Origin of the sequence: Flavobacterium sp. I-STPP5a, from assembly GCF_009764685.1 — a bacterium.
Classification (GTDB): domain Bacteria; phylum Bacteroidota; class Bacteroidia; order Flavobacteriales; family Flavobacteriaceae; genus Flavobacterium.
Map to the genome: position 1 here is coordinate 1 of NZ_VHLM01000075.1, position 57671 is coordinate 57671.

Sequence of the window (57671 nt, forward strand, 5' to 3'; positions counted from 1 at the left end):
TTATTTTGATAACTAATTGAAGATTTTGAGGGAGCTTTGTTGATTCCAAGATGATTTAAGTTCCCTGTAGCCGAACGAAGCCCGTTGCTTATATCTCGAACAGATTGACTCTTGGCAAACTGGCAGAAAAGCATTGAAATTAAATGATTCCAACTACTGAATCCTTTATTGTGCTTGTCGGTTTCTTTCCTTGCAACTATTTTGCTGAATTTTGAACGATCTAATTTTGAAATTATTTGAGAAAACAAAGTTATATTTGACATAGAAGAGGGCTTTTTTGTTGTGCAACTCAAAGTTAATTTGAGATACAAAAATTACCCTCTTTTTCTTTTCTTTTTTTAAATGTTTAGGACGCTATTGAACAAAAACCTTTAAAATGAAGAAAAAATTATTTTTTTTTGTTTTGTTTCTTTTCTCGATTTTTGGATGGTCGCAGAAAAGTAAACAAGATGATTTTTCTGTTTCTATAAATGGAAATAGCATTACTACAATATCAAATTTTACGCAGCAATTTAATTTGCTTAAAAAAAGCACAACCAAGCAAACTCCTAAAATTATTTACATATTAATTCAGTTTACAAAAGTACCTACAGTTAATGAAAAAGAAGAGTTAAAAAAGAAAGGTGTAAATTTGATAAGTTATTTATCTAATAATGCCTATTACGTATCATTGGATTCTAAATTTTATAATTCATCTTTTGTTTCTAAAAACATTAGAACTTTAATTGACGTTGATTCCGCTTTTAAAATTGATCCAACAATAGTCAAAAACGATATCCCCGATTATGCAAAAAATGGCACTTTAATAAAAGTAGTGGTAAGTTATTTTAAAGGTATGGATGTCAAAACCATTTCGGATAACTTGAGCTATTTAGGCCTAAAAGATTTTAAAAATTTTGAGACATTTAATCAATTGTACGTACAAGTTTCTCTTGATAAAATAAAAAAAATAGCCAATTTAAATTGGGTTCAAAATATTGAATTAATAGCTCCTCCAGTTGAAAGTGATAATCTGCCAGGTATAACTTCTCATAAAGTGAATGTATTAAACTCTGCTATTCCAGGAATAGGATATGATTTAACTGGAAAAGGTGTAAAAATTGGTATTTGGGATGGTAATTTGGAAAAACATATTGATCATACTAATAGAGTTATTACTAGAGAATATGAGTCAGCTTCATCACATGGTCAGCATGTTTCTGGAACAATTGGAGGAGCTGGAGTACTTGATCCAAGAGGTAAAGGAATGGCTCCAAATGTTCAAATGTATGGTTGGAATTTTAACGTTCAATCCAATGGTTTACCAGTTTATGCAGAGCGAGATTTTGCTGCTGCCAAAGATGATGTAGATCTAACCTCTAATTCTTACGGTACTTTACTCTCCTCGGGATATAGCACAACTCGATATGGTGTTAATGATAGAGGAGATGATAATGTAACTGTAAAATATCCTTTTTTATTAAATGTATATTCAAATGGAAATGCTCAAGCAGCTTATTCAGGTGGGTTTTATACATCAACTAAGGCATCAAAAAATGCATTGCATGTAGCTGCAAATGATCCGAATGATTTGATTAGTAACTATAGTAGTTTTGGACCTACGCTTGATGGACGTTTAGTACCACAAATAGCTGCTGTTGGTTCCAGTGTATATTCATTAGATTACAATAATTCATACCAAGTAATGAGTGGTACCTCAATGGCTACGCCGGGAGTTTCTGGAACTTTAGTCTTGCTGTATGAGAGATATAAAAATATTTATTCAACTAAGCCTTTAGCATCATTAATGAAAGCATTGGTTTCTAATACTGCAAAAGATGTTGGTAATCCAGGACCTGATTATAAATATGGTTTTGGAAATTTAAACGCTTTGCGTGCAATTAAGGCCTTAGATGAGAAAAAGTTTTTCAGCTCTACTGTTGCTAATGGGGAAATTTTTGAAAAAGAAATTCTGTTATCTTCGGGTTTGACTCAATTAAAAGTAATGCTTGCATATTCGGACATTGGAGCAACTCCAGGTGTTACAGATATATTAGTCAATAATTTAGATATTAAAATTGTTAAAGATGGTGTTACCACACTTCCGTGGGTTTTAGATGCTACTCAGCCAAATGTAAATGCAAAACGAGGTGTTGATAATTTAAATAATATTGAACAAATTACCTTAGATAAACCTGCTGCTGGAGTTTATAAAATTATCATAACAGGAAGTAAAGTGCCATTAAACACTCAAGAGTTTTCAGTGGTATATGACTATGTGAGTCCAGAGTTAATTTTAACTTATCCTATTGGTGGAGAAAAGTTTAACCCCGGCTCTACAGAGTACATCCGTTGGGATTATGAAGGTGAAGAGAAAACTTTCAATATTGAGTATTCAAATGATGGCGGAAATAGTTATACCGCTATAGCCAGTGATGTTCCATCTGCAGCAAGGAATTTTGCATGGAAAGTACCTGAAGGTGTTGTTCCTAATGCAAAAATTCGACTTTATGCAGGTAGTAGAGTTGTACAGTCTAAAGAAACTTTTTCAATAATGAAAGAGCCCGAAAACTTAAGAATTGTTTCTCCAACTTGTGGAGAATCATCCTATAAAATGGATTGGAATGCTATAGACGGAGTAAATTATGAGGTTTTAAAATTAAATGGATATGCTTTTGATGTAGTTGCTACTGTAACTGATCCTACTTATACGTTTACAAATCTAACTGTCGGAAATGAAAATTGGTTTACTGTCCGCTCAATTGATAAAGTTACTGGATTAGTCTCGGAAAGAGCTAGAGCCATCAATATTGATCCAATTGATAGATCCGTGCTAACAGCTATTAATTTACCTTTTAAAGAAAATTTTAATGATAGAAAGCCAACTAATTATACTTTATCTAAAGCAAGTTCAACAGGAACTATAGGATATGAATCAATTGGTCTAGCTTCATTGGATGCTGTGAAAATGTCAGGATCTGCCACAGCAGGTTCACCACTTTGGGCAGCTAGCAACAACACGAACGCTTTTACAAATAATCCCAACTATATTAAAAAATTATCTTTCTGCGAATTTGATGCTACTAATTTACCTGGGAAAGCAATTAGATTAAAGTTTGACTTAATTCAACAAAATAGTGTTACCGCCAATAAAAACTTTTTTAGAGTTTTAATTAATGGTGTTCCTGTAACAAGTAGTGAGGGTACCTCTGTTTACGCAGGAACAACAACTTCAACATCTAAAACTGTAACATATAATTTAGCTTCATTAGCTGGTACAAAATTCAATATTACGTTTGAAGGAGTTATGGATAATGATGCAACTTCTACACCAATTTACAATACTATTTTTGTTGATAATGTAGAAATTTATGAGGCTGTAACAAATGATCTTGCTTTAACAGCATTGTCTCCTAACACTGGATTTTCTGCAAATGAATCAGTGTCAGCTAAAATCTTTAATTTTTCTCCAATAGCAATTAGCAATATCCCAATTTCTTATAAAATCAATGATGGAACTGAGGTTTTAGAGGTAATTCCTGGACCTATTGAACCCTTGTCTGAAGTTATTTATAACTTTACACAAAAAGCTGATTTTTCAATAGGAGGTTCATACAAAGTAGTGTGCGCAATTAAACCATCTGATGATTCTGTACCAACTAATAACTCAATTACTAGAAGTGTTTTTAATACAGGCACAGATATTGTTATGGGAAAAATTAGTTCGGTTACTACATGTGGAGCAACTTTTACAGACAGTGGAACTAAGTATTCAAATTATGCCAACAATTTAACTCAAACAATTACTTTAACACCTGGGACGGCAGGAAGCAGTATTAAAGTTGATTTTACTGAATTTAATGTTGAAACAGGATATGATTTTCTATTTGTTTATAATGGTCCATTAACAACATCCCCATTAATTGGAAGATTTGATGGATCATCTTTACCACCTAGCCTAACTTCAACAGCTACTGGTGGTGAATTAACATTTAGATTTACTTCTGATACAGAGGTAGTTGATAAAGGTTGGGTTGCTACTATTTCATGTGTGCAAAAACCTGTGGAAGTTGACTATGAAATTGCAGCAATTGTAAGTCCAGAGGTTCTTGGAAAAAAAACAAATTCAAATGCAATTACAATACGTGTTAACAATTTATCTCCATCAGTTGCAACTAATGTTCCTGTTTTTTACCAAATCGATGGTCAGGTTAAAGTTGTTGAAGTTATACCTACAATTGAATCTTTATCAACAATAACTTATACTTTCATAAAAACAGCTGATCTGTCTATAACGGATGCATCCTACTCAATAACAGCAGGTATTGACATAGCCGATAGTAATGCAGCAAATAATACATTAGTTAAAGTTGTTTATAATAAAAATAATTTACCTTCCAATATTAATACAAATGGTTTTGCTATTTCGAGATTAAAATGGAATGATGTTATAAATAACTCAGGAACAACAGCATATTCGGATTTTAAAAATATAAAAATTCCTGTTTATGCGGGGTTTACTTATCAACCAGAAATTACAATCATAAAACCAGAAAGACCAATTACTAGAGATATATCAACCACTCCTGGAGTTTTTACTATGATAGTAATTGATTTGAATGGAGATGGAAATCTAACGGATGAGTTTTATGCAGGATCATTTTGGATTAATACCTTAAATACAGCAACAGCTCCTGCGATTTTATCAACTACCAGTGTGCACAATTTTAGACATAATACAACATTGGCAGCTGGAGTGACAGTTCCAAGTACAACTACAGCTGGTGAAAAGTTAATGCGAGTAGTTCACATGTTTCGTTCACCAAATGAATATTTTAATGTGAATTTAGGTCCAACTTTTGATGGTTTAACGAGTTCGAGGGAAGATTTTGAAGTCGAGGAATACACAATTAATGTTCTTCCTTTTACAGATGCAAATGTAAGTATTGAAAGAATATCTGCACCAGTAAAACTTGGTATGAAACCAGTTATAGTTTCAGCGCAGATACGTAATTTTTCTAATGCAGCAGTTTCTAATTTCCCTGTTGCTTACAGAATTAATGGCGGTCCTGAAGTAATTCAAAATCAAGTATCAGCAATTAACCCAGGTGCTACAGCTACAATTACATTTACTACTAAAGCTGATTTAGGCGCGGTTGGAGACTATAACATTCAAGTTTACACAAAATTAGTTAATGACACTGATGTTAGTAATGACTCTAAATCCATTACTTTATCTCATGTTGCAAATGCCAATAAGAATGTGGTGGGAACTTTTGACGGTATTGATGATTATTTGATAGCTGATAATAATCCTGGTTTAGATTTAACAAATAACTATACATTTGAGGCTTGGGTTAATAGAAAAAACCCAACAATTTTTGGTAGAATTTTTGATAAATCAAGAGTTAATCTATTTGTTCATACAAATAATAATTCTACGTATAAAGAAAACAGTTTAGTATTGTCAATTACAACAGCATCAGGAACCTATGTGATTAATACTGGATTAAATTCAGTACAATTAAATAAGTGGCATCATGTAGCTTTTACAGTAAGTGCAACCAATGTTTACACTATGTACATTGACGGGGTTGCTGTACCTTTTACCTTTACAGGAACAGCTGCAGCTGCTACAACAAATGCTACCCTGCCTGCATATATAGGTGGAAATAATTCCTTGACACGCGGATTAGATGGGAATATTGATGAAGTACGTATATGGTCTGGAGTTAAAACTCAGGCAGAGATTTTAGCTAATTCAATGACTAAATATGTTGGTACTGAAGCGGGATTGTTAGCATATTATTCTTTTGCTGAAGGTGATAAACAATTTGTTTTTGATACTACTGCAAGCGATAATACTGCTACTGTTAAAAATGCAAATACTGATGGATTAGGTGAAGGGAAATTCTGGAACACTCCAACTCTTTTACAAAGTTTAGAATTAAAAGACCAGCTTTCAGTGTCTTTTGATTTAGCTACTAAAACATATACTGTATTGTTAAAGAGTGGTATAGATGTCACCAAGGCTATTACAGTATTTAATGCTTCTATGAATTCCATAGCTAAAATAAATGGAGTAACGCAAGTAAGTGGTGTGACAACTAATGATTTTACAAATCCTGTAACTTTTACAGTAGAAGGTGTTGGATTTAACGAGGGTATTACTGAGAGTTATACTTTAAAAGTACTTACGGGATTAAATGATCAAAGTAAACTATTAAGTTATACATTTAAACCTGAAAATAATTTAGGATTATCTCAGGAAATTTCAACCGTTATCTCAGGAGCTAACGCATCAATAAACATTCCTTTTGGCATCGATGTTTCTAAATTGAAAGCTAATTTTGATATTTCAGCTGGAGCACAATTGTTCATTGATAATGTAAAACAGTTAGCTTCATTAACATCTGAACTAGATTATTCAAATAGTATTTTGGTTACCGTTGTTTCAGAAGATAAACTTTCTAAAACGACTTATATGGTTAATGTGGATGCTAAAAACGCAGAAGCAAAGTTTGTGAATTATTCCGTAGCAAATCAAGTTGGGACTGCTAATATTGACAATGTCAAAAAAACGGTTGACGTTTTGGTGAATAATAATGCAACTTTAAATGCTTTAGTTCCTGTTTTTCAGGTTTCTGAAGCAGCTCAAACTCGTATAGGAACGTATATTCAAAACAGCGGAGTTACATCGTTGAATTATTTAGCTCCTATTGAATATAATATTGTATCACAAAAAGGGACAATTGAAAAATGGAGAATTGCTATTCAAAGAGCAAAACCTAGTATTGTATTACTGGGAGATGATAACGTTATTGTTGGAAAAGGTTGTACTTATATTGAAAAAGGATTTGCGGCTAAGGACAATTTAAATGTTGATTTAACTTCATCAGTTATTGTTACAGGATCTGTTGATGTAAATGTTATAGGTCAATATACCTTAAATTACACAGTAAAAGATGCTTTAAACAATGAAACGGTAGTAGTTCGTAATGTGAATGTAACAGATGCTGCTTGTAATTTAGATGTACCTTCTAATTCAATTCAGGGTTTTAGAATTTTTCCAAATCCAATAGTTGGAGGTAAAGTATTTATAACTACAGCGGCAAATAGTTTAAAAAACATTTCGTTTTTTGATAGTTCTGGAAAACAAGTTTTAACTTTGAAAACAGATAGTACAGAATTAAATGTGTCAAAACTTCCTAAAGGAGTTTATATATTAAAGGTAGAAGAAAACGGTAAAGTTGCTATTGAGAAAGTAATTGTACTATAGTAAGACTAGCTCTAAATAATTGACACAGATTATTAGACAAATTTAAAATTCTTAAAACAGCATCAAATTTTTTTTGGTGCTGTTTTTAGTTTTTATAGGTTTCAATTACTATCTATTTTTATTGTGAATATGATTTGGCGTAACTATTAATGTTATAGTTTTTAGTTATTCCAGCACAAAAACGATTGAAGTTAATGGTAACAAAACTTAAATTATTGTAATAGATACCCCTTGTTTTCGAAGTGCAATAACCAAAGAACCTAATTCAAAGAACCGCTTTTAACCAAATAAATTTGGCGAAGGAACAATTCTAGTTAAAGCATAGTGAGGATAGTTATCAAATGAACATTATACAATCTTTACGTTTCCTTCATTCACTGCCGAACAAAACTCACATCCATAACAATTAGTTGTTAAAGAGATTATTCTGGTGTATTAAAACTTTACTTTAAAAATCGTAAAGTACTAATGGAGATCTGCAATATAGAGAATAAATAAAAACAAAACAGTACATAAATCTATTTAGAAAATTAAGAAAAAGTAGCACTTTTTTTGTTTGTAAAGTCTATTTTTGTTGTAAATAATTGCACTATGAAAAAATATTTAAGTTCTATTTTTATATCCTTTTTACTTTGTAATTCGGTCAATGCTCAAGGATTATTAGATCAAAAAACACCATTATTTACTAGACAAGATACCCTTCGAGGGAGTATTACTAAGGAAAGAGCTTGGTGGGATGTAAAAAGGTATCATCTTGATATTAAAGTAAATCTTAAAGACAGCACAATCACAGGTTCAAACACCATAAAGTATCAGGTTGTCCAAGAATATAATAGTATGCAAATTGATTTGCAAAACCCAATGAACATTTATAAGGTTACCCAGAATGGGGAAGATTTGGAGTTCAAAAGAGAAGGAAATGCTTTTTTTATTGCATTAAAGGAACCTCAAGTGAAAGGCAGTATTAAAGAACTTACTGTTTTTTATGGTGGAAAACCCAAAGTTGCTGTAAATCCGCCGTGGGATGGTGGAATTACTTGGAAAAAAGATAAAAATGGTACTCCTTTTATAGCCTCATCATGTCAGGGATTGGGATCAAGTGTTTGGTGGCCTAATAAAGACCACATGTATGATGAAGTTGAAAATATGCTCATTAGTGTTAATGTTCCCGCCAATTTAACAAATGTTTCTAACGGTCGCTTGCAAAGTGTAAAAACCTTGAAAGATGGAACTAAAACATATAATTGGTATGTTGCTAATCCTATCAATAATTACGGAGTAAATATCAATATTGGGGATTATGTTACTTTTTCAGAAAAATACAAAGGTGAAAAAGGAAATTTAGATTGTACATATTATGTATTAAAAGAAAACTTAGAAAAAGCAAAAAAGCAATTTCAAGACGTTCCTAAAATGTTAAAAGCGTTTGAACATTGGTTTGGACCTTATCCATTTTATGAAGATAGTTATAAATTAGTTGAAGCTCCTTATCTCGGAATGGAACATCAAAGCAGTGTTACTTACGGGAATGGCTATCAAAACGGGTATCGTGGAAGCGATTTAAGCGGAACTGGCTGGGGATTAAAGTTTGATTTTATTATCATACACGAGTCTGGTCACGAGTGGTTTGCCAATAATATCACCTACAAAGATATTGCCGACATGTGGATTCATGAAAGTTTTACAAACTATTCTGAGAGTTTATTTTTAGAATATTACTATGGAAGGGAAGCTGGATATACTTATGTTAGAGGTCTTAGAAATATTATTGAAAATGACAAACCTATCATAGGTAAATATGATGTAAACAATGAAGGTTCAGGGGATATGTATCCTAAAGGAGCAAACATGTTGCATACTATACGACAATTAGTGAATAGCGATGAAAAATGGAGAGGAATACTAAGAGGTTTAAACAGTACTTTTTATCACCAAACGGTAACAACTAAGCAAATTGAGGATTATTTAAGCAAGCAAACAGGAATTGATTTGTCGATGGTTTTTAATCAGTATTTAAGAGATACTAGAATACCTTCATTTGAATATTATTTGGATAACAACACTTTAAAATACCGTTGGATAAATATTATTACAGGTTTTAATATGCCAGTAAAAGTCTTGCTAAATGGGACAGAAATTAGTTTGAATCCAATATCAGAATGGTCTGAATTTAACAACTCTAAAAAAATTGAAAGTGTTGTATTAGATTCTAATTTCTATGTTGGGGATAAAAAGATTGAAAAATAAGAAGTTTATAATTCAAATATTTAAATACAAAAGAACCTCGTTTTATATTTTAGCCCCTTAATTGTTCGGAGTGATATTTTAAATTTCAAATAGTACATTTGAGATAAGAAATACAAGAAATGAAGTTCAGAAGAAAAGCTAGAAATAAGTTGTAGCAGCTGTAAACCATACTAATTTTGGAACTTTCTCATCTGCATGTACAAACAACAAAAATAATACTAAAGTAATGATCGTGGCTTTTGAAATATTTTACATGCCTGTCCGAATTATGTTTCTGAACCGTTGTTGAAATCATGGCATCATCTGCTAAAGAAATCAACTGTACGACAGTATATTACGTTTTAAAATACTTGTTTTAAGCCTCGTTATTTTAATTTCACAACTCTAAATTACAATGTTTTTTAAGAAGCCATTAATTTGGCTTCTTTTTTATCGAACAACAATGTTAATGAATGTGAAAAAGTGAATAGATGCCACAAAAAAATCAATTAATACAGTTAAAATCTTACAAGAAAAAACACTGTAATTAGATAGTTTAGCTTTAGAACGTTTTTCTTTAGGAACTACGATGAAAAAAACATCTAAAATTATTTACCGACTCTTTTCACCCAAAGAAAATACTTCCTTAGAACCTATGTTTTATAGAATTAATTAACTTACAACAACTTGTGTTATCTTGGGGTAATGGGTTCATTTTAAACTGCAATACAGCTATGCTATATTAACTAAAAAAAAGTAAGGTATTGCTGCTTTTTTATTTCTAGTCTAAGTGGTCAATAACAACTACAAACCCAACAGCCTTTTTGTTTTTATTTTATACTCATAAAGTATCCGATTAAATTTTCTTTTTGATTTAATTCCAGTTTTTTTCTTAATCGATATCTAGCCAAATCTACTCCTCCCGTTGATATGTTCATGAATTCAGCAATTTCTTTTGTAGACATGTTCATTAATAAATAAGTTGCCAGGTCCATTTCTCTTGGTGTAATATTAGGATGCTTTTCCTTTAATTTTTTTAGAAAATCAAAGTGAACATTTTTAAGGTGTTTTTCAAGATCCTTCCAGCTTTTATCAATACTAACTTCTTTGATAATGCTTTTGTTTAATTTATTAAATTGAGTCTTTGCTGCTTCGTCAAATGAGGCTGTATTGATGTCTTTTAACCTTTGAATAATTCCGTTTAATGTTTTGTTTTTTTTAACTACCTGTATTGTGTTGTTCACTAATTCTTTGTCTTTTGACAATAGTTTCATTTGCAACTTGTCATTTTCTAGTTTTTCTATTTCTTTCTCTAATTTATATTGTTCTAATCTTATCTTAGTTTCTTTCTCTAAATATAATCTTCTTTGTTCTAAGGTTTCAGCATATTTGTTTTTTCTTATTTTCATTCTAATTCTAAATCGAATATAGAATACCGAACCTGTTACAATTAGTAAATATAATATGTAAGCTGATGAATGTCTGTACCAAGGAGGAGTCACTCTGAATTCAAAAGAAGTTTCAACCGATTGAATCTTAAAGCTGTTTCGTGCTTTCACCTTCATTATATAATTGCCCTCTTTTAAATTAGTATATTCTTTTATGGTGTTGTTTGACCAAGCACTCCACTTTTCGCCAAAACCTTCCAGCTGATAGGAGAATTCGATATTTTCTAGATTTTCGTAAGAAGGGGACGAAAATGTAAACTTTACTTGATTTGAGTCATAAGGCAACTCATACTTAATCCTTTTGTCTTGCTTATTTCCTAAATATATGGTGTCTCCAGGAAATGTAAAACTTTGTATATGAGCAATCGGTTTTGATATAGATTTAATTTCGAGAGTAGCATCATAGTGTGCCAGACCATCTGTTAATCCTATAAAAGTGTTTTTGGAATCAATAGTATTTATAGACATATAATTGGCTACTAATTTTCCGGTCAAACTTGAAAAAGGAGTTATGACATGTTTATATTTATTGTTTCCAACTTTTCTCAGCGTTCCCATTGACTCATCATAGAAGTACCAAAGATTTCCATTAATATCTTCGGTTAATTTTTTAATTTTTGGAATGAACTTAAAGATATTGGTCATTATTGTATCCTCTACAAATGTGCCTTGTGCTATTGAATAATTGTAAAAAATATTATTAGATTCAAAATATACTTTATTATTTATTATTTGAAGACTTCCAACGCCCATATTTTTTTTAGAAAATTGAGTAAAGGTTTTAATGGTCTTAGTTTTTCTTAAATCATTATTCAGGACAATCTGATGAATATATTGATCTTTTTTTAGCCATAAATAATCTTTATCAATTTCAAATGAATTGGATGATTTGTCGATGCCCTCTATTTTATTTCTAAATTTCATTCCTGAACTTGTTTTCTCAAAAACAGAAAAACCATTATAATTTGCTCCTATAAAAAAATTAGGATTATTAGGTATTGATTTAAATCCATAATATCCATTGGGATCAAGGTTTTTAATCATTTTTCCATTTTCTATAAGTAGAGCTCCTTTGTTGCTGGCGCATATCAATTCTCCATTGATTACCTGTACATTCCAGGCTTGAGTAGTAGTTCCTTCAATAAGCCTAAAGGAACCTTCTTTAAAATCTGTGTTCCAAGGATGAAAAAAAACACCTTGATTAGTTGCAACATACAAATTGCCTTTATGCACAACAGATGAATAAACCGTGCCTAAATTATAGCTAAATCCAAAATAGGTTAGAAATGAATTTTCGTTTACATATGCAATTCCATTATCCAATCCTAGCCATAGATTATTGCTATTGTCTATAAATGAAGTAAGAACTGTATTGTTTTGAAGCCCTTTGGTACGATCGATATGCTGCATGATGTTTCCATTTAGATCGCAAACTATGATGCCATCTAGGACTGAATTAATTACAATATATTTATTTTTGTAGAGGACACATCCTAGAGAGCCATTCTTTTTTATAAAAGTATTTGCTTCGGTATTCCAAGACACTGCCTGATTGTTTGTTAGTATAAAAAGACCTTTATCCAAAGTAGCGGTTAGGATCTTATTTTTTTCTAATGCAACCATGCCCCAAATTTCTGAATTATTTAAAGTTTTTAATCCCTTAATATAATGCAGTTTGCCCTTTTTATATTCTAAAATTCCAGATGAAATATCTTGAATATACAATTTGGAATTGGTTAGAAATGAAAATTGAAATCTTTTTGGTGCTTTTATTATTTTAATCTTGTTGTTTTTGTAAATAAAGATTCGGTCGAAGGATTGAAAAATAACTTCATCTTTATAGAGATGTATTTTCCAGATAAAGTCAATTATCCCCAATGTTTTTTTATCTAATGAGCCGGAAATAGAAAAATATTCGAGTTTCCCTTTTGAATTGGCTTTAAAATAGCCAAACTCATTATAACAACCCACGTATATTTTTCCAGTTGAGTCTACTTTCAAACATTTAATAGCATCCGAATTTTTTGCTTTGTATTTGTTCCATTTTGACCCGTCAAACTGCAAAAGACCGTCATTATTTCCAAAATAGAGATTGCCATTTTTATCTTGGTCAATATTCCAGTTTTGTGTTCCACCCTTATATTCTGTTCTGGTATAATTTTTTATAAGGGGTAGACCAATTTTTTTTACTTGTCCAAAAAATGATATTGGTAGGCATAGAAAAATAGAAATCAATATAAATTTGATCAATATCATGTATTGATCTTTATTATTAGTTTGGGTTTTCATATGATTTATTTACTTATTTGGCATGAGATAAATTATATTTTTAAATGTCTTTTGAGCTGAATCTAAGGCACTTTTACATATTTTGAGCTAAAGTATCTAATTTATAGTAATTGGAAATATTTTTTGAATTAATATTTTTTTTAAGAAATGTTTTTTAATTTATAATTAATTCAAAATAAAGTAAATAGGACTTTTTTGATAATATTTTGTAATACCTACAGAGTGTTTATGATGTGATTTTGTAATGATTCTAAATTCTGAATTTAAAAATTTAAAACATAATATTGTATCAAATAACTAACATATAACCAAAATAATCAGAAAAATGAAATTATTAAAAACATTTATTTTTTGTATTTCATCAATCTTATTCTCAGTTCACGGCTATGCGCAGGAAGCATCCGTTGTAGGTAAAGTGATTGATGATAATGGGATGCCAATACCAGGGGCAACCATAGTATTAAAGGGAACCTCTACATCAGCTACATCAGATTTTGATGGGGGGTTTCAAATAAAAGCTCCAAAAGGTGGAGTTCTCACAATTAGTTTTATAGGCTATAAAACGGTTGAGACTGTCATTAATAGTCAAACAGCGGTACTGGTAAAAATGTTTGAATCATCACAGGATTTAAATGAAGTTGTGGTAGTAGGGTATGGAACTCAAAAGAAGGTTTTATTAACTGGAGCAATATCAGGAGTTAAAGCTGCTCAGCTAAAAGATTTACCTATTAGTAGAGTAGAACAAGCTTTACAAGGCAGAGTTTCTGGAGTTACTATAGCTGCAAATGCTGGACAGCCAGGATCTTCTTCAACAATTCGTGTTAGGGGTATTACTTCAATTGGTAACAATGATCCTCTATGGGTAGTTGATGGTGTTGTAGTTGACAATGGGGGTATTGGTTATCTAAACCAAGCAGATATTGAAACTATGGATGTGTTGAAAGATGCTGCTTCTCAGGCAATTTATGGTGCACGTGCTGCAGCTGGAGTAATTCTTATTACTACAAAAAAGGGGAAATCGGGTAAAATGAGTGTGTCTTATAATGGATATACCGGTTTTTCTCAAGCGGCTAGAAAGTTAGATTTACTGGATGCAGCTCAGTACACTACATTAATGAATGAGCGTTATGCTAATGGTTATGTTCAATCTCCTGACAATCCTTTTATACTTCCTTATTCGTCTACAACCGCTTACGGAAAAGGAACCAATTGGCAAGATGCTATTTTTAATGACAGTGCATTGCGAACTGGACATGAATTAAGTTTAAGTGGTGGAAATGATCTTTCTACTTTTTATGTGTCTTTTGGATTATTAGATCAAGAAGGAATTGTTGCCTCTCAAATTTCTAATTACAACAGAAAGAATATTCGTTTAAATTCTACACACAAAATTTTGAAAGGATTGACTTTTGGTCAAACATTAGGTTATTCTAATGAAAAAAATATGGGATTAGGGAATACTAATAGTGAGTTTGGTGGGCCTTTAAGTTCGGCAATTAATCTTGATCCTACTACGCCACTTGTAGTTACTGATCCCGTAGAAGCTAATCTTTACCCGTATGCAAATCAAACAGGGATTTTTAGAGATTCAAATGGAAATCCATATGGAATATCTCAGGTTGTAGGTCAGGAAATGAGTAATCCACTGGCATATATTCAATCTAGATTAGGAAATTATGGTTGGTCTGATAATTTTGTTGGAAATGCATATTTAGAGCTGGAGGTGATTAAAGGTTTAAAGGTTAAAAGTACCGTGGGTGGTAAATTAGCTTATTGGGGTTCAGAAAGTTTTAATCCTGTATCGTTCTTTAACTCTTCTACTATAAATTCAGTAAATAGTCTAGGCAGAGGAACTAACAAAGGTTTTGGATGGAATGTTGAAAATACAATTTCTTACAACAAAAAAATTGGCGAACATAATTTTACAGTTTTGGGTGGTCAGGGTGCTTATGTTGATAATATTTCTTCTGGGACTTATGTAACTTATAAAAATATTCCTGCTAATAATTTTAATGATGCCTCATTTGGTTATGGTGCTGTAAAAGATGATATTACTGCAAGTGCTTACAATGGTTATGAGCACATTGTTACATCTTTATTTGCTAGAGCTACTTATGATTATAAAGAAAAATATTTATTCACTGGAAATATTCGTCGTGATGGCTCTTCTCGTTTTGGAGCAAACAACAAATATGGTGTTTTCCCATCATTTTCTTTAGGTTGGGTTCCAACAAATGAAGATTTTTGGCCACAGAACAATGTCATAACAAGTCTAAAAGTTAGAGGTGGTTATGGAATTGTAGGGAGTGATGCTATAGGTGATTTTAAATATCTGGCTACTATTAGTGGAGGACGAAATTACACTGTAGGTAACCAAGGTTCAGTTGTGATAGGAAATAGCCCAAATGCACCAGCTAACCCTGATTTACGATGGGAAGAAACCAGCCAAGGGAACATTGGATTTGATGCAATATTTTTCAATGGCCTTAACTTTGTAATAGATTTTTATAACAAAAAAACTACAGGAATTTTACAAGACATTAAGCTGCCTGGTTATGTAGGAACCACTGGAAATCCTTCTGCAAATATTGCTGATATGGAAAACAAGGGGGTTGATATTGAATTAGGATATAGAAAAAAAATTGGACAAGTTAATTTTAAATTAGGAGGTAACATTTCCTATGTTGAAAATAAAGTAACCTTTTTAGGTAATGACATCAAATTTATTGATGGAAACGCTTCATTTCAAAGTATGGGTAATATTACCAGAACACAAGTTGGTCATCCCATAAATTCATTTTACGGTTATAAAACACAAGGAATTTTTCAGAATCAAAATGAGGTAAATGCGTATACAAATGCTTCTGGAGGTTTAGTGCAACCGAATGCTAAGCCAGGAGATTTTAGATGGCAAGACACAAATGCTGATGGGAAGATTACTGATGATGATAAAACATTCATCGGAAATTCACTTCCAAAATTTACTTATGGTATTACATTAAATGTAGATTTCAAAAATTTTGATTTAGTAGTATTCGCGCAAGGTGCTGTTGGAAATAAAATTTTCCAAGGATTAAGAAGGTTAGATGTTGTAAATGCTAATTATCAAACGTCTGCTTTAGGACGCTGGAATGGAGAAGGAACTAGTAATTCTTATCCAAGATTAACAACAGCAGACGGCAATAAAAACTTCACAAATGCATCTGATTTTTATTTAGAAGATGGTGATTACTTACGTTTTAAAACGATACAATTTGGCTATAGCTTACCGAGCGATAAAATTGGTAAAATAGGATTGTCAAAAACTAGAATTTATGTAACTGGTGAAAACTTGTTCACATTTACTAAATACTCCGGTTATGATCCTGAAATTGGGGGTGGTGTAATTGGTGTTGATAAAGGATATTATCCACAGGCAAAATCATTTATGATCGGAATTAATTTACAATTTTAAATAAAAAAATTATGAAATTTAAAAATATAAAATATGTAGGTATTGCAGTTGGTTTACTTTTTACAGCTGCAGCCTGTAATGAAGAATTCTTATATGTTGATCCTAAGGGTCTTGAGTTAGTTGATAATTATTATAAAAACGAAAATCAAGCATACTCTGGATTAATCGCTGTTTATGACATTATAGGCAAACAATCTAAAGGGTTTGATAATATGATTTGTATGATGAATGCAGGTTCGGATGATTTTTTTGCTGGTGGTGGTAACGTTGGAGATGGAGTAGGAATTCATGCATTTGATAATTATACTTTAGATCAAATCAATATGCCAGAAAGCTTTTGGAGTGATTTCTACCAAGGAATTTCACGTGCTAATATTTTAATCGAGAAGTTACCAGGAACTGCTATGGATGCTAATAAAAAAGCACGATTTGTTGCAGAGGCAAAAGCACTTCGAGCGTATTATTATTTTGAGCTAGTGCGTACTTTTAAAAATATTCCTTTGATTTTACAACCTATTTCACCATCACAAACATATAATATAGTGCAAGTTTCATCTGGTGTGGTTTATGCTCAAATTGAGAAAGATTTAATAGAAGCGAAAGCGGTCTTACCTAATACCTTAATAGATGTTAAAACTGAAGCAGGCCGTCTAACTAAGGGATCTGTTCAAGCTTTATTAGGTAAAGTGTACTTGTATGAAAATAAAAACAACCTAGCTGCAACTGAACTTGCGGCAGTAAACGGTACGCCAGGAGGCACTAGTATTTATGGATATAAATTATTAGACAAGTTTGCAGACCTTTGGAAAATTAACAATAAATTCAACTCAGAGGCCATTATTGAAATTATGCATACGGACAAAAGTAATGCTGATTGGAATTTTTGGGGTAGTGGTGCCGATGAAGGAAATAGTATAAATATTATGGTAGGTCCCCGTGGTTACGAAAAAAAGACTGCTCTTGCTCCAGACTACGTTTCTGGATGGAGTTTCAATACAGTGACACCCGCTTTATATAATGTTTTAAAAGGTGATCCTCGTTTTGATGCCACAATAATAGATATGAAAGCATTGGATGCCGCTGGTGATGCTAAATGGAAACCTCATTATCAAGACACAGGATATTTTTTGAAAAAATTTGCACCATTAAACTCTGATACTTCTACAGGAGGAGGAGCAACAGCCTTAAATTACAAACAAGATGTTTATGCTATTCGTTTAGCAGATACTTATTTAATGGAGGCAGAGGCACTTGGCGGAACAGGAGCTAGAGCACAAGCATTACTAGATGCGGTTAGAGCTAGAGTAGGATTAGCATCTGTGCCAGTTTCTATTGATGCCATTATGTTAGAAAGAAGAAAAGAATTAGCAGGTGAAGGACACCGCTGGTTTGATTTAGTGCGTACTGGAAAAGCAGCTACAGCTCTAGCTGATAAAGGGTTTATAGCTGGTAAAAATGAAATTTGGCCAATACCTTATAGTAACTTACCGAACACAAAAATCGTTCAAAATCCTAAATACTAATTGTTAAAATGACATTTTATGAACTCACATATAATTAAAAAGAAGGGAATTTTACTAATGTTTGCTATGGCTGCTATCGTAAATTTCACAAGCTGTCAGCCCGAAGACCAGTTTACTAACAATGGCTTAACTCCAACAACTGTTGACGCATCATTTAAAGTTACACCTGTTGAAGGTAAAACTAATGTATATAATGTTGTTGCACAACCAAAAGGAGTGTTAAGATCTATTTGGGATACAGGTTCAGGATTTGCTGATGGAAAAATGAATTTTGAAATTTCATTACCAGACGCTGGAACTTATACTATCGCTCATAAAGCTATAGGTGCAGGCGGTGCAACAGCTTTAGCAACGCAAAATATAATTGTAGCAACCTCAGATCCAGTGAAAGGAAATATCCTTAAAGGAGGAAGATTAACTAATAGTGAGGATTGGTCTAAATGGACAGTTACAAATCCAGGCTCTAGTGCCCGTATAAGTTTTGGCAGTGGTTCGGCTACTTTGACAGCTACTGGGTGGGCTGGTAACGGAATATATCAGGCAATTAATGTTGTTGCAGGTAAAAAATACGTAATAGACATGCTTACTTCTTCAACAACAGGAGGTAGTAATACTTGGTTCGAAGTGTATTGCGGTTATGCTGCACCAGTTACTGGAACGGATTATTCCGAAGGAGGAAAATTAAGAGCTTTAAGTACTTGGGACGGTTGTGCAACGGCTACTTTTTCAGGTAAAATTTCAGCTGTAGGCTGTAAGGCGGAAAACAATTTAGGAATATTCACTGCTACTAAAACAGGTACAGCATACCTTGTAATAAGAGGCGGTGGTGAAGATATGAAGGCTGGTATTAAAATTCAAGATATTGAAATGAGACTGTCTATGTAGTAGTTTTTAATTAAATAAATTATTAGTTAAGTTTTAGTTAGGTTGAGTTTGTAGAATGGCCCATTCTCCATGATTATGGGCCATTTCTTTGATCTAATGTTTTAAAGGATAGTAAAAAAATGAAAAAATATTTTTCTAAAATTAATTTGATTATTGTTTTGAACTGCTTTCTGTTTATTTCATGCAGCGGTTCAAATTCTGAAGAGTTTGATGTTGATCAAAAACCAGCAAATCTAAAAGTAATAGCCACAATTGTAGGTGCCACTGATCAAAATCCAAACGGAGATGGAAGCGGCATGGTAAATTTTAATTTAACTGCAACAAATGCAACATCGTATAAAATAGTTTTAGGAAATGGAGAAACAAAGGAAATAACAAACGGAAGCTTTACTTACATCTATACTGCATCAGGTACTCATACTTATACTTTGTATGTGTCTGCTTATAATGCTGGTAAATTTGTTAGCACATCATTATCTATTAAAGTTTTAGTAGAGCCTAAGTTGATTTGGTCTGATGAGTTTAATACTGATGGTGCGCCTGATCCAAGTAAATGGACTTTCCAAATTTGGGATCCAGCGAGAGTGAACAACGAACTACAGTCCTATACCAATCGTTCTGAAAATACAATTGTTCAAGCTGGTGTTTTAAAAATAAAAGCCATCAGAGAAAAATACGGAAAGGGCGACTTCACTTCTGGAAGATTAGAATCCAATGGAAAATTCGATTTTACGTATGGCAAAGTAGTAATCCGGGCAAAAGTACCTACTGGAGTTGGGACCTGGCCTGCTGTTTGGATGCTGGGGAGTAATATAGGTAGTGTTGGATGGCCTGCATGTGGTGAAATAGATATTTTAGAATCGGTTGGAAAGGAGTTGAATGTCAATCATTCATCTTTACACTCTCCTGGACGTTCCGGTGCAACTCCAGATACAGGAACCATAAAAGTACCTAATGATAATACTGAATTTCATGTTTACACGGCTGATTGGACAGCAAGTTATATAAAGTTTTATGTAGATGATAAGTTGTTTTACACTTTTGTAAATTCAGATAAATTCCCATTCAATAAGAACTTTTATCTAATTGTAAACTTAGCAATGGGAGGCATTTGGGGAGGTCCTGTAGATGCTGGTTTTACCTCTTCTACTTTGGAAGTGGATTATATAAGGGTTTATAATTAGAGAAGTAGTTTTGTGTTTTATACTTTAAATAACTGATTTACGTATTACTAAATAAATGATTAATTCCTAAATAATAGAAAAAAATGTCTAAAACGAATTTAGCAGTTATAGTTTGTATTTGTTTGGCAAGTCTGTTTTCGAATGCTCAGCATCTAAAAATTATGACGTATAATATTCGTCTAGATATTGAGTCTGACAAAGAGAATGACTGGACGCACAGAAAAGATTTTTTTAATGGGCAAATTCAATTTTATGCACCTGATATTTTTGGAATTCAAGAAGCAAAACCCAATCAGGTATTGGATATAGCAACTGCGCTTCCGCAATACAGTTATGTAGGGATTGGAAGAGACGGAGTAGGAAAAGGAGAATCGTCAAATATTTTTTATGCCAAAGAAATATTTAAAGTAATCGAATCCAAGACCTTTTGGCTATCGGCAACACCAGAATCCATTTCAATGGGATGGGACGCAGCTTGCAACCGAGTTTGTTCGTATGCACTTTTAAAAAACAAGCAAACAAATAATATGATTTGGGTCTTTAATACCCATTTAGATCATATAGGTGAAGAAGCTAGAACCAAAGGATTAGAACTAATACTTTCGAAAATAGAGAAATTAAATACTAATAAATATCCCGTTGTTTTGATGGGTGATTTTAATTCAGAACCAGAAACAGAGCGGATTATTAGGTTAAAAAAAATAATGAATGACGCAAAAAGTATTTCGAAAGAAAAACCTTTTGGACCTTACGGAACTTTTAATAATTTTAAATACAACGAAGCATCAACACATTTGATTGATTACATTTTTTTATCAAAAAGCAACGCTATTACTGTTCAAAAATATGCTGTTTTATCGGATGCTAAAGACTTAAAATACCCATCAGATCATTTCCCTGTTTTTATTGAAATTAATTACAAATAAACAATGAAAAAAATACATCAAATAGGAAAGTTATTTTTTATAATAGCTTTTTCAGCCATGAACATTAGTTGTTCCTCTTCAAATGATGGAGGGGATTCACCAACTCCTACGCCAACTCCGGTAGTAAAGAATGAAGTTGATTTTTGGCTAACTAAAGGGAATCAATCGGTTCTTTTGCAAAAGCAAACCAATATTTTAGCTTTTGGAAGTAAAGCAAATATTTATCAGAATATTGAAATTAACGATACTCAAAAGTATCAAACCGTGGATGGTTTTGGGTTTACATTGACTGGAGGTAGTGCTCAAGTGATTAATCAGTTAGCTACTCAAAAAAAGAAAGATTTACTGCAGGAATTATTTGGTTCAAGTGATGCTTCAATTGGACTGAGTTACTTAAGAATTAGTATTGGTGCATCTGATTTGAATGCGACTCCTTTTACTTATGACGATATGCCATCAGGTCAAACAGATGTTAGTTTGACTAATTTTAGTCTGGCTCCTGATAAGATAGATTTGATTCCGTTGTTGAAAGAAATTTTGGCAATCAATCCGAATATTAAAATAATGGGATCACCATGGACCGCACCACTTTGGATGAAAGACAATTCAAGTTTTGTAGGAGGTAGTCTACAGCCTAAATATTATGAAGTATATGCTCAGTATTTTGTAAAATTCATTCAAAAAATGAAAGCGGAAGGAATTACAATCGATGCGATTACTCCTCAAAATGAACCTTTACACGGGGGTAACAATCCGAGTATGGTAATGACTGCCTTACAGCAGGCTGATTTTATAAAAAATAACTTAGGTCCAGCATTTAAATCAAACAACATTACTACTAAGATTATTACTTATGATCATAATTGTGATAATCCACAATATCCAATAACAATCTTAAAAGACGCTGTAGCTTACCCTTTTGTAACTGGTTCTGCATTTCATTTATATGGAGGTGATATTAGTGCACTTTCCAACGTTCATGATGCATTTCCAGATAAGGAGGTTTATTTCACAGAGCAATACACTTCATCTGCAGGATCATTTGACGGAGATTTAAAATGGCAAGTAAAAAATGTAATTATTGGTTCCATGCGAAATTGGAGTAAAATTGCATTACAGTGGAATCTTGCTAATGACGGTACTTTTGGTCCTCATACACAAGGAGGATGCACAACGTGTAAGGGAGCAATAACGATAAACAGCACCGAATCATTAACCCGTAACGTTGGTTATTACATAGCAGCTCATGCTTCTAAGTTTGTGCCTGCGGGCTCTGTTAGAATTGGTAGTGCTATTGTAGGCAATTTACAAAATGTGGCTTTTAAAACTCCTGAAGGAAAAAAAGTTCTATTGGTTCTTAACGACGGAAGTGCTCCAGAATTATTCAATATTAAATACAATGGAAAATGGATTACTAGTTCACTAGAAGCAGGAGCAGTAGGAACATATATCTGGTAATAAAGCATCTATAAAATTAATTTTCACTATTTAAATTATGAAAAAAATAACTACCACGTTAGTGGTGCTATCTTCATTTTTTGTTTTTGCGCAGCAAAAAAGTAAATCAAAAAATCAATCTTTTAGTTCAATTGGCAAAACAGTTACAGTTTATACAACAGCCGAAAGTACTAATTTAAGATTAACAAAAACGGATAATGTAACGTTTTCAGAATTAATTCAGCCTACTGAAACACAGATTTGTGTTTTTGTAAATCCAGACAAAACGTTTCAATCCTTACTAGGAATTGGAGGTGCAGTTACGGATGCCAGTGCCGAAGTTTTTGCCAAATTATCGAGTGACAAAAAGCAAGAATTCTTGAATGCATATTACAGTAAAGACAAAGGAATTGGATATTCTTTGATGCGAACCACAATTCACAGTTCGGATTTTGCTTCTGGAAGTTATACCTATGTAAAAGAAGGCGATACTGAATTGAAAACTTTTTCTGTAGAACATGATAGAGATTTTAAAATCCCACTGATTAAAAAAGCAACAGAGACAGCTGGCGGAAAAATAACTTTATATGCAAGTCCATGGAGCCCTCCCGCTTTTATGAAAAGTAATAAAGGTATGCTCAAAGGTGGGACTCTTTTGCCAGAGTATTTCCAGTCTTGGGCAATGTATTATACCAAGTTTGTAAAAGCCTATGAAAAGGAAGGGATTCCAATTTGGGGTATTTCAATTCAAAATGAACCAATGGCAGTTCAAACATGGGAATCCTGTGTGTTTACTGCTGAAGCTGAGCGGGATTTCTTAAAGAATTTCCTTGGTCCAACAATGAAAAAAGAAGGCTTAGGAGCTAAAAAAATAATAGTTTGGGACCACAATCGAGATTTGATGGTGCAACGTGCCAATACTATTTTTGGAGATCCAGAAGCAGCAAAATATGCTTGGGGAATGGGTTTTCATTGGTACGAAACTTGGGCGGGTGGTTCCCCAATGTTTGATAATGTAGCCCGTGTGCATGAAGCGTATCCTGATAAAAACTTGCTGTTTACCGAAGGTTGCGTAGAAAAATTTGATTCCAAAAACTACCAACTGTGGGCCAATGGAGAGCGTTATGGAAATTCTATGATAAACGATTTTAATAACGGAACTGTAGGTTGGACAGATTGGAATATTCTTTTGGATGAAAAGGGTGGGCCCAATCATGTAGGAAATTTTTGTTTTGCACCCATTCATGCGGACACTACAACGGGTGAATTAATTTATACACCATCGTATTACTATATTGGACATTTTTCAAAATTCATTCGTCCAGAAGCCAAAAGAGTGAGTACTGCTGTGAGCAGAAGTAGTTTGTTGAGTACTTCATTTTTAAATAAAGATGGTAAAATGGTAACTGTTGTAATGAATCAAAGTGAGGCTAGTGTAATTTACAATTTGTGTGTAGGAACTCAAGCTACCCAAATTACTATTTTGCCAAATGCAATTCAAACATTGGTTTATTAAGGTAATAGGCTAATCTTTTTCTTATAGATTTAAGTATAAAACTAATTACAAAATATAGCCTAAAAGGTCTTAATGACCTTTTAGAATTGCTCCTTACAGATCATATTCATTAATGCTACATATTTTTAGTATTGATCTATTGATGTCTGGTTGAAAAGTGATTTTTTTTGAGATCAACTCTTTTGTATAATCTTTATATAATATTAACTAACCAAAAACTATGAAGAACAATAAACCAAAAACCAGAATAAACCAGAAACTTAGATTTCAACAAAGTAGTATTAGCATGATGCTCTTATTTCTTTGTTTACAAGTAAACTCCCAGAGACTGATTGTTTCAAACACAGGAGCTAAGATACTCAAAGACGGAAACCCTATAACCTTAAGAGGTGTGAATTTTGGCAATTGGCTTGTTTGGGAGGGATACATGATGAATATTGAACCAGGTGGCAATTTACGAGAAAAATCGCCTACTCAAATTAGAGGATTATTTAAAGACTTATTTGGAAATGATGAAGCGAAAACAGTAAGTTTTGAAAATAATTGGAGAAATTCATACATCACAAATTCTGATTTTGCACAAGCAAAAGCGCTAGGTTATAACGTTATTAGAATCCCGTTTGCATATAATATGTTTTGGAATCAAAATACTGGTACTCTTACTAATGACGGATTCATTTGGCTAGATAAAGCAGTGACTTGGGCCAAAAACAATAATATACACGTAATTCTTTGTTTGCATACAGCACCAGGTTATCAAAGTAAAAGTTATACTTGCGACAATCCAAACGGTGCTATACCAGATTTTTGGAACAACTGGAACAATGTTAACATTGCTGCGAGTATTTGGAATCATATAGCAAATCATTATAAAAATTTTGTTGGTAACGAGTGGATTGCTGGCTATGACCTACTTAATGAACCAGTTTTGGACAATGGAAATGGTCAAAAAAGTAGTTTAATGGCTTCTTATAAAGTAATGACTGCAAGAATCAGAGAGGTCGATTCAAATCATCTCATTTTTGCACAAGGAAATTATTATGGCAGTGATTTTTATGATATGTTGCAACGATGGGACTCAAACCTCGTATTCGAAAATCATTATTATGGACCACAAGGGCAGTTAGATCCCAATCCTGATTTGAATTTAATAAAAGGACAAGGTGCCGCATTGAATATTCCTGTATGGGCGGGAGAATTTGGAGAAAATACCTTGGATTGGATTCGTGATGCCAGAATAGATTATGATGCTGCCAACGTTGGTTGGGCATTTTGGGCTTGGAAAAGACAATACACCGATCGATCTATTTACTCTTTTCCTGGTACTCCAAAATGGGATGCGCTTTGTAATTATGTGAAATTTGGAAGTGCCAAACCTAGTATAGCTGATGCAATAACAGCAACTAATGAAATTTGTAATAAATCTTTATTAGCCAATTGTAATTTAGTCAGCACATTACAAGACAGGCTCAGACCTATTGCTCCTATTGGCAGCGTAATAGCACTCCAAAATAGCGGTAAATATGTTTCTTCAAACAATAGCGTGGGAGTGGTAACTGCAGATAGAGGTACAGCTCAAGGTTGGGAAAAATTTACAGTTGTAAATGCGGGGGACAATAAAATTGCTCTAAAAGACAGTAATGGAAAATATATGAATTCGCAAAACGGAGCTTCACCTGTTACGTCTAATAGTACTGCTGTTAGTGGATGGGAATCATTTGAGTGGATTAATATTGGACAACAAGTAGCCTTAAAAGGATTCAATGGAAAATTTCTTTGTTCAGAAGGAGGCGCAGTTACTGGCATGAATTGTAACAGAGAATCCGTGTCTGGTTGGGAATCTTTTAATTACGCTTCAACTACTGCAAAAATATCGGTTGAAAAGACTCTAATAAATGAGAATGAGTTTGCCGTATTTCCAAATCCAGTTTCTGATAAATTAAATTTTAGTGTTCCAGAAGGCTTTACCAAATACACTGCACAAATCTTTGACCTTACTGGCAAACAATATTCAATCACAAAAATAGATTCAAAAGAAAGTACAAATTCAATAGACATGAATAATTTACCTGATGGAGTTTATATTTTACGCTTGACCAATAACCTCGAAGTTAAATCTGCAATCGTAATAAAGAAAAGTCGTTAAAAGTGATTTTAGGCACGTTCATTTATTCTAAAGTAAGTAGAATAAAGGGAATTCAATAACCTATCGCAACAAAACAGACATACTATAATACTTGCATAAAACTCCCGGAGACCTAGAAAAAGATGCTGCAATATCTAATCACGATGCTTTAAAACCATCGCTCTGGGAGCAAATGCAAAAATAAAAGTTGAGGTGTTTAAGCAAAATAGATTCTATTTATTAGCTAACAAGCTACACTCAAAAAATAAAGTTCTAAAACAAAGAATCAATATAATTCGCGGATAATTCGCAGGAGGAAATTTTAATCTTGATTTTTTGGAGTTTAAAAAAGAAGCTAAATCAGACTAGTGATTTGGCTCATTGCATATAAAATTTTAATAATGAAGAAAACAATAACATTAGCACTACTATTCTTTTCGGTTTTTGCCTTTTCGCAACAGCAAACCACAGATCAGAAGGTAGAAATTTTGCTAAAGAAAATGACGCTCGAAGAGAAAATTGGCCAACTCAACCAATACACAGGAGACAATGCCGCTACGGGACCTATTACCATTAATTCCAATAAACAAAGTGAAATTAAAAAAGGACTAATTGGTTCCATGTTAAATATTTTGGGAACAAAATATACACGGCAATACCAAGAATTAGCCATGCAATCCCGATTGAAAATTCCTTTGCTTTTTGGTCAAGATGTGATTCATGGATACAAAACAACTTTCCCAATTCCGCTGGCCGAAGCGGCAAGTTGGGATTTAACTGCTATAGAACTTTCGGCCAGAATAGCGGCAACCGAAGCTGCTGCCTCAGGAATTCACTGGACATTTGCGCCAATGGTGGATATTTCCCTTGACCCGCGCTGGGGTAGAGTGATGGAAGGTGCCGGTGAAGACACCTATTTGGGTTCAAAAATTGCCTATGCCAGAGTCAAAGGATTTCAAGGCAACTTGGGCGATGTGAATTCGGTTATGGCTTGCGTCAAACATTTTGCGGCCTATGGAGCAGCCATTGGCGGACGCGATTACAACTCGGTTGACATGAGCAACAGAATGCTTTGGGAAACCTATTTACCACCTTTCAAAGCAGCTCTGGATGCGGGCGCTGCCACTTTCATGAATTCGTTTAATGACCTTAACGGAATACCGGCGAGTGGAAATACCTATTTGCTTAGGGATATCTTGAAAGGAAAATGGAATTTCCAAGGTTTTGTGGTTTCCGATTGGGGTTCCATAGGCGAAATGGTGGATCACGGTTACGTAAAAGACAACAAAGAAGCAGCTCTAGCCTCAATAACTGCCGGAAGTGATATGGATATGGAAAGTAATGCGTATCGTTATCATTTGGAACAATTGGTAAAAGAAAACAAGGTCCCGGTTGCATTAATTGACGATGCAGTAAAAAGAATTTTGCGCAAGAAATTTGCATTGGGGTTGTTTGATGACCCTTATAAATTTTGTAACCTAGAAAGGGAGCAAAGAGAACTGAATAATCCGGAACATACCAAAGCGGCCAGAGAAATAGCCACCAAAAGTATTGTTCTCTTGAAAAATGAAAGAGATGTTTTGCCACTTTCCAAAGGATTAAAAACGATCGCTTTTATCGGGCCAATGGTAAAATCCAAAAGAGACAATCACGGATTTTGGGCTGTTGATTTAAAAGAGGTTGATTCCACTTATATTGTTTCCCAATGGGAAGGCTTGGAGAACAAAGTAGGTAAAAGAACCAAAATTTTGTATGCCAAAGGATGCGGTGTAGAAAGTAAAAGCAAAGAAGGTTTTGCAGATGCTTTGTTGGTTGCCAGCCAAGCAGAGGTTATCATTTTGAGTATTGGAGAAAACTTCAATAAAAGCGGGGAAGCCAAGAGCAAAAGCAACCTGCAATTACCCGGAGTTCAGGAAGATTTAATCAAAGAACTCCAAAAAACGGGTAAGCCAATAGTGATTTTGATAAATGCGGGAAGACCACTCGTTTTTGACTGGATTGCCGATAATATGCCAACTATTGTGTACACTTGGTGGCTTGGTTCTGAGGCGGGAAATGCCATTGCCGATGTTCTTTTTGGGGATTATAATCCTTCTGGAAAATTACCAATGTCATTCCCAAGAACCGAAGGACAGATTCCGATTTATTACAACCATTTTAATACAGGAAGGCCTTCCATCAATGAAGATAAAGTGTATAAATCCGCCTATATTGATTTGCCCAATTTTCCAAAATTTCCGTTTGGATACGGATTGAGTTATACGACTTTCGAATATTCGGATTTGAAATTGTCTCAAAAAACAATGAAAAACAATGAATCGATTACGGTTTCGATGAACATAAAAAATGCGGGAAGCGTTAAAGGGGAAGAAGTGGTGCAGCTGTATTTGAGAGACAAAGTAGGTTCTGTGGTGCGCCCGATAATCGAGCTGAAAGATTTTCAAAAAATCAGTTTGAATCGAGGGGAAACCAAAACCATTCAGTTTACGATAGACAATCAAAAACTGTCGTTTTACAACAATGCATTGGAGTTTGTTTCGGAACCGGGCGATTTTGATCTGATGATTGGGTCGTCTTCGGCAGATATCCGTTTGAGAGACAGTTTTGAATTGGTTAAATGACTTAAATAATTTATATGAAATATATTTTAATGTTTTTTCTAGTGCCTTTTTTGCTTTTGGCACAAATCAAAAAAGATACCATCAAAGTATTTTATTTGGGAGGTCAGTCGAATATGCAGGGGTATGGGTATGTAAAAGAGCTTCCAGATTCTTTAAATAAAAAAAATAAAAATGTTTTTATTTACCAAGGAAACCCAGTTGGAGATAATGATGCAACTGGAGGTTTAGGAAAGTGGGATGTGCTTCAGCCCGGGAACGGAACTGGTTTTGCTTCGGATGGAAAAAGCAATACATTTTCGGATCGATTTGGTGTTGAGCTTTCGTTTGCCAAAAAACTACAAGAATTATATCCAAACCAAAAATTGGCTATTATAAAATATGCCAGAAATGGATCCTCGATTGATAGTAGCGGAACTGCCTACTTTGGTGCTTGGGAGCCTGATTTTAGGGGAGGAAAAGGAATCAATCAATACGATTATTTTCTAAAAACGGTCAACAATGCCATGGCAGTACAAGACATAAACGGTGATGGAATTGAGGATGTTCTGATTCCAAGCGGTATTATTTGGATGCAAGGAGAAAGTGATGCCGATAAAACAGAACAAATTGCCAATCAATATTATGTAAATTTGAAAAGGTTGATGGAACTCATGCGAGCGACTTTTAGAAACAATGATTTGCCTATTGCAATTGGAAAAATTTCCGATTCAGGTGACGATGTCGATGGAAAAGTTTGGGGTTTTGGAGAATTGGTGCAATATGGACAAGAAAAATTTGCCATAACCGAACCCAATGTAGCAATTGTAAGGAGTACTAGCGGTTATAAATATTCAGATAAATACCATTATAAAAGTGACGGTTATATTGATTTGGGGAAAGAATTTGCAAAAGCAGTTTTTCTTCTAAATAAAAATAGACCCCAATAAGGCAAGTGAGAATCTTTGAAATCAAAGACTATTAAAAATAGTAATTAAGCATTTTTTTAAACAAGCTGTGTCCCGATATAAATATTAATCAATTGATATTTGATACAAAGACTACATTGACCACTTGGTTTTATGGTGCTATAATTCAACTGTAACTTATCAAATTATGTTAGAAAGCAGTTTTGGATTAACCTTAAAAAGAAGGTTAATCCAAAAAATACAATCGTAGAATTTTAACCTAAGAATAAAAGAGGTTTTCTTCTGGTAAGAGAAATCAAAAAACGAATGAGTACCTTAATAAAATACTAAACTATCTAGATTAAACTTTGGCCTTGACCAGCTACTTTGACAAAAATTGAATAAATAATATTTGTATAACAATAAGGGAAATACATCAAAAGATCTGATTTGTGTGTAAATAGCTAGTATTTAAATATTTATTATTTAATTTTTACCATTTCCATGACCATTATTTCCTTTGTCCTTTTTATTGTTTCCGTTATTTCCGGGCTCACTTTTGTAATTTTTATTAGCTTTATAGGAGTTTGCGTTTTTTACTTTGTAGACACCTATATTTTTTTGAGGTTTACCTTTATATCCTTTATAGTATTTTGTTTTGTGTGTTTTAAAATTAATATATGGCGTGGTACCACGATAATCATTCAACACTACCTTGTATCCATTATATAAGTTATAGTTACGATATTGATTGGGTATATTTCTAGATCTGATCCAACCTCCATTACTTAAAAAGATAAATTCGGTTGCTCTTACGTCATAATATGCTTCAATATCTGGTAAGTAATAATAGTCTACTGCTGTATATCCTGATGGTCCCCAAGCTGGTGCTGCACCAATATTGACGTTAACAGAAACTTGTGCTTGTAATGTAAAGGAATAGGTCATAAAAAGTATTCCGACAAGGATGGATGGTATGTTTTTCATAATATAAATTTATTTGTTTTAGAAGTCTATTATAATGAAGGAATGTTAAATAATATAAAAGAGGAAACAGATTAGGTTTCCTCTTTGAAGCGCAATAAAGTTACTTTACAATAATAATATTAGCAAAAGAATAATGATAATAATGGCACCTACAGATAAGTAAACACCGTTACCAGTAGACTTTAACTCTGCTTTTATAGCTCGAACCTCTTTTCTAAGCTCTTTTTTTTCAGAACTACTCAGCTCTGATTTATCCATTGCTTTTATTTCATCCAGACGATTCAATAAAACTTTTACTTCTGCAGGTATTTCTTTTGGAGAATTTACATTTTCAATTGGATTTTTTTCTGCTGCAAATGCTTGACTTGGGATCATGCTCAATGTTACAAACATTAACATAAGGTAAAAAGTTACTTTTTTCATATTTTTCTAGTTTGGTTAAAAATTATTTTTATTGTAAAATTACCTATGTTTTCAAAAGTGTATGTTACATAATTACATTTAAAAATTATTTAATTCACTGTTTTTCAGGTTGAAATTTAAGAATTGGTGTGTTCTAAAACAGTATTTATAAAAAATAATTTTACAAATTATTTTTTCTCATTTGAGTTTAATACAGAATTTTCAGTTGTAGTTTCGGTAAACGTTGGAAGTTGAACTTCTGTGATTATAACATTAGGTTTTGACTCATCCTCTGAATCAAAAAGGGGTAACTTTATGTTTCGCCACGTATATGTTTTGGGTAAATGATCACCCATGAGGTAACCCCACGGCTCTAGAGATTCTATTCGATCGAAAACTACTTTTAATACAGCAAGTAGCGGCAGTGCAAGAAACATTCCAGAAACTCCGGCTATTGCTCCACCTATTATTATTGCAATAATTGAAATAAATGCATTGATTTCAACTTTTGAACTTACAATTAACGGTACCAAAATATTGTTATCAATAAGCTGAACAACTACAGTAACTGCAATAACACCAATAATTATAGATAAATCAGGTGTGCCTGTTAATGTAGCTACAATACTTAAAACACCCGCAAAAAGAATTCCTATGTACGGGATTAAGTTTAAAATTCCGGTCATCACTCCTAATAATATGGCATATTTAACACCTATTAACATTAAACCAGCGGTAGTCATTGTTGCCACCATAATCATCTCAATAATTAACCCTACAATATAACTGTTGATAGCAATACGAATGTTAGTTAAAATATCTTTCAGTTTTTGATGGTGCTCTTTATAAACAAGTTTTGATAAAAACATCAAAAAGTGGGTTCGGTATAATAGTATTAAAAAAGTATAAATAGGTATTAGGGTTAAATTTACAAGAGTATCTGTAAAAGACATCAAGGTTGTGCCCAAAATTTCTTTCCCTTTTTCTAATGAATCTTCGGCGGCAGTATCTATATATTGTTTTTGCTCTCTAGAACTAACATGAAACGTATCTCTAATAAAACCTTGAATATTAGATAAATGGATGTTTATGTTTTTCTCAATCTTATCAAAATCTTCAGCAAAATCACTTATTTGGTAGGATAAAAAAACAAAAAGTCCAATGAAGAACAAGATGAATAAAATCACTACAATCATTACTGCTAAGACGTTAGGAAACTTTAATTTTAGCTTTAAAAACTGAGCAATTGGATATAATAAGATTGCAAACAAAAACGACATTATAATGGGAACAATTATATTTTGCCCCATGTAAAATATAAAAACAATAGAAATTAAACCTAAACTTATTAACGTGAGCTTTGCATAAAAAGGAAATTTCAGTTCTTTGTTCATATAGAGATGGTTTATGTAGTGTTAAAAGTATAAAACTACAATATTTACAGTACAAAAATGAATATAAAACTCCAAATTGTAATTACATCATTCCTTCAAATGATTACAAGATTATCACTTCATAATTTTTTTGTTACACTGTAAAAACGCAACTTTTAATCTGTAAACTCTTGCTCTGCGTACTTGTTTTTAATAATCGAAATTCCTTTTTGCAGTAACAAATTGTTTGGAAAAATGATTTTTTCACCTTCATCGGTCAATAAAAAAACATGAAATGCACCTATATCTTCAATCTCTGCTTGAATTGGAAAATCTTTATCATGAATTTTTATCACATCACCAATTTTAAACGGAAATGAAAAAAACAAGATAATTCCAGAGGTAATATTGCTTAAAATAGACCATTGTGCAAACATGGCTACACCTACAACGGTAGTAAATGAAGATAAAGCAATAATAATATCTTTGGGTTGTACTCCCCAAACAATAATCAAGGCAATTACTACTAATATATTGATGAACAAATGAAGGTATTTGATCACTAAATTAGTTCTGTGCTCAATTGTTAAATTAGACTTTGCATATCTTCTCACAATTTTTGTTGTGACGTATCGTAAAAAAAAGAGTAATACGCCTACGATTCCCGTAGCTATAATCTCTTTAGAATATTCGTTTACCAATTGAATCAACATAGGCTTTATAATTTTGAAAGGTAATCAAACACTTTATCAGTAGGCATTCCCATCACGTTAGCATAAGATCCTTCAATTCTTGAAACTCCTATAAAACCAATCCATTCTTGAATTCCATAAGATCCAGCTTTGTCATAAGGTTTATAATTTTCTAAATAATACGCAATAGCTTCATCACTTAGTGCAGTAAAAGTGACTTTTGTAACTTCATGAATAACCTCTATTTTTTTCGAAGTTTTAAAACAAACGGATGTAATTACTTCATGTGTCGCATTCGATAAGGATTTTAAAATTTCAAAAGCATTTGCTTTATCTTTTGGTTTACCCAAAGCTTTACCTTCATGCCAAACAATAGTGTCACTAGTCACTAAAAGATCATTTTTATCCAGTTCAGTTTCAAATGCTGATGCTTTTAACACTGCTAAGTAATCAGTTATTTCGTGCGCTTTTAATTCAGGCGGATAAACTTCTTCTATTTCTTTGACTCGTATTTCAAAATCGAGATCTAAATCTTTAAAAAATTGTTGGCGTCTTGGCGAACCTGATGCCAAAATTATTTTGTAATCTTTCAGTTTGTTTTTAAGCATTGTATTTGATGTTTATTCGGATAATAGCTGATGATAAAATTCCAAAAAAGAGTATCCATTTGAGTACAACGCTCAAATTTTTAAAATCTTTAGTTGCGTTTGCAGTATATATTTTAACAATAAAAAATAATAAAGGACCTACTACAAATAACAACAAATAAATAGTTACAAAAAATAAGTTTAATAAGTAACTGTTAATATAATACAATATGGCTGCAAGAGGAATAAAGCTTAGGGCAAAAACAGTTTTTGCGGTTCTGGACTTTCCTATTGCAATAGGTAAAGTGTACATACCTTGATTAAAATCACCATCATTATCCTCAATATCTTTGACAATTTCTCTAATAAAATTAATCATAAAAGCAAAGACAGCGTAGTCAAGAAGTATTGAAAATAAAATACCCATTTGCTGTTTATTATCAGGTCCGGTGGCAGGATATAAATCAAAAACACCTATAATTACAACACTAAAAGACAATAAAAGTGCTACAATTACATTGCCTATTAATAACATTTGCTTTAAACTTGTTGCATATAGGTAGAGCGTAGCTGCTATCAATACAAAAATTGAGGCAAAACCAGGTTTAGATATTACATTTGAAAGATAAAAACCTATTCCTACACCCACAATTGTGAGTCCCACATATAAATTGTAAGCTTGAGATTCAGAAATACTTTTTCCAACGGTAATTCTATTGGGTTTGTTGATGGCATCTGTACCTTGATCAAAAATATCATTTATCACATAGCCACCTGCTGCAATACATACAGAAGATAGAACAAGTAAAAGGTATTGCCAGTCTTTGAGTGCCAATGTTACATTTTCGAATTGAAAATAACCAAATCTAAAAACGAGTTGCATCAAAGGAAGCATGAAAAGATTTTGATATCGAATGAGTCTTAAATAGTGCATAATTTTACGTTTAAAATCATTTTAAAACTAAATTGATTTTATGAAGTATGGGTATTAAAAATGTTTTTATCTAATCATGATTACCTTCAAAATGGGTATTCCATTTTCCTTGAGTTTTCATAACTTGTTCAATAACATCACGCACAGCTCCTTTACCACCATGTTTATGGGATATATAGCCTGAAATGGTTTTTATTTCAGGACTAGCATCTTGCGGGCAGGTAGGTAAACCTACTAATTTCATCACATGATAATCCGGAATATCATCACCCATGTATAATACGTTTTCAGGTTTTATTTGGTACAAACCGGCATATTCATTAAAGGTTTCCACTTTATTAGGTGTGCCCAAATAAATATCGGTTATACCTAGATTTTGCAAACGAACTCGAACACCTTCGTTACTTCCGCCAGAAATAATACACACCTTATATCCGCTTTCTACAGCCGCTTTCATGGCATATCCATCGCGAATATTCATTGTTCTTAACATTTCACCTTCATTGGTCACAAAAACAGATCCGTCTGTAAGCACGCCATCTACATCAAAAATAAATGTAGTGATATCATTCATTATTTCTTTATAACTTTTTGACATTTTCTTGTATAGATTGGGTTAGAATTTTATAAATGTTTAAATATTTTTTGTGTGCCAAAAAAGCTTCGTGAGCTTCAATGGTTTTTTGGTCGTTCCTTTTTGCAGGCCCTGTTTGGGCTTCTTGTGGAGTTAAAACTGCAAGTTTTTCAACAGTTTCAAAAATTAACGGCTTCAAAATTTCAAAAGGAATTTGGTTGTCCTGACAAATTTCTTGGCTAATTTGGAACAAATGATTGGTGAAATTATTAGCAAATACGGCAGCAACATGCAATGCTCTTCGTTGTTCTGAATTGATTGCATACACTTTTTTAGAAATAGATTGTGCTATTTTAAGAAGCATATGATAATCTGGTGCATTTTCACTTTCAAGACAAATAGGTATTTTAGAAAAGTCTACTTTTTTATTTTTTGTAAAAGTTTGTAAAGGATAAAAAACACCTTTTCTATTGTCTTCATGGATTGCGGTAAGTGGAATGCTACCAGATGTATGCACCACTAACCTATTTTTAAAAGGGAGTTTTGCTGAAACTTCTTCAATAGCATCATCGGTTATACATATAATATACACATCGGCCTCGGCAAGGGAACTAAAATCATCTGTAATTTTATTCCAAGGCAGTAGGTGAGACAGTGCTGATTTTTGTCTTGTGTATACTTGTATTAATTCAATTTCTTTGTTTTGGTCCTCCACTTGAAAAGCCTCAATTAAATGTTGAGCTACATTTCCAGAACCTATAATCACTACTTTATGCATCATACAAAATTAGAAAAAAAAATATAAAAAAAAATCAATTGCAGATTACTGCAAAAATGTAACCATTTGAAGCCGAAAATAAATGTTTTTCTCTCTTAACACCTCCTTAATTTTGATTTAATTAACAAATGTCAGCTAAAAGTACTCAACATTTTTAAGTACTTTTGTGGCAATTTTACAAAACATAATCTCCTAAAAATGGAAAAAAAAATAGTTTCTTTTTTGTTTTCTACACGTTTGATGGCTTTCTTGTTCATAGCATATGCAGTTGCTATGGGTACAGGAACTTTTATAGAAAGTAAATACAATACAGACACTGCAAAAATCTTGATTTACAATGCTTGGTGGTTTGAGGCCATTCATGTCTTTTTTGTGATTAATTTTATTGGTAACATCAAGCGATATCAATTATTAAAAAAAGAAAAGTGGGCTACCTTGTTGCTTCATTTGTCTTTTATTTTCATCATTATAGGGGCATTTGTAACCCGTTACATCAGTTATGAAGGAGTAATGCCTATACGTGAAGGAGCTGCTGAAAATCAAATTTTTTCAGAGAAAACGTTTCTTACCGTCTTTGTTGATGGCGAATATAAAGGCGAAATGAAGCGTAGGGTTTTTGAAAAACAAGTTTTACTTTCACCTGTTACAAATAATGATTTTAGTATTACTGGAAAATTTGCCGACACCCCATTTGAAGTAGAATATGAAAGCTTTGTGATGGGTGCCAAGGAATTTATAAAACCTGATCCTAAGGGGATTGTATACTTAAAAATTGTTGAAGCCGGTGATGGTGGCAGGCACGAACATTTCCTGAAAGAAGGTGAAGTTCAAAACATTCATAACGTTTTGTTTTCACTTAATAAATTCACTGATGGAGCTATTAATATTACCACAACTGGAAAGGAGTATACCATTCAAACTCCATTTGAAGGGAATTTTATGCGTATGGCCGATAAGTTGCAAGGTAAAGTGACCAAGGATAATGCACAACCTTTAATGATGCGTTCTTTATACAGCATAGGCGAAATGCGTTTTGTATTTCCAGATCCTGCCGTAAAAGGAGTAATAGACTACGAATCGGATAATGATTTTAAAGCTAAAACGCATGAGGATGCTATTACATTTAAAATAAAAGCAGAAGGTCAGGAAAAAACAGTTACTTTGTTAGGAACTAAAGGTAAAGTAGGGGAGTCCAAAACGGTTAAAATGGGAAAAATAGATTATTCGTTTTTCTACGGAAGCAAAGCTTATGTGTTACCTTTTAAAATCAAATTAAATGATTTTATTGCACAAAAATATCCAGGAACAGAGAAAAGTTATTCCTCTTTTGAGAGTAAAGTAACCGTTCAAGATAAAGAGCCATTTGATGCCCGAATTTATATGAATAATGTTTTAGATTATGAAGGATATCGTTTTTTTCAATCGGGATTTGACCCGGATGAAAAAGGAACTATTTTATCCGTAAACCATGATTTTTGGGGTACGTTATTAACTTACATCGGTTATTTTATGTTGTATTTTGCTATGATGGCCATTATGTTTACTAAATATTCAAGATTTGCTGATCTAAAAAGAAAATTGGATGTTGTGAAATCCAAAAAAGCAAAATTGTTAGGAGTGTGCCTCTTGTTTTTTAGCATCGGTGGTATGGCTCAAGAACACGATCATGCTGAACATGAAGGTCATGCACATACTGAAGCTCCGGCAAGTGAGGCAGCTGCTAGTGAAAAACCAGCACAACACAACAGTCATTCTAAGAAAAAATTAAGCCAAGAGGAATTATTGGCTTTAATAACAAAATATAAGGTTTCTGAGGCTCATGCAGCAAAGTTTGGGAGATTAGTGATTCAAGATGGTGGTGGAAGAATGAAACCAATCAACACTTTTTCATCAGAATTGTTACGAAAAGTAAGCCAGAGTGATTCTTATAATGATATGAATTCTGATCAAGTTTTCTTATCCATAACTCAGTATGCTAGTTATTGGATTGAGATTCCTATCATTCATTTAAGAAAAGGAAACGATAGTATAAGAAAAATAATTGGTGTTGATAGCAAAGCAAAGGTTGCACCGTTCGTAGCATTTTTTGATGAAAAAGGAAATTACAAACTTTCTAAATACCTAGACGAGTCCTATAAAGCGGCTAATCCAAATCAATTTGAAAAAGATTTTATCGATACAGACAAAAGGGTAAATCTTATGGAGTCTGCATTGAGTGGTCGTATCCTGAAAATTTTCCCGATTCCAGAGGATAAAAACAATAAGTGGGTTTCCTTTTTAGAATTGAATGAAGCTGGTTTTAATGGCATAGAGGCTACATATACCAAAAATGTTTTGCCTTTGTATTTTGGTTCATTAGCAACGGCATCTACGTCAGGAGATTTTAAAACTGCTGATGAATTGGTAGAAAGTATTACTGGTTTTCAAAAACGTTTTGGTAGTAAAGTAAGACCAAGTGAGGACAGAATTACATCAGAGGTATTGTATAACAAATACGATATTTTTAGTAAATTGACCACTTGGTATATTTTAGCTGCTATTGCAATGTTGTTTTTTACCATTTTACAAATTTTCAAAGAACGTAAGTGGTTGCAATTTTCAGTAAATGGAATGCATATAATAATTGGTTTACTTTTTGTTTTACATACAGTAGGTTTAATTGCAAGATGGTATATTTCTGGACATGCACCTTGGAGTAATGCTTATGAATCTATCATTTATATTGCATGGGCAACAATGTTTTTTGGATTGGCATTTGACCGTAAATCAAAACTTACTGTGGCTTCCTCAGCATTTGTAACTGCAATGATTTTATTTGCAGCAAACTTGAACTGGATTGATCCCGAAATTGCCAACCTACAACCTGTTTTGAACTCGTATTGGTTAATGATTCACGTTGCAGTGATCGTAGGAAGTTATGGTCCATTAGCTTTAGGTATGATTCTGGGAGCTGTAGCATTATTGCTAATTATGTTTACCAATGAAAAGAATAAAGTAAAAATGGATTTAAACATTCAAGAAATTACTTATATCAATGAAATGGCACTTACAATTGGACTTATCATGCTTACCATTGGTAACTTTTTGGGAGGACAATGGGCCAATGAAAGTTGGGGTAGGTATTGGGGATGGGACCCAAAAGAAACTTGGGCTTTGATTACCATTATGGTTTATGCATTTGTAATTCATGCTCGTTTTGTTCCTTCATTGCGTGGAAAATGGATTTTTAATTTAATGAGTATGTTCGCCTTTATTTCTACATTGTTTACGTATTATGGAGTGAACTTTCACTTAGTAGGATTACACTCGTATGCAAGTGGTGAAGCACATTCGCTAAGTTGGATTTGGTATACAATTGGGGGCATTGCATTATTTGGTGCTTTATCCTATCCGAAATATAGAAAGTATTATAAGAAATAAATAGTATCACTGTTTATTGAAAAGGGTTTAACTTTAATAGAGTTAAGCCCTTTTTTTTTGTTACATATGTTGATATTCAACTTTTGATTGTTATTTTTTTTAGTTGGTTTAAAAGTCTTCCGTTCGAAAAAAACTTTCACTTTAATTTTTTTTTAAGCTTGTGTTGTTTATAGTGTTGTTAATCATGAATTTATGATTTGTCGTATTAAACTTGTTAATATTATGTATTTCCGTTTAAATGCAAATTTAATCGTTGAAATACGTTTTATTTATGTATTATTGTATAAAATATTAAATTTATGAGGTACTTACTTATATTATTTACGGTGACTTTTCAAGGTCAAGTTTTACATCATCAAATGATTTCGGCACAAGGGGTTTCTAAAAAATTACCAGATGGGATTTTAGTTTCACAAACGATTGGCCAAAATAGTAATATTGGAACTTCAAGTTTTGATTATGTGATTCAGCAGGGATTTCAACAGAGTTTTTGGGGAAAGTATATTGCCTCAAACCCACCCGAGAAAATAAAATTTAATACGTTTCCCAATCCATTTATTCAAACATTGAATTTCGAATTTTCAAAACCTATTGCAGATGATATTGAAATAAATGTATTTGATATTAGTGGCAGGTTATTTTTTAAACAAACCAAAAAAGCAGATGATTTCCTCTTGACTGTTTTACTTCCGGTTTTATCTAGAGGAGAGTACTTAGTTCGCTTAAGCACTTCAACGTTTACGGTATATACCAAAATCATAAAAATATGATAAAAAATTACGCTTCATTAGGTAAGTTATTACCAACAATTTTGGAAATAAAAAAAATGCTTTTTTGGGTTAAGAATGCTTTCAATTTTTATCAGTTTGTTGCCTTACGAATGCAGTTGTTACTTTCTTCTGTTTTTCTGCAGCAGTTGAAGTTATACCAAATTAGAATTTGTAGATATTTCTGTATGCAGATTAAACAAAATAGTAATGCTAGGATTATAAACCTTCCTATGATGATAGTACTACCAAAAGTTATATTACCAACTTGTAGGTAATTATATTTTATTGAGAATAACTTCAATCATATTTTTTTAAAATTTATCACATTTAATGAATCAAATTATGAAAAAAAATATTTTGCTCTTCATCTTTTTTCTTTGTGTAAAGGGTTTTGCACAAAGCAATGGAATTACCTATCAGGCTGTTATTTTGAAACCCACTAATAAAATTTCTACAGCAACTAGTAAAAATCTACCTGTAGCAAACAAAAACGTATGTATGCAATTCCAGTTTGTAGATGAGTTTTCAAAAATCGAATACCAGGAAGTTATTCAAACCACTACAGATCAATACGGGATGGTAAATCTTGTAATAGGTACAGGTACTCGTAATGGTGGATATGCATCATCTTTTAACGACATAACATGGGTTGCTGCTCCAAAAAGATTGGCAGTGAGTATCAATATATCTGGTGAATGCTCGTCATTTACTGAAATTAGCAATCAACCTTTTACAACAGTTCCTTTTGCTTATGCCGCAACAAACAGTACAAATGTTACGGGCGTTGTAGCTATTGAAAATGGAGGTACAAATGCTACAACTATTATAGGTGCAAAAACGACATTGGAACTGGATCAAGTTAATAACACATCGGATGCAGCAAAGCCAATTAGTGATGCTACGAAATCTGCACTCCAACTGAAAGAAGATATAGTCAATAAAAGCACTAATTTGTTGCAAGATGGAACTTCAGATGTTAAGTTTCCAACTGTAAAAGCAACTAAAACGTATGTGGATACAGGAATAAATACCGTATTTACAACAATACAATCAGCTTTAGATTTAAAAGCGAACTTAGCTTCGCCAACTTTTACAGGAACGGTTTCGGGAATCGATAAAACAATGGTTGGATTGTCGAATGTAGATAACACCAGCGATGCGAACAAACCTGTTTCTGCTGCAGCGCAAACTGCCTTGGATTTAAAAGCAAATTTAGCTTAGCCAACTTTTACAGGTACGGTTTCGGGAATCGATAAAACAATGGTTGGATTATCGAACATTGATAACACTAGCGATGCGAATAAACCCGTTTCAGCTTCTGCGCAAAACGCATTAGATTTGAAGGCAAATTTAGCATCACCAACATTTACAGGAACGGTTTCAGGAATCGATAAAACAATGGTTGGATTATCAAATATAGACAACACCAGCGATGCCAATAAACCAACTTCAGCAGCAACACAATCAGCCTTAGATTTAAAAGCAAATTTAGTTTCGCCAACATTCACAGGGACTGTTTCGGGAATTGATAAAACAATGGTTGGATTGTCGAATGTAAATAACACCAGCGATGCGAACAAGCCAACTTCATTAGCAACACAGTCAGCTTTAGATTTAAAAGCAAATTTAGCTTCACCAACTTTTACAGGAACCGTTTCGGGAATTGATAAAACGATGGTTGGCTTAGCAAACGTTGATAATACTTCGGATGCAAATAAACCTGTTTCAACTGCTACTCAATCAGCTTTAGATTTAAAAGCAAATTTGGCTTCGCCAACATTTACAGGAACGGTTTCTGGAATTGATAAAACAATGGTTGGCTTAGCAAACGTTGATAATACTTCGGATACCAGCAAACCTGTTTCAACTGCTACTCAATCAGCTTTAGATTCAAAAGCAAATTTGGCTTCGCCAACATTTACAGGAACGGTTTCGGGAATTGATAAAACGATGGTGGGATTATCGAATATTGATAACACCAGCGATGCGGACAAACCTGTTTCATCTGCTGTGCAAAACGCTTTAGATTTAAAAGCGAATTTAGCTTCGCCAACATTTACAGGAACAGTTTCTGGAATTGATAAAACAATGGTTGGCTTAGCAAACGTTGATAATACTTCGGATACCAGCAAACCTGTTTCTGCTGCTGCGCAATCAGCCTTGGATTTGAAAGCAAATTTAGCTTCGCCAACATTCACAGGAACCGTTTCGGGAATTGATAAAACAATGGTTGGCTTAGTAAACGTTGATAATACTTCGGATGCAAACAAACCCGTTTCGGTTGCTGCGCAATCTGCCTTGGATTTAAAAGCGAATTTAGCTTCGCCAACTTTTACAGGAACCGTTTTAGGAATTGATAAAACGATGGTGGGCTTGGCAAACGTTGATAACACCAGCGATGCGAACAAACCTGTTTCAGCTGCTGCTCAAACCGCTTTAGATTTAAAGGCAAATTTAGCTTCGCCAACTTTCACAGGGACAGTTTCGGGAATTGATAAAACAATGATTGGACTTGGAAATGTGGACAACACCAGCGATGCCAACAAACCCGTTTCAGCATCAACGCAAACCGCTTTAGGTTTGAAGGCAAATTTAGCTTCACCCACTTTCACAGGAACCGTTTCGGGAATCGATAAAACGATGGTTGGACTTGGAAATGTTGACAACACCAGCGATGCAAACAAATCAGTTTCAGCTGCTGCGCAATCAGCTTTAGATTTGAAAGCAAATTTGGCTTCACCAACATTCACAGGAACGGTTTCGGGAATTGATAAAACGATGGTTGGTCTTGGAAATGTAGACAACACCAGCGATGCAAACAAACCAACTTCAGCAGCAACACAATCAGCTTTAGATTTAAAAGCGAATTTAGCTTCGCCAACTTTTACAGGAACGGTTTCGGGAATCGATAAAACAATGATTGGCTTAGCAAACGTTGATAATACTTTGGATGCCAACAAACCAGTTTCTGCGGCAACACAAACCGCTTTAGATTTAAAAGCGAATTTAGCTTCGCCAACTTTTACAGGAACGGTTTCGGGAATTGATAAAACGATGGTGGGATTAAGCAATGTAGATGATACCAGCGATGCCAACAAACCTATTTCAGCACCTGCGCAAACCGCATTAGATTTGAAGGCGAATTTGGCTTCACCAACTTTTACAGGTACCCCTTTGGCACCAACGGCAACATCAAATACTAATTCTGATCAAGTTGCTACAACGGCATATGTAACTAGTGCTATATCTGCTTCAACAATACCTGATGCTACTGTTTCAGTAAAAGGAAAAATACAACTAGCAGGAGACTTAACAGGAACTGCTGATTTACCAGCTATTGCTAATGATGCAATTACAAGTACTAAAATTAAAGATGGAGAAATAGTTAATGTAGATATTTCTTCCACTGCTGAAATCCAAGATACAAAATTAGCAACAATTACTACAGCTGGAAAGGTTAGTAATAGCGCCACTACGGCTACAGAACTACATACCGGTTCTAGTATAGTATCAAGAGATATTTATGGAAGTTTTGCGGCAGGAAATATTACTGCAGCTGGATTAACTACTTCAGATAATATTAATGTTCATGGAATAACAATAGGCACAAAGGGAGGATCCAACAACATAGGAATTGGAGACACTGCTTTTACTTGGTCAAGTCCAATAGGAAATAGTAATACGGTTTTAGGTATTTATGCATTTACATCCTCATCGGGTAGCAATAATACTGCTATAGGGAATAATGCGATCCGTCAGGGTGGTGGTTCAGGCGATAATAACACAGCAGTAGGAGCTGCTTCGCTTTCAAATGGTCAAGCTGCAAATAATAATACTGCTATTGGAGTTGGTACATTGACTCAATCTACTGGTACGGATAATACAGCATTAGGATATAATTCGGGTAGTGTTATTACTACTGGTACTCAAAATACTTTTTTAGGTAGTACTGCAGCTGCTCAAAATGGCAGCGAATCTATTAACAATGCAACTGCCATTGGATATGGTGCGGTAGTTAATTCAAGTAACACTTTACAACTAGGAAATACATCGGTTATTAACGTGAAAACAAGTGGAACAATTACTGCTGGTTCAATTACAATTCCAAATAATGATGGAACTGTCGGTCAAGTATTGGCAACAAATGGATTGGGTATATTAACATGGATTACACCTTCTACAACAGCAACAGCCTATAGTGGTGTAGTACCGGTGATCAATGGAGGTACAGGTTCATCAACTCAAAACTTTGTAGATTTAACTAATAATCAAACTATAGACGGTATTAAGAATTTTAGCGCTGATGCAGTGATTAACGGAGTTACTGTAGGTAGAGGGAATTTTAATGAAAACTCAAATACAGCTGTTGGACTAGGAACTTTAGCAAATAATGCTGGGTATGCTAATACTGGAGTAGGTAGAGAGGCATTAGCCTCAAATGGGGCGGCCGGAGGAAATACGGCATTGGGTTACATTGCATTGTCTAACAATGTTTCAGGAACAGACAATGTTGCCATAGGTACGCAAACATTGCAGACAAATGTATCAGGGTCACAAAATACTGCTATTGGAAAAAATGCAAATGTTGCAACAGATGGTATTTCTAATTCGGTAGCAATTGGCGCAAATGCAATTGTTACCTCTTCAAATACTATTCAATTAGGATCAGATGGTAGTGGTTCACATGCACCTATAACAGATGTGAAAACTAGCGGTGTTATCACTGCAGCAGCGTTCAAAGTAGCCGGAGGGACAGCTGCACAATTTTTAAAAGCAGATGGTTCGGTTTCAACGCAAGCTATTACAGAAGTTGCAGACGAATTTAGTGCTAGTACGGCGCAAACTACATTTACTTTGACGCAAACTAAATCACCCAACAGTAAAGTTAAAATGTATATCAATGGAATACGAATTAGTAATACTGCGTATTCAGTATCAGGAAATACATTAACTTATATTCCATCTAATAACGGATCTTATTCGTTGTCAGTAAATGACCGAATTCAATTTGATTATTTTTATTAATAGCAGCTTCTAAAACCAAAACAATATGAAGTTTTTTATAAAAATTGTTTTTATTCTTTCAATGTTTTTTACATTTCAAGGAAATGCTCAAAATAGTTTAGATGTCTTAGGACTAAGTAATGCTAATCCTGCAGCCGTTGCATATAGTTTGAGAAAATTAAGTACTTCTTATATTGGCAATGCGATACAAGTTCGTCGCAGTAGCGATGATGCCACACAAGATATCGGATTCGATAGTAATGGCTCATTAGATTCTGCAGCGCTATTAACATTTGTGGGCGGTCAAGATGGTTATGTTAGTATTTGGTACGATCAAAGTGGGAATAATAGAGACCTTGTAAAACTAGATTTAAGTCAACAGCCTAGAATTGTATCAAACGGAACCTTTAAATATATAGGGACTAAGATTGCAATTGATTTTTCGGGGAACAAAGGCTTGGTTTATTCTGGATCTTTAAATTTGGCAAGTGTTACAGCAGTGATACGATCAGAATCTACTAACTGGCCAGGTTATCACTGTATTCTAGATGGGACTCCTAGAATTGGGGGAATATTAGAAAATGGAGGAACTAATTTTCATTCTAATGTGTCTCCTGTAGCTATTTGGAGAAACGGAATTTCAAAATTGATTTCGAGTTCATTAGGGCCTACAAATGAAAGCATGGTATTGTCAATTACTACCAGTACGGATAATTTGAGCCAAATTTCCATTGGTAATTATGATGGTGGATCTAATGGAGGCTCTATTTTGCAGAACGAAGCAATTGGTTTTTCTACGTTGAATACAGTAGGAGTTAGACAATTATTAGAGTGCAATCAAGGAAGTTATTATGGAATTCCATTAACGTTATGCACAACAGCAATCCTAACCAGTCCTTCACCACTAAATAGGTTTGAATGTAGAGGAACCATTGCAACCCCATTAAGCGTTGAAGCTACAGGTCAGAACCTAACTTTTCAATGGTATAGCAATACCATTCCAAGTACTGTGGGTGGTACATTAATTGCTGATGCTACTTCAGCTACTTTTATTCCACCAACCGTAAATAATGGCACTACATATTATTATGTTGTTGTTTCTGGAAGTTTGGGTTTACCAGCGGTAAGTCTCATTTCGGGGCCTGTAATCGTTGAAGAACTAGGGCCTGTTACAATAAATCCAGCTTCAGTTACCATTAATGCGGGAGATACGGCAACCCTTACAGCATCCGGTGCAATTACTTATTCATGGAGTAGCGTTTTATATACCCCTTTGGATCAAGTAACAACTGCTAAGTTGGCTGTTGGATTGCGATTGCTGAAATCTAATTATACGGGATTTGCTGTTCGATTAAGACGTGCAAGTGATAATGTTGAAGCTGATTTTGGCTTTTCAGGTAAAAATCTAGATACAGCAGCAATTGATTCTTGGCTCGGAGTTTCAGCTGGATATTGTGTAAAACTGTATGACCAGTCAGGAAATGGAAATGACATGGTTGCGCCTTCAACTAGTGCACAACCACTTTACGTTGCATCAGGATTAAATTCAAAACCTATTTTAAGGTTCAATACTTCACAAAGTATTAAAAATAATTTTAATTTTTCTACTCCTTACTCGGTGGTGTATACTGCAAAACAAACAGGTCCTAGTAGAGGTAGAGTTTTAAATGGTTCCAATAATAATTGGCTTTTAGGATGGTGGGGAGGAAGTAAAAGTCAGGCCTATTTTGAGGGTTGGGTTTCACAAGAAAACGGAATTCCTGCAGACAATAACGCTTATGTATACTCAGGAACAGGTAACGGGTCAGCGTCATTTGTTTTTGAAAATAGTATTGTTAAAACGATTTCTCAAAATGGAGGTAATGGCAGTCCTAATGGGTTACGAATTAATGAAAGTGAACCGTCTGATGCTGATGTTGCTGATATTTTTGCCTTTGACTCCGTACTTTCAGAAGTAGACAGAATAAAGGTAGAGCTAAGCACAGGAAACTATTACGGAATTTTTCCAAATATTCCCTTGGGACTTACAGCATCTATAGATGTATCTCCAACTGAAACAGCAACATACTATGTATCTGGTTTTTCTTTAAATGGTGCTTGTGTAGTAAACAATTCAGTAACAGTAACAGTTTTAAAAGATCCTAACCTTAGTAGTTTTGGAAACGTAACCAAGACTTTCTTTGACGGATCTTATACTATTACGCCACCAACAAGTCAAAGTACAGGTAGCATTTCATACGCCAGTAGTAATCCTAGCGTTGCCACCGTAAGCGGATCTAATGTGACAATAACAGGTCCTGGAACTACTACAATTACTGCTACGCAAAATGCAAATGCTACACATTTTTCCAAATCAATTACAGCAACTTTAACAGTAAATAGTGTTACGGTTCTTACCAATAACGGAAAAATTTCGACCACAGATTCTAATTATATCAATAAAAGCGGAGCTTTGCAAACCAGTAATTCGCTAACACCGTTTGGAGGTAAAACCAATACAAGATCAAATGATGGACTTTCGGCTGGTACAGCAGGAAGTAGCGCACTTCAAATAAAAACAGATTATCCATCTGCAACGGATGGATTGTATTGGATTGTAAATCCTAATATTAATGGAGGTTCGCCATTTCAAATATATGCAGATATGACTACCGATGGTGGTGGATGGACATTGATATTATGTAATAACAATAATTCAGGTTGGAATGGAACTAATGCTATTCTAAGAAATGAAACAGTTCCAACGATTAATGGTCAATATTCAATTATAGCCTATGCAGATTATCTAAAAAAGAGTTCTAGCGGTTTTCAATATATGATAGAAGCTTCAGCAAGAGGTCGTTGGGGTGGTATTTGGACTGCTAACCAAGCGTATAGTTTTGTTAACACCAATAATACTCAAACAGATATTACTTTAAATACAAAATTTGATTCTTGGAATTACAATAATGACGGAATTGAACAAATTATGCCTTGGTATGCAAATGGTTCACAAGGAGCTATAACAACAAGTAGCGACCCCAATGGAGCATGGTGGGGTACTTTAGTTTCCACAAGCGGATTCTCTCCTGCGCCATGGATGGGTTGTTGTGGTAATGATAATCCAGGAATTATTTGGTATTGGGTACGTTAAAAGTAGAATGTTATAAATTGAATTAAAAAAGGTTCAACTGTTGTAAGTTGAACCTTTTTAATGTGATTCTAAATTTTTTAAACTTTACCTAGCGTATACAATTGCTCCATTGTAGGGGATACGCTTCCGCCAGCAGGCTCAAGTGTTATCCCAAAAGCTTGTGCTTCATTCGCGTTATTTATAGCAAATAATTTTTGATCATTTTTATCAAAATTTTCTAATAAACCAATACTTGTAGGGGTTAACGGATCTAGTTTTAAAGCCCATACTTGATAAACCATTCCTTTTGGTGGTTCAGGTAATCCCGATGCATCAACATAAACTACCTTTGTGTCTTGGTTCCAATATACTTTAGCAAAAGACTCTGGTGCAACTGCTTGACCGCCCAAACCTACAACCGTATTTTTAGTATCTCTTACTACGGCTAAACTGGTTTCAACTGCTGTATTTTTAATTTTTAAACTTTTAAATTCTTTCTCTAAAGTTGCTTTTTCAAGTTTTGTAGCAGCTACTTGCTTTGAAGTAACATTGAGCTCATTGTATTGATATCCTGCACCTAGAAGTAATAGCAACGCTGCAGCCCAACCCAAATATTGCATTTTATTACTGCTACTTTCAAGTGCTATCACAGGAGCGTGTTTCAATTCTAGTTTTTCTTTAATTTTCTCAAAGTTGGCTACTGAGTGAAAAGGGGAAAAACTTGATGATAAAGCAACGATTGCTTTTTCTATAGCAATAATTTCTGAGTTTATTTCAGCAGAATTTTTTGCTTTGCTGGCCACTTCTTCGCTTTCAGACTCACTAAGTAAGCCGTAAACATAAAGTTCCAGAATTCCTGATTCTATATATTCTTTTGTTTCCATTAGATTTTCAAATAATTTCTTAAATCGTTAATACAATTTCTATTTTGCGTTTTTACGGTTCCTAAAGGAATTGCCAACTCGTCACTAGCCTCTTGTTGGGTATAGCCTTTAAAAAAAAGTAAATCTATAATTTGAATACACTTTGGTTTAAGCTTCTTTACAAAGTCCTGTAGTCCAATAGTATCCATCTTATCGGCCAGTTTCGAACTATCTTCAAAATGATTTACGAAATTATCTGTGGACAGGTTTTTTTGGCTATTATTAAAGTTCTTAGATCTAAGTTTATCTATTGAAGTGTTTCTAGCAATATTTAAAATCCAAGTATAAAAACGTCCTTTACTTTCATTATAAGAATCGATGTTTTTCCATATTTTAACAAATACTTCTTGTAGAACATCTTCTGCTTCTTCTCTGTTTTTTACTAAAACATTTATGACTGAGAACAAACTCTTAGAATACATATCATATAGATGTGTAAAAGCTCTCTCGTCCTTTTCATAGATTAATACCAATAGTTCTTCTTGACTCATTTTGAATGTTTATTTTTTTAGCACTACAAATTTAAACTTTAGTATTTATAAATTAGTACAATTTATTTAATAGTATTGCTTTCTTGGTTACAATATTTAATGCAATTATAAATAGTATGTAAAATGATAAAGGATTAAAACTAAATTCCAACAATCTTCGTATATCTATAAATAATGTGTTTGTTACACTTATGTGTTGAACACAGCAAACAAATTGTTGTTCATAAACAAGTTAAACCTGAGGTTTAGCAATAGAAATTTAAATACCACATTAGTTTCGTTGTTTTATTTGTTGGGAAGCTTGGTTCATCATACAGCCAAGCTTCTTTTTTTTTAACTACTGTTTAACATATTTATTTATCAGTAAAACAAATATTTGATTATTTTTACCAAAAAAATACTATGAAAAAATTATTATTCTTTACAACTGTTATTTTTTCTCTTTACAGCTGTCAAAATCAAGCACAACCAAAAAAAATGGAAACGAGTAACTACACAACACCAATGACTAAAGAAACAATATACCAATATAAAGTAGAAGATTTATCAGGTAAAACATTTGATTTTAGTACGCTAAAAGGAAAAAAAGTAATTATTGTAAATACAGCATCTAAGTGTGGATTAACACCTCAGTACAAAGATTTAGAAGCGGTTTACAAAGAATATAAAGATAAAGGTTTAGTAATTGTTGGTTTTCCGGCAAATAATTTTGCTTCGCAAGAGCCAGGTACAAACGAGGAAATTGCAACGTTTTGTCAAATGAATTATGGGGTAACCTTTCCTATGATGGATAAAGTTTCAGTAAAAGGAGATGATATGGCTGCGATATATCAGTTTTTAACTCAAAAATCAAAAAATGGTTTGCAAGATTCAAGTGTGGAATGGAATTTTCAAAAATATTTAATAAATGAAAATGGAGAACTAGAAAAAGTAATTTCACCTAGAGTGCTTGTAACTGATCCTGAAGTTATTAATTGGATTAAAGCATAATCAGTTAGCTAACTTTATAAAGTTAAATATTTTAAAAGAGATTTTCAGTCAAATGAAAATCTCTTTTTTTGTGTTTTAATTCAGTGTTGAATATTTTCTAAACTTTGAACTATTAAGAAATTAAGTTACATTAAGAATCAGCACTTAATTTTTCTTAATTTCTTAATGGTTTATTTTTTCCTCTAGAATTTTTCATTTTTAAAAATATCTGCAACGGCAGCTTCATAATTACGAATGCTTTGTGCTTTTTTAATTTTTTTCAATACTTTGTGTGGATTGGCAAACGTAACCGAAAAATATTCCCATAAGTGGTACATTTTTAATAAAATATGAGCCTGTCCAGAAAGTGACTCACTATAAATAGCATACAAAGTATCGTGAAAAGCGTTCAATACTTCCATTTTATTAGTAGGATACTCATGCGTATTATTTTTTATCATACTTGGCAAGAAAGGATCTGAGATTAATCCTCTCCCAATCATCCAGTGATCAATACTTGGATAACGTTCTTGCATTTCATGAAACTTCGCTACTGAGGTTATGTCTCCGTTGTAATACAATTTATGTTTGGTAGTATCAATACATTTTTGAAATCCATCAAGATCTACACCGCCTTTGTACAATTGTTTTCCTAAACGGGCGTGGATAGCTATATTTTTTAAGGGATATTTATCAAGAATAGGGAGGACATCAATAATTTCTTGAGGAGATTCATATCCCAATCGCATTTTCATAGATACTAGGATATCTGTTTCATTGTGTGCTCTTTCTAGTATGTGATTGATTTTTTCGGTGTTGCTAATCAACCCAGATCCCATCCCAGATTTAGTTACCATCGGGTAAGGACAACCCAAGTTCCAGTTGAGTTCTTTGTAACCAAGTTCTCGTACATATTTAGCAACAAACAAAAATTCCTCCGCATCATTTGTAATGACTTGCGGAATTACTTCTAATTCAAGATTGTTTTCTAAAAGTAAATCGCGCTCATAAGAGGGCTTGATCACTAATTTTCCATTTAGGCGAATGTATGGCGAATAAAAAGTATCAATACCTCCAAAAAGTTTGTTTTGGGCATTTCTAAATCTAAAGTCGGTAAAACCCTGTAAAGGGGAAGAAAGCAATGTAAAACTCATAAGTACTATAAAAATGCAAAGGTACCTTTTTCAAGCCAGTAACGCTAATTAAGGAGTCTTATTCTAAAATCAACTGCATAAACACAGAGTGCAACCAACGGTCAAATTTAAATCCTGATTCTTTGATTATGCCTATCGTTTTAAAACCAAATTTTTCATGAAATTCAACGCTACTATGATTTTCAGAATCAATAACAGCAATCATTGTGTGTAAATTTTGTTTTTTTGCAAGAACTATTAATTCTTCAAGAAGTAATTTACCTATTCCTTTTCCATGATGATCTTGGCTTACATATACAGAATGCTCAACCGTAAATTTATAAGCTTCTCGAAAACGGAATTCGCTATACATACCAAAACCTACAACAACTCCGTCAATTTCTGCAACGATCACAGGGAAATTTTTACTCTGTTTATCGGCTAAGATGCTCATTTGTTGCTCTAGTGTTCTAGTATTATAATCATACAAAGCCGTAGAATGTAAAATATTGTAATTTATAATCTCTAAAATAGATTGAGTATCTTCGGTTTTATAGGTGCGGATCGTAGTTTTCATGAGGTATTTATTTGCTTCAAAAATAGCAAATAACAGTTCAAATTCAAGGAAAAAGACCAGCGAATTTGTAAATTTGTATCAAAGAAATTAGATACAATGATATACCCCAAAATACCTTTGGCGCAAGGCATAATTGAAATTTGTTTGGCCAAGGGAATCACCAACATAATTATTTCCCCGGGTTCCAGAAATGCACCGCTTACCATAGGTTTTGTTAACAATCCTGCTTTTAAATGTTACAGCATTGCTGATGAGCGTTGTGCAGCCTTTTTTGGTTTAGGACTGGCACAACAAACGGCACATCCGGTGGCACTTGTTTGTACCTCTGGATCAGCTTTATTGAATTATTATCCTGCTTTTGCAGAGGCTTTTTACAGTCAAATTCCTCTTGTGGTGATTTCAGCAGATAGGCCTCAAAGTAAGATCGATATTGGTGATGGACAAACCATTAGACAGGAAAATGTATTCGAAAACCATTCCTTATGCAATGCTAATTTGCATGAGGATGTTTCGGCCGAGAATGATCTAAAAATCAACGAGGCAATCAATACGGCAATGACTCAAAAAGGACCCGTTCATATCAATGCTCCTTTTGAAGAACCTTTGTACGAAACCGTTGTAGAGCTTTCAGTCAAAGTGAATACTTTCGCTTCCGCAAATGTGACTCAGACGATTTCCATTGAAGACGTATCGGAATTTGCAACGATTTGGAACAATGCAGCTAAGAAAATGATTCTAGTGGGCGTCAACGAACCGAATGCCGTTAACGAGAAAGTAATTGAGGCTTTCGCCAAAGACGAGTCGGTTGTAGTGTTAACTGAAACGACTTCCAACTTACACCATGATACTTTTATCAATAACATTGACACGATAATTACCCCTTTTACAAATGAAGATTTTGAAAATTTTCGTCCGGAGATTTTAGTAACATTTGGCGGAATGGTCGTTTCAAAAAGGATCAAAGCATTTTTACGCAAATACAAACCCAAACACCATTGGCATATTGACTCTTGGAGAGCGTATGACACTTTTGGTGCTTTGACACACCATTTTGAAGTAAACCCAAATGTGTTTTTTGAAACCTTTCTGCCACTTGCAAACGCAGTAGAGAGTGATTATTTCAAGCAATTAGACGCTGTGAAAGCATTGCGAAAATTAAAAAGCGATATTTATTTAGATAAAATTCCTTTTTCGGATTTTAAAGTATTTGAGAGCGTTATTAAAGGTTTACCAATAAACAGCCATTTACAAATTAGTAATAGCTCGGCCATCCGCTATGCGCAACTGATAGACATTCACCCTACAATTGAAGTGTATTGTAACCGTGGAACTAGTGGAATTGATGGTAGTACATCAACAGCAATAGGTGCGGCTGTGGCCAATACAAAACCAACTATTTTTATAACGGGTGACATAGGTTTTTTGTATGATAGCAATGCATTATGGAACAGTTATATTCCTAAAAATTTCAAAATTATACTCATTAATAATGGTGGTGGAGGAATTTTTAGAATTCTACCGGGACATGAAGAAACGCCAGTTTTTAATACTTTTTTTGAGACATCCCATTGCTTGACAGCCGAACATTTAGCCAAAATGTATGGTTTAGCATATACAATTGCTAGTGATGAGGTAAGTCTAGAAAGTGGTCTGATTGCATTGTATGCGCAAAATGAAAAGCCATGTATTTTAGAAGTGTTTACACCTACATTACAAAATGATAGTATTTTATTGCAATTTTTTAAAGTATTAGTGTAATTTTTTTCTTGTTTTTAATGCAACTCTAAGATATAATGTTTAATTTTAGTCTGTTATAAACAAAAAAACAACTAAAAACTTTTATTTATGAGCGCAAGAGAAGAATTAATTGTAAAATACGCAGCAGATTTGAAAGAAAAATGCGGCGTTGATCCAGATATGGATTTATTAACTAAAGTTACAATAGGCTGCGGACCGTCAATTTATAATGCTGATTCAGCAACAGTAGCTGGAAGTCAGCAGTCAGAATTGGATACAGTAAAAAATAATTTCTTGATCAAGAAATTAGGCCTAACTGATGGACCAGAATTAGACGCTGCCATTGATGCAGTAATGGAAAAATATGGAAGATCTAATAGAAATAAGTACAGAGCCGTTATTTACTATTTACTTACAGTTCATTTCAAGAAAGAGAGTGTTTACAATTAATCTTTAGATTGATTACAGAATGTATAAAAAAAGCGTTTGTCGAATTGAGACAAACGCTTTTTTGTTAAATCACTTTTTTAATCAAAAACACGAGAATTAGTTTCTATTAAATTGATTTCATTCTTGAAAGTTAACGAATAGGGGTAGGGAAAACAGGTAAACTAGAATGTCCTAATGCATCAACCGCTTGTACTGCAAAGAAAAAATTATCTTTAGAATATGGAATTTCGGCCTTTGTATCTTTTACAAAAATAGTTTTTTCCCAGTGTTGTGATCCTGTTTCTCTAATAAGGATGTTGTATCCATAAACAGCTTTTCCTTCTGGCGCAGTCCAAAGTAAAGTAGAGAAATTGGTTAAATCTTTTACTTCAATTCCAACATTAGTTGGAGCTTTTGGCGACCAAGCTAAGTTGCTGAAAGTAGCCAAATTAGAACAGGTTACTTTCTTCATGTATTCAAAGTCCATGAATTCAGGAAGGTCACCATACTGAATGTTATTTTCTTTTCGCACATTTTGGTGTTGGTGATCGTAGTTTTCGTTCATCTCACAAAAACGAATCGCAGTAAAACCATTTTGGCTAAAAGGAGTATGATCTCCACCACGCAAGAAACGGTCATTGCGGTATACCAGGTTAATATCCAATTGATCTACGTATTGATTGGTTACAGTTTTAATGTAACGTGCTAACTGTCTTGATGGACTATCATTATCACGATTAGTTGATTTTCGCATTTTTGCTTCGGCTTCTGTTTCTAGATAAGGAATAGTTTCGCTAAAAACACGCACTCTAGTATTGTCACGCAATAAAGTGCCGCTTGATAAACTGTTGCCTATCATGTCATTGTTTAGCATTGCAATCAAATTCCATTTACCTTCTTTGGCAAGATCAGCAAGATGTTTAGCACCATACAAACCTTGTTCTTCACCCACTACAGCCACAAAAATGAGTGTAAAAGGAAATTCTCTTTGACTCATAATTCTGGCCAGTTCCATCATGGCAGCCACTCCCGAAGCGTCATCATTTGCGCCAGGCGCGTCAGATTTTGCGTCCATTACATCCGAAGCTCTAGAATCTAAGTGACCACTAATTATCATTACGCGATCATCAGTAGGATCTGTACCTTTTAAAGTAGCCATTACGTTTCCTAATTGACTATCCGTTGCAATTCGTTTTCCATCGGCTTTGATGGTAAAAAAATCAATGACAGAAGTAAGTCTCCCGCCAGAAGCCAAAGCATATTTGTCAAATTCTGATTTTACCCAGCGCTGTGCTGCGCCAATACCACGTGTATTGCTTTTGGTGTCGCTCAACGTATGGCGTGTACCAAACGAAACTAGTTTCCGAACGGTAGCTTCCATATTTTCAGATTTTACTTCGGATAGCATTTTTTTAATTTCGGGATCATCAACTGTAGATTGTGCAAAAGTTGTAATCGAAAAGCAGACAAATAGAATAAAGGTTGTTATAGGATTTGGTTTCATTAATTGTTTTTTTAGTTTCCTCAAAGTTAGTGAAAAAGAAAAAGAGTTGATCTTGTCCTTAAAATTTTAGGAATTGTTTGAGGTTAAAATAGTAAAGTTAGAAAATCGTATTTGTTTTTTTTAATTATCATAGTGTTTGTGTAACAGCTAACGAGAACAAAACCTCATAAAAAGGTGCTTCTGTTGTTTATGTTATGAAAACGATATTTCCTAATCTAGCCCCGATGGAAGTGAGTATCCCACGCTTTTGGGCGTGGATACTGCGTACAGCGGGACTACACGTCATAAAAAAACGAAGGTGGGTGCTCCTAAAAAGGAAAAGAGGAGCTATTTCCGTATTAGTTTTTTTGTGGACGGTTTCTTAATATCCTACTTTCAAACTTCGTACCTTTGCACTTTACAAAATACAATATAATGATTGAAATAGGAAAATACAATACGCTAACGATATTACGTGATACCAAAGTGGGTTTGTTTTTGGGAAATCCAGAACAAGATCCAGAGGGAATTCATGACATTTTGCTTCCCAATAAATACGTTCCCAACGAATTTGAGATAGGTGAGGAGTTGATCGTGTTTGTGTATTTGGACCATGAAGAAAGACCAGTTGCTACCACTCTGGAACCTTATATTTTATTGAATGAGTTTGCACTTTTGAGAGTGAATTATACCAATCAAATAGGAGCGTTTATGGATTGGGGAATGGAAAAGGATATTTTGGTTCCGTTTAAAGAGCAGGCGCGCCCTATGGAAAAAGGAAAACGCTATTTGGTGTACCTTTATATGGATGAAAAAACCAATAGATTAGTCGCTTCTAGTAAATTGAATCAGTTTTTGAAAAATGAAAACTTAACTATTGAAAAAGGAGAGGAAGTTGATTTGATTGTGTCGCATATTACGGAGTTGGGAATCAATGTGATTATCAATGAAAAGTATAAAGGATTGATGTACAAGGATGAAGTGTATGATGACGCCATTCGAACGGGAGACCGTATGCGTGGTTACATTAAAACAATCAGGCCAGATAATAAAATTGATGTTTCCTTGCAAATACAAGGATATCAAAGTATAGAACCCAATGCCGAAAAAATTCTGGATGAACTGCGCGCAAGCAGAGGTTTCTTGAGGTTGACTGATAATTCTCATCCAGAGGACATTAAAACGGTGTTGAAGATGAGTAAAAAAACGTTTAAAAAAGCAATTGGTTCTTTATACAGGGAGCAATTGATTGAAATTAAGGATGACGGAATTTATTTAGTTAAAGAATAAAAAAAAAGAAAGACTAATCTATAAAGGTTAGTCTTTCTCTTTTTAATACTACAATAAAAAAATAGTACAAGTATTAAAATGTATTAATGGTTGAAAGAAACGGTATGTGCATGCTCATCAATAGTATTTATAACTATTTTTAAGATGTAACAGCGACATTAGTTGCTTTTGACCTCTTTTATTATATGTTCAATTCATTGCGCTAACGTGAAAAAATATTTTCGCTATGA

General features: G+C 33.6%; 37 protein-coding genes. 21 read left to right on the forward strand and 16 right to left on the reverse strand.

Annotation, left to right across the window (positions count from 1 at the left end; genetic code table 11):
- On the reverse strand, positions 1-263 hold a 263-nt coding region (locus tag FJV36_RS13755), incomplete at its 3' end, for a DUF4372 domain-containing protein (protein WP_158981225.1).
- A 113-nt stretch (positions 264-376) separates the two neighbouring features.
- Here FJV36_RS13755 and FJV36_RS13760 point away from each other — a divergent pair.
- Positions 377-7258, forward strand: a complete 6882-nt coding sequence (locus FJV36_RS13760) for a S8 family serine peptidase (protein WP_158727901.1) — start codon at positions 377-379, stop codon at positions 7256-7258.
- A 591-nt stretch (positions 7259-7849) separates the two neighbouring features.
- Entirely contained in the window at positions 7850-9505 is a 1656-nt protein-coding gene (locus tag FJV36_RS13765; RefSeq protein ID WP_158727900.1) for a M1 family metallopeptidase, read from the forward strand.
- Between the two features lie 187 nt (positions 9506-9692).
- Here the strand turns inward: FJV36_RS13765 and FJV36_RS13770 are convergent, their stop codons facing one another.
- Both FJV36_RS13770 and FJV36_RS13775 read right to left on the reverse strand, forming a co-directional pair.
- On the reverse strand, positions 9693-9824 hold the full coding sequence (locus FJV36_RS13770) for a hypothetical protein (RefSeq protein WP_158727899.1): 132 nt from the start codon (positions 9822-9824) through the stop codon (positions 9693-9695).
- Between the two features lie 490 nt (positions 9825-10314).
- Positions 10315-13221 carry a triple tyrosine motif-containing protein gene (locus tag FJV36_RS13775; RefSeq protein WP_233264524.1) on the reverse strand — a complete coding sequence of 969 codons (2907 nt, stop codon included), beginning with the start codon at positions 13219-13221 and terminating at the stop codon, positions 10315-10317.
- A gap of 325 nt (positions 13222-13546) precedes the next feature.
- Between FJV36_RS13775 and FJV36_RS13780 the strand changes: the two genes are divergently transcribed.
- From FJV36_RS13780 to FJV36_RS13825, 10 genes are all read left to right on the forward strand, one after another.
- Positions 13547-16675, forward strand: a complete 3129-nt coding sequence (locus FJV36_RS13780) for a TonB-dependent receptor (protein WP_158727898.1) — start codon at positions 13547-13549, stop codon at positions 16673-16675.
- An 11-nt stretch (positions 16676-16686) separates the two neighbouring features.
- The gene (locus FJV36_RS13785; protein ID WP_158727897.1) at positions 16687-18198 is read left to right on the forward strand and encodes a RagB/SusD family nutrient uptake outer membrane protein; all 1512 of its coding nucleotides are present in this window, start codon (positions 16687-16689) and stop codon (positions 18196-18198) included.
- A gap of 18 nt (positions 18199-18216) precedes the next feature.
- The gene (locus FJV36_RS13790; protein WP_158727896.1) at positions 18217-19083 is read left to right on the forward strand and encodes a hypothetical protein; all 867 of its coding nucleotides are present in this window, start codon (positions 18217-18219) and stop codon (positions 19081-19083) included.
- 119 nt (positions 19084-19202) lie between these two features.
- Positions 19203-20267: a family 16 glycosylhydrolase gene (locus FJV36_RS13795; RefSeq protein WP_158727895.1), complete on the forward strand. Its 1065-nt coding sequence runs from the start codon at positions 19203-19205 to the stop codon at positions 20265-20267.
- Between the two features lie 83 nt (positions 20268-20350).
- Positions 20351-21193: an endonuclease/exonuclease/phosphatase family protein gene (locus FJV36_RS13800; RefSeq protein ID WP_158727894.1), complete on the forward strand. Its 843-nt coding sequence runs from the start codon at positions 20351-20353 to the stop codon at positions 21191-21193.
- Between the two features lie 3 nt (positions 21194-21196).
- Positions 21197-22651: a glycoside hydrolase family 30 beta sandwich domain-containing protein gene (locus tag FJV36_RS13805; RefSeq protein ID WP_158727893.1), complete on the forward strand. Its 1455-nt coding sequence runs from the start codon at positions 21197-21199 to the stop codon at positions 22649-22651.
- Positions 22652-22688: 37 nt separating this feature from the next.
- Positions 22689-24146 (forward strand): glycoside hydrolase family 30 beta sandwich domain-containing protein, encoded by a 1458-nt coding sequence (locus FJV36_RS13810; RefSeq protein WP_158727892.1) that lies wholly within the window; start codon positions 22689-22691, stop codon positions 24144-24146.
- Positions 24147-24366: 220 nt separating this feature from the next.
- Positions 24367-26292, forward strand: a complete 1926-nt coding sequence (locus FJV36_RS13815) for a cellulase family glycosylhydrolase (protein WP_158727891.1) — start codon at positions 24367-24369, stop codon at positions 26290-26292.
- 380 nt (positions 26293-26672) lie between these two features.
- Complete coding sequence (gene bglX / locus FJV36_RS13820; RefSeq protein WP_158727890.1) at positions 26673-28892, forward strand: beta-glucosidase BglX; 2220 nt, start codon at positions 26673-26675, stop codon at positions 28890-28892.
- Between the two features lie 14 nt (positions 28893-28906).
- Entirely contained in the window at positions 28907-29818 is a 912-nt protein-coding gene (locus tag FJV36_RS13825; protein WP_158727889.1) for a sialate O-acetylesterase, read from the forward strand.
- 444 nt (positions 29819-30262) lie between these two features.
- Here the strand turns inward: FJV36_RS13825 and FJV36_RS13830 are convergent, their stop codons facing one another.
- The 8 genes from FJV36_RS13830 to FJV36_RS13865 all read right to left on the reverse strand — a co-directional run bounded on the left by FJV36_RS13830 (position 30263) and on the right by FJV36_RS13865 (position 36106).
- Positions 30263-30763 carry a hypothetical protein gene (locus tag FJV36_RS13830; protein ID WP_158727888.1) on the reverse strand — a complete coding sequence of 167 codons (501 nt, stop codon included), beginning with the start codon at positions 30761-30763 and terminating at the stop codon, positions 30263-30265.
- 105 nt (positions 30764-30868) lie between these two features.
- A complete protein-coding gene (locus FJV36_RS13835) occupies positions 30869-31186 on the reverse strand; it encodes a hypothetical protein (RefSeq protein ID WP_158727887.1) in 318 nt (105 codons plus the stop codon).
- Positions 31187-31353: 167 nt separating this feature from the next.
- Positions 31354-32559 (reverse strand): AI-2E family transporter, encoded by a 1206-nt coding sequence (locus tag FJV36_RS13840; protein WP_158727886.1) that lies wholly within the window; start codon positions 32557-32559, stop codon positions 31354-31356.
- A 155-nt stretch (positions 32560-32714) separates the two neighbouring features.
- Entirely contained in the window at positions 32715-33251 is a 537-nt protein-coding gene (locus tag FJV36_RS13845) for a mechanosensitive ion channel domain-containing protein (protein WP_370514373.1), read from the reverse strand.
- Positions 33252-33256: 5 nt separating this feature from the next.
- The gene (locus tag FJV36_RS13850) at positions 33257-33838 is read right to left on the reverse strand and encodes a Maf-like protein (protein ID WP_158727885.1); all 582 of its coding nucleotides are present in this window, start codon (positions 33836-33838) and stop codon (positions 33257-33259) included.
- Positions 33831-34751 carry a geranylgeranylglycerol-phosphate geranylgeranyltransferase gene (locus FJV36_RS13855; RefSeq protein ID WP_158981227.1) on the reverse strand — a complete coding sequence of 307 codons (921 nt, stop codon included), beginning with the start codon at positions 34749-34751 and terminating at the stop codon, positions 33831-33833. Before FJV36_RS13855 ends, FJV36_RS13850 begins: the two co-directional genes overlap by 8 nt.
- Before the next feature lie 70 nt (positions 34752-34821).
- On the reverse strand, positions 34822-35349 hold the full coding sequence (locus tag FJV36_RS13860; protein ID WP_158727883.1) for an HAD family hydrolase: 528 nt from the start codon (positions 35347-35349) through the stop codon (positions 34822-34824).
- Positions 35333-36106, reverse strand: a complete 774-nt coding sequence (locus FJV36_RS13865) for a DUF2520 domain-containing protein (protein WP_347753129.1) — start codon at positions 36104-36106, stop codon at positions 35333-35335. The genes FJV36_RS13860 and FJV36_RS13865 overlap by 17 nt, the downstream gene beginning before the upstream one ends.
- Before the next feature lie 195 nt (positions 36107-36301).
- Between FJV36_RS13865 and ccsA the strand changes: the two genes are divergently transcribed.
- From ccsA to FJV36_RS13890, 5 genes are all read left to right on the forward strand, one after another.
- A complete protein-coding gene (ccsA, locus tag FJV36_RS13870; protein ID WP_158727882.1) occupies positions 36302-39523 on the forward strand; it encodes a cytochrome c biogenesis protein CcsA in 3222 nt (1073 codons plus the stop codon).
- A gap of 299 nt (positions 39524-39822) precedes the next feature.
- A complete protein-coding gene (locus FJV36_RS13875; protein ID WP_158727881.1) occupies positions 39823-40293 on the forward strand; it encodes a T9SS type A sorting domain-containing protein in 471 nt (156 codons plus the stop codon).
- Between the two features lie 342 nt (positions 40294-40635).
- The gene (locus FJV36_RS13880; protein ID WP_158727880.1) at positions 40636-41514 is read left to right on the forward strand and encodes a hypothetical protein; all 879 of its coding nucleotides are present in this window, start codon (positions 40636-40638) and stop codon (positions 41512-41514) included.
- A gap of 39 nt (positions 41515-41553) precedes the next feature.
- On the forward strand, positions 41554-45318 hold the full coding sequence (locus FJV36_RS13885) for a hypothetical protein (protein WP_158727879.1): 3765 nt from the start codon (positions 41554-41556) through the stop codon (positions 45316-45318).
- Positions 45319-45343: 25 nt separating this feature from the next.
- Positions 45344-48430 carry a fibrinogen-like YCDxxxxGGGW domain-containing protein gene (locus FJV36_RS13890; RefSeq protein WP_158727878.1) on the forward strand — a complete coding sequence of 1029 codons (3087 nt, stop codon included), beginning with the start codon at positions 45344-45346 and terminating at the stop codon, positions 48428-48430.
- A gap of 77 nt (positions 48431-48507) precedes the next feature.
- On the opposite strand, the gene FJV36_RS13895 is transcribed toward FJV36_RS13890, so the two are convergent.
- Both FJV36_RS13895 and FJV36_RS13900 read right to left on the reverse strand, forming a co-directional pair.
- Positions 48508-49293, reverse strand: coding sequence for an anti-sigma factor domain-containing protein (locus tag FJV36_RS13895; RefSeq protein ID WP_158727877.1), 786 nt, complete (start codon positions 49291-49293; stop codon positions 48508-48510).
- Positions 49293-49823, reverse strand: a complete 531-nt coding sequence (locus FJV36_RS13900) for an RNA polymerase sigma factor (protein ID WP_158727876.1) — start codon at positions 49821-49823, stop codon at positions 49293-49295. The genes FJV36_RS13895 and FJV36_RS13900 overlap by 1 nt, the downstream gene beginning before the upstream one ends.
- Before the next feature lie 402 nt (positions 49824-50225).
- Here FJV36_RS13900 and FJV36_RS13905 point away from each other — a divergent pair, with 402 nt between their 5' ends.
- Positions 50226-50813 carry a glutathione peroxidase gene (locus tag FJV36_RS13905; RefSeq protein WP_158727875.1) on the forward strand — a complete coding sequence of 196 codons (588 nt, stop codon included), beginning with the start codon at positions 50226-50228 and terminating at the stop codon, positions 50811-50813.
- A 182-nt stretch (positions 50814-50995) separates the two neighbouring features.
- Here the strand turns inward: FJV36_RS13905 and FJV36_RS13910 are convergent, their stop codons facing one another.
- Positions 50996-51946: a tRNA-dihydrouridine synthase gene (locus FJV36_RS13910; protein ID WP_158727874.1), complete on the reverse strand. Its 951-nt coding sequence runs from the start codon at positions 51944-51946 to the stop codon at positions 50996-50998.
- 58 nt (positions 51947-52004) lie between these two features.
- A complete protein-coding gene (locus FJV36_RS13915; RefSeq protein ID WP_158727873.1) occupies positions 52005-52502 on the reverse strand; it encodes a GNAT family N-acetyltransferase in 498 nt (165 codons plus the stop codon).
- A 96-nt stretch (positions 52503-52598) separates the two neighbouring features.
- On the opposite strand from FJV36_RS13915, the gene menD reads away from it, so the two are divergent.
- Positions 52599-54260 (forward strand): 2-succinyl-5-enolpyruvyl-6-hydroxy-3-cyclohexene-1-carboxylic-acid synthase, encoded by a 1662-nt coding sequence (gene menD / locus FJV36_RS13920; RefSeq protein WP_158727872.1) that lies wholly within the window; start codon positions 52599-52601, stop codon positions 54258-54260.
- Positions 54261-54347: 87 nt separating this feature from the next.
- Positions 54348-54689: a DUF2853 family protein gene (locus tag FJV36_RS13925; protein WP_158727871.1), complete on the forward strand. Its 342-nt coding sequence runs from the start codon at positions 54348-54350 to the stop codon at positions 54687-54689.
- A 130-nt stretch (positions 54690-54819) separates the two neighbouring features.
- On the opposite strand, the gene FJV36_RS13930 is transcribed toward FJV36_RS13925, so the two are convergent.
- Positions 54820-56172: a M28 family metallopeptidase gene (locus tag FJV36_RS13930; protein ID WP_158727870.1), complete on the reverse strand. Its 1353-nt coding sequence runs from the start codon at positions 56170-56172 to the stop codon at positions 54820-54822.
- Between the two features lie 414 nt (positions 56173-56586).
- Between FJV36_RS13930 and FJV36_RS13935 the strand changes: the two genes are divergently transcribed.
- Positions 56587-57441 (forward strand): S1 RNA-binding domain-containing protein, encoded by an 855-nt coding sequence (locus FJV36_RS13935; RefSeq protein ID WP_158727869.1) that lies wholly within the window; start codon positions 56587-56589, stop codon positions 57439-57441.
- The last annotated feature ends 230 nt before the right edge of the window (positions 57442-57671 follow it).

What these genes read in the sequence shown, in the direction of transcription:
- FJV36_RS13790 (WP_158727896.1), top strand. Translation starts at nt 18,217, where the DNA reads ATGAACTCACATATAATTAAAAAGAAGGGAATTTTACTAATGTTTGCT.
- FJV36_RS13935 (WP_158727869.1), top strand. Translation starts at nt 56,587, where the DNA reads ATGATTGAAATAGGAAAATACAATACGCTAACGATATTACGTGATACC.
- FJV36_RS13890 (WP_158727878.1), top strand. Translation starts at nt 45,344, where the DNA reads ATGAAGTTTTTTATAAAAATTGTTTTTATTCTTTCAATGTTTTTTACA.
- FJV36_RS13850 (WP_158727885.1), bottom strand. Translation starts at nt 33,838, where the DNA reads ATGCTTAAAAACAAACTGAAAGATTACAAAATAATTTTGGCATCAGGT.
- FJV36_RS13875 (WP_158727881.1), top strand. Translation starts at nt 39,823, where the DNA reads ATGAGGTACTTACTTATATTATTTACGGTGACTTTTCAAGGTCAAGTT.
- FJV36_RS13785 (WP_158727897.1), top strand. Translation starts at nt 16,687, where the DNA reads ATGAAATTTAAAAATATAAAATATGTAGGTATTGCAGTTGGTTTACTT.
- FJV36_RS13905 (WP_158727875.1), top strand. Translation starts at nt 50,226, where the DNA reads ATGAAAAAATTATTATTCTTTACAACTGTTATTTTTTCTCTTTACAGC.
- FJV36_RS13910 (WP_158727874.1), bottom strand. Translation starts at nt 51,946, where the DNA reads ATGAGTTTTACATTGCTTTCTTCCCCTTTACAGGGTTTTACCGACTTT.
- FJV36_RS13800 (WP_158727894.1), top strand. Translation starts at nt 20,351, where the DNA reads ATGTCTAAAACGAATTTAGCAGTTATAGTTTGTATTTGTTTGGCAAGT.
- FJV36_RS13815 (WP_158727891.1), top strand. Translation starts at nt 24,367, where the DNA reads ATGAAGAACAATAAACCAAAAACCAGAATAAACCAGAAACTTAGATTT.
- FJV36_RS13900 (WP_158727876.1), bottom strand. Translation starts at nt 49,823, where the DNA reads ATGAGTCAAGAAGAACTATTGGTATTAATCTATGAAAAGGACGAGAGA.
- FJV36_RS13835 (WP_158727887.1), bottom strand. Translation starts at nt 31,186, where the DNA reads ATGAAAAAAGTAACTTTTTACCTTATGTTAATGTTTGTAACATTGAGC.
- FJV36_RS13885 (WP_158727879.1), top strand. Translation starts at nt 41,554, where the DNA reads ATGGTTGGATTATCGAACATTGATAACACTAGCGATGCGAATAAACCC.
- FJV36_RS13860 (WP_158727883.1), bottom strand. Translation starts at nt 35,349, where the DNA reads ATGTCAAAAAGTTATAAAGAAATAATGAATGATATCACTACATTTATT.
- FJV36_RS13865 (WP_347753129.1), bottom strand. Translation starts at nt 36,106, where the DNA reads ATGATGCATAAAGTAGTGATTATAGGTTCTGGAAATGTAGCTCAACAT.
- bglX (WP_158727890.1), top strand. Translation starts at nt 26,673, where the DNA reads ATGAAGAAAACAATAACATTAGCACTACTATTCTTTTCGGTTTTTGCC.
- FJV36_RS13915 (WP_158727873.1), bottom strand. Translation starts at nt 52,502, where the DNA reads ATGAAAACTACGATCCGCACCTATAAAACCGAAGATACTCAATCTATT.
- FJV36_RS13780 (WP_158727898.1), top strand. Translation starts at nt 13,547, where the DNA reads ATGAAATTATTAAAAACATTTATTTTTTGTATTTCATCAATCTTATTC.
- FJV36_RS13825 (WP_158727889.1), top strand. Translation starts at nt 28,907, where the DNA reads ATGAAATATATTTTAATGTTTTTTCTAGTGCCTTTTTTGCTTTTGGCA.
- FJV36_RS13845 (WP_370514373.1), bottom strand. Translation starts at nt 33,251, where the DNA reads ATGTTGATTCAATTGGTAAACGAATATTCTAAAGAGATTATAGCTACG.
- FJV36_RS13810 (WP_158727892.1), top strand. Translation starts at nt 22,689, where the DNA reads ATGAAAAAAATAACTACCACGTTAGTGGTGCTATCTTCATTTTTTGTT.
- FJV36_RS13830 (WP_158727888.1), bottom strand. Translation starts at nt 30,763, where the DNA reads ATGAAAAACATACCATCCATCCTTGTCGGAATACTTTTTATGACCTAT.
- FJV36_RS13930 (WP_158727870.1), bottom strand. Translation starts at nt 56,172, where the DNA reads ATGAAACCAAATCCTATAACAACCTTTATTCTATTTGTCTGCTTTTCG.
- menD (WP_158727872.1), top strand. Translation starts at nt 52,599, where the DNA reads ATGATATACCCCAAAATACCTTTGGCGCAAGGCATAATTGAAATTTGT.
- FJV36_RS13880 (WP_158727880.1), top strand. Translation starts at nt 40,636, where the DNA reads ATGAAAAAAAATATTTTGCTCTTCATCTTTTTTCTTTGTGTAAAGGGT.
- FJV36_RS13765 (WP_158727900.1), top strand. Translation starts at nt 7,850, where the DNA reads ATGAAAAAATATTTAAGTTCTATTTTTATATCCTTTTTACTTTGTAAT.
- FJV36_RS13895 (WP_158727877.1), bottom strand. Translation starts at nt 49,293, where the DNA reads ATGGAAACAAAAGAATATATAGAATCAGGAATTCTGGAACTTTATGTT.
- FJV36_RS13805 (WP_158727893.1), top strand. Translation starts at nt 21,197, where the DNA reads ATGAAAAAAATACATCAAATAGGAAAGTTATTTTTTATAATAGCTTTT.
- ccsA (WP_158727882.1), top strand. Translation starts at nt 36,302, where the DNA reads ATGGAAAAAAAAATAGTTTCTTTTTTGTTTTCTACACGTTTGATGGCT.
- FJV36_RS13840 (WP_158727886.1), bottom strand. Translation starts at nt 32,559, where the DNA reads ATGAACAAAGAACTGAAATTTCCTTTTTATGCAAAGCTCACGTTAATA.
- FJV36_RS13795 (WP_158727895.1), top strand. Translation starts at nt 19,203, where the DNA reads ATGAAAAAATATTTTTCTAAAATTAATTTGATTATTGTTTTGAACTGC.
- FJV36_RS13760 (WP_158727901.1), top strand. Translation starts at nt 377, where the DNA reads ATGAAGAAAAAATTATTTTTTTTTGTTTTGTTTCTTTTCTCGATTTTT.
- FJV36_RS13775 (WP_233264524.1), bottom strand. Translation starts at nt 13,221, where the DNA reads ATGAAAACCCAAACTAATAATAAAGATCAATACATGATATTGATCAAA.
- FJV36_RS13855 (WP_158981227.1), bottom strand. Translation starts at nt 34,751, where the DNA reads ATGCACTATTTAAGACTCATTCGATATCAAAATCTTTTCATGCTTCCT.
- FJV36_RS13925 (WP_158727871.1), top strand. Translation starts at nt 54,348, where the DNA reads ATGAGCGCAAGAGAAGAATTAATTGTAAAATACGCAGCAGATTTGAAA.